Source organism: Enterobacter sp. T1-1, from assembly GCF_000710795.1.
GTDB lineage: Bacteria > Pseudomonadota > Gammaproteobacteria > Enterobacterales > Enterobacteriaceae > Enterobacter > Enterobacter cloacae.
Genome location: NZ_JALW01000032.1, coordinates 1 through 43661 on the forward strand (window position 1 = coordinate 1; position 43661 = coordinate 43661).

Below are 43661 nucleotides of genomic sequence, written 5' to 3' on the forward strand. Positions count from 1 at the left end.
GATAAATTGTTAAAGAGCAGTGCAACGCGGCTTTCGCTCACCGTTGCGAGGTCCCGTATAATACGTTTTCCTCATTCAGAGTCAAGTGATTATTTTCACTTTTCTCTGTCGGCATTCATCTCTGAACCCCGCTAACCCGGCGGCTTGCAAGCCGTTGTTCCGTGTCAGTGGAGGCGCATTATAGGGAGTTCTCAGACGTTGACAACCCCTCTTTAAAAAAAAACGTTCAACCGTCTCTTTTTTGCTCAAAACCGTGCTACAGCGCGAGTTTTTCGAGCGTTTCAAACCCATAACGGCGCAAAACGGGTAAAAGTTGTTCAGTCTCGTTTGTTAGTGCCATACAAAACGCGATATTCGCATCGGCAGATTTGGCATCCGGCGCTTCATGTTCCAGCAGCCAGGCAGTACGACGGGCAATAGCCGCACCGGAATCCACCAGACGCGTCCCCTCCGGCAGTACTTCTAACAATTCTTCCTGTAAGAGCGGGAAATGAGTGCAGCCCAATACGACGGTATCCGGCGGTTCCGGCATACGCAGCCACGGGCGAAGAATACGACGCAGCTCCTCAAGTGGCACCGTCTTGCCATGCAGCTTCGCTTCAGCCATCTCCACCAGCTCTGCCGAACCGAGCATCGCGATCTGGCATTCATTGGCAAAACGATCGATCAATTCACGCGTATAAGGACGCTTCACCGTGCCGCGCGTAGCCAGCAGACCCACAATACCATTCGCAGTCAGGCGCGCAGCAGGCTTTATTGCGGGAACCACGCCCACAACCGGGAACTGAAATTTTGCGCGCAAGGCTGGCAGCGATACCGTGCTTGCCGTATTACAGGCGATGACTGCCAGCGCCAGAGGATAACGCTGCTGTACCGCGGTGACGATTTCAACGACACGCTCAACAATAAAGTCCTCGCTCTTCTCCCCATAAGGGAAAGCGACGTTATCGAAGGCGTAGATATAATGGAGATCCGGCAGGAGATGCCGAATCTCATCATAGACCGAAAGCCCACCGACGCCGGAATCAAATACCAGCACGGTGGGACGCGGATTAGAAGGTGTAGCTGCCAGACAAGGTGTATTCCCGTCCTGCAGTTTGGTAGCCATAAACTGTCTCGTAATCTTTATCGAACAGGTTGGCTATTTTACCACGAACTGTAAGGTGAGAGGTGACAGGATATGAAACTGCGACATCCCACAGGCTCACCCCGCCCATTTTCACGCGTTCTGACGTATACGTATCTGGATCGATCGCGACATCATAGCGGGTGCCGAGGTAACGGTAAGCGAGGTTCCAGTCGAGATCCCATACCTGCCAGTCAAGTTGATACTTAACCTGCTGCTTAGAACGGCGGGCCAGCACTTCATGAGTTTTGGCGTTACGCGGGTCAACATAATCATAGGAGATCTGGTGTCCAACCGGTCCAGTTTCGAACTGTGCCGTCGCTTCCACACCTTTAATACGCGCTTCGTCAACGTTGTAGTACCGATACGTATGCGGATCGCTGCTGATCAGGTTATCAATATCATTACGATAACCGGTGATACGCCAGTTGACCGGTCCCGTCAGGCCTTCAAAGCCCCCTTCCCACTGTTTACTCTCCTCCGGTTTAAGGTTCGGATTGCCGTAAGAAGCGCTGTGGATCTGGCTCATCGTCGGTGCTTTAAAAGCGGTGCCGTAGGAGGCAATCACGCGATAACCATCCACAAACTCCCACGCTGCGCTGGTTTGCCACGTGCCATGGTTGCCAAAGTTGGAGTTGTCGTCATTACGCGCCGCCGCTTCCAGCGTCACGCTGTTGAACTGCTGCATCGCAGACGCGAACACGCCGGTATTATGTTGCTCGTAACCTTTTTCCAGGTAACCGGTCCCGGCCTGCGTCTTCTGCTTTTGCCAGTCCAGGCCTGCGCCGATATTGCCATGGCCAACTTCTATAGTGTTGAGCCATTGGGTGGTGTACTGCTTCACGTCATCCATGGTTGCGGAATCAGCGTAGCGCCCTTTCTTCGGATCATAGTTCTGATCTTTACTGCGGCCGTAACCCGCCACCAGCTGTGACTGGAAAATCCCCTGGCTGTAACGCAAACCGGTATCCCAGTTCTGGCTGTAAAGCTGGCGAGTATCAGGTCGTCCATCCACCATAAAATTGGCGTCGTAATGATCGTAACCGTCATACGCGGTGCGGTTGTCATAACCAAAGCCACGGAAGAACCCGCTCACGCTGTCGGTAATTTGCTGTTCCACGGAGCCGTACAGCGATTTACTCATAAAACCATCGCGGTCAGGCTGGCGCGGCGCATCCTGGGCAGCAATATCAAAGCCGCGGGTATAGGTGTAGTTACCCGCCATAGTGATTTTGGTTTTATTCAGCACCTGCTGGAAAGTGCCATCATAGGTCTGGTAGCCTTTAGAGCCGACGCCCGCTGAGATTTCCGCACCCGGCTTATCACGCCCGGTGATGATGTTAATCACGCCGCCAATCGCGTCGGAGCCATACAGCGCAGAACGCGGGCCACGGACGTATTCGATTCGCTGAATCAGCGAGGTTGGGATTTGGCTCAGATCGGGAACATTGCTAATCCCGGCGCTGTTCAACGGTACACCGTCAATCAGGACCAGAACATGACGGGATTCAGTGCCGCGAATAAAGGTAGAAGAGGTGGCCCCCAGGCCACCGCTTTGCGCGATATCTACGCCCGGCAGACGTGACATAATCTCCACAACGCTCTTTGCCTGCCAGCGCTCAATATCTTCACGCGTCACCACGGACGTCGGTGCCAGAACTGTTTTTGCCGGTTGTTCAAAACGATTTGCTGTCACCACCAACGAGTCAGCGCTATCCTGCGCCCAGCCCGAAAATGCCGTAACGGACAACGCCGTTAACAGCGATACTTTTTTAATCATTGTTAAAGCATCCACAATATAAGAAGGATGCCGCAGGCCTCATCTATAGCACGCGATGATGAAACCAAATGCGACGTGATCCCGGCAGGTCTTCGGGCTGGGTGGCGTTTTGTGGATGAAGACTTCCCATTTTCACAGTGTCTGCAACTCTCATCCCGCCAGTCTTTACCGCTGCGCGTCAGCTCCAGATTTACACTGGATTCCCTTTTCACTCTCAGGAGACCGGAAACAGAATGCTACAATTAGACACGTATAGATGTCCAGATAGCTATTAGCCATTAAATCTGGACATCCACTGCACAATCCCTACAATCCCCGCGTAATTCTTTATCACTCAGGACGCATCATGACCCCCGAACACCTCCCGACAGAACAGTACGACGCACAGCTGGCAGAGAAAGTTGTCCGCCTGCAAAGTATGATGACGCCTTTCAACGCGCCCGTTCCTGAGGTGTTCCGTTCCCCCGTCAGCCACTACCGTATGCGCGCCGAGTTCCGCATCTGGCACGATGGCGACGACCTGTATCACATCATTTTCGATCAGCAGACTAAATCCCGTATCCGGGTTAACAGCTTCCCGGCGGCGAGTGAGCTGATTAACCAGCTCATGACTCTGATGATTGACGGTGTGCGCAACAACCCGGTGCTGCGCCATAAGCTGTTCCAGATTGACTACCTGACCACCCAAAGCAATCAGGCCATTGTCTCTCTGCTGTACCACAAGGCGCTTAACGACGAGTGGCGCGAGCAGGCAGAAGCGCTGCGCGATGCGCTGCGGGCGCAAAACATCAACGTTCACCTGATTGGCCGCGCGACAAAAACCAAAATCATGCTGGATCAGGATTACATCGATGAGCGCCTGTCGGTGGCAGGAAAAGAGATGGTTTACCGTCAGGTAGAGAACAGCTTCACCCAACCTAACGCGGCGATGAACGTGCAAATGCTGGAGTGGGCGCTGAAAGCGACCGAAGGGTCAAAGGGCGATCTGCTTGAGCTGTACTGTGGGAATGGCAACTTCTCGCTGGCACTGGCGCGCAATTTCGAGCGCGTACTGGCAACGGAAATTGCCAAACCGTCCGTTGCGGCCGCGCAGTACAACATTGCCGCCAACCATATCGACAACGTGCAGATTATTCGTATGGCAGCAGAAGAGTTTACGCAGGCCATGAACGGCGTGCGCGAATTTAACCGTCTTGAGGGGATCGATCTGAAGGGCTATCAGTGCGAGACGATTTTTGTCGATCCGCCGCGCAGTGGCCTGGACAGCGAAACCGAGAAGATGGTGCAGGCATACCCGCGTATTTTGTACATTTCCTGTAACCCGGAAACGCTGTGCAAAAACCTGGAAACATTAAGCCAGACGCACAAGGTTGAACGTCTGGCGCTGTTCGATCAGTTCCCGTATACGCACCATATGGAGTGCGGTGTTTTACTTACCGCACGGTGATCTGTAGGCCGGATAAGCGTAGCGCCATCCGGCGTTTTTGGCAGGTGGCGCTTCGCTTACCTGCCCTACAAATAATTCCTTACTCTGGCAACTGGCTCTTGCGGCTGCGCATGCGAGAGCCAATCCAGAACACCAGCGCCACAGACAGAACAGCAGGGAAGAAGTTAGAGCCGATATCCGGGTACTCTGCGCGCACCACCGTGCTGTACAGCAACACACCCAGAATAAAGCAGGCTGCGGCCAGGCCCGGTAACCCCACCGGCATGGTGCGGTTCAGATAACGCTGGTGCAGGCAGTAAACCGTCAGCACCAGGGCGATAAGCGGGAAAATCGAGAAGGGTACGATGGAGCTAAAAATTGCGGCAAACGTACCATTAATGGATAAGCCAGCGATCAATGCCAGCAACAGCGTCCCTTTATCCTGACCTGACTGTTTCATTACTCACCTTCACTCTTCGGTTTGATGTGCCAGTTTCTCTTGTTCACGGCGATACCAGTAGTACGCACCTTTGGAGATCATCCTGAGCTGCAATACCAGTCGCTCTTCGAGTTGCTTACGTTGTTCAATGCTGACATCCAGCGCTTCGGCACCTGCACTGAAAACAATCGTCACCATCGCTTCAGCCTGTGCTTCGGTGAACGCACGCGGCATATGGTTTTCGAGTTCAAGATAGTCGGCAAGTTCCGCAATGAAATGCTGAATTTCACGCGCGACAGCGGCACGAAATGCCGCTGACGTTCCTGAACGCTCGCGCAGCAACAGGCGAAACGCGTTGGGGTTATTGCCGATAAATTCCATAAAGGTCGACACGGAGGTACGGATAACGCTACCGCCTTTCGCGATACGCTGCCGCGCCTGGCGCATCAGCTGGCGCAGCATGAGCCCACTCTCGTCGACCATGGTCAGACCCAGTTCATCCACATCACGGAAATGGCGATAGAAGGACGTTGGCGCAATCCCGGCCTCGCGTGCGACTTCACGCAGGCTCAAACTGGCAAAACTCCGCTCAGCACTCAGTTGACTGAATGCAGCTTCCACCAGCGAACGCCGGGTTTTCTCTTTTTGTTGTGCTCTTACGCCCATCACGATAGTTGAATCCTTCCAAAGGTCTGATGGCACTATACCAGAGAATAAAATTAATCTGTTTACCTGGCTTTGTGAATGATTGTTTACGCGCGCTTTGTGCTCCACTGCCGGAAAAAAGCACAACGATAATTGGGTTACCCTGGCAATGATGTTATGATTCTGTTGCTTTTATGTATAAGAACAGGTAAGCCTTGCCATGCCACATTCCTACGATTACGACGCAATAGTTATTGGTTCCGGCCCCGGCGGCGAAGGCGCTGCTATGGGTCTGGTAAAACAGGGAGCCAGAGTAGCGGTCATTGAGCGCTACCATAATGTTGGCGGCGGTTGCACCCACTGGGGCACCATCCCTTCCAAAGCCCTCCGCCACGCCGTTAGCCGCATTATTGAATTTAACCAGAACCCTCTTTACAGCGACCACTCCCGACTTCTTCGTTCCTCTTTTGCCGATATCCTGAATCACGCAGATACCGTTATTAACCAGCAGACACGCATGCGTCAGGGTTTTTACGAGCGTAATCACTGCGAAATACTTCAGGGTAACGCGCATTTTGTGGATGAACATACGCTGGCGCTGGAGTGTCACGACGGTTCGGTTGAAACCCTCACCGCTGAAAAATTTGTTATCGCCTGTGGTTCCCGCCCGTATCATCCGGCAGACGTGGATTTCTCACACCCACGCATTTACGACAGCGATTCCATCCTCAGCCTGCACCATGAACCACGCCATGTGATTATCTATGGCGCGGGGGTGATCGGGTGTGAATATGCGTCTATCTTCCGCGGAATGGATGTCAAAGTTGATCTGATTAACACCCGCGACCGCCTGCTGGCTTTCCTGGATCAGGAGATGTCAGACTCGCTCTCCTACCACTTCTGGAACAGCGGTGTGGTGATTCGCCACAACGAAGAGTACGAGAAGATCGAAGGCTGCGACGACGGCGTGATCATGCATCTGAAGTCTGGCAAAAAGCTGAAAGCCGACTGCCTGCTGTATGCCAACGGCCGTACCGGTAACACCGATTCACTGGCGCTGGAAAACATCGGTCTGGAGACGGACAGCCGTGGTCAGTTGAAGGTTAACAGCATGTACCAGACTGCCCTGCCGCACGTTTACGCGGTCGGTGACGTGATTGGTTATCCGAGCCTCGCTTCCGCGGCCTATGACCAGGGACGCATTGCGGCGCAGGCGCTGGTAAAAGGCGAAGCGACGGCGCATCTGATCGAAGACATTCCAACGGGGATTTACACCATTCCGGAAATCAGCTCCGTGGGGAAAACCGAGCAGCAGCTGACCTCCATGAAGGTGCCTTACGAGGTGGGTCGCGCCCAGTTTAAACATCTGGCACGGGCACAAATTGTTGGCATGAGCGTGGGAACGCTGAAGATCCTGTTCCATCGCGAGACGAAAGAGATCCTCGGTATTCACTGCTTTGGTGAACGCGCGGCGGAAATCATTCATATCGGCCAGGCGATAATGGAGCAAAAAGGTGGCGGTAACACCATTGAGTACTTCGTTAACACCACCTTTAACTACCCGACCATGGCGGAAGCCTATCGGGTTGCCGCGCTGAACGGTTTAAACCGCCTGTTTTAACGCGTTGTCAAAATGGCCATCCATCGCACCACGGATGGCCTCTGCCAGCTGCTCATAGCGGCTGCGCAGCGGTGACCCCGGACGATAAACCAGACCTATAGTACGACGTGGCTCTGGTTTAATGCACGGCAGGTAAACCACACCGTCGCGTTTACGCTCGCGCGGCACGGCCAGCGCAGGCAGCAACGTAATACCACTTCCCGCCGCCACCATATTACGCAGCGTTTCCAGGCTGGTTGCGCGGAAATGGGTATCTTCATCCGCTCCCGCTTCAAAACAGAAGCCCATCGCCTGATCGCGCAGGCAGTGGCCATCTTCCAGCATCAGCAGCTTTTCACCGGCCAGATCGGCCATCGGCACGCGATCGCGGTTCGCCCACGGGTGATCTTCGTAGATCGCCAGCATCATCGGCTCGTCAAACAGCGGCACTTCGATAAAGGCTTCGCTCTCTTTTACCAGCGCCAGAATGGCGCAGTCGAGCTTGCCGCTATCTAACTGTGCCAGCAGCTGATGGGTTTGCGCTTCATGCAGATACATTTCGAGTTTCGGGAACGTCTGGTGCAGCATCGGAATGATGTGCGGCAGAAGGTACGGACCAACGGTTGGGATCAGGCCAATATGCAGCGGGCCGGACATGGTCTCCCCTTGCTGACTTGCCATTTCCTTGAGCACTTTGACCTCGCGCAGCACGGTGCGCGCCTGATCTACCAGCAGCAAACCCGCCTGAGTGAACAGCACTTTACGACTGGTGCGCTCCAGCAGCATCACGCCCAGCTCATCTTCCAGCTTGCGGATCTGACCGCTCAGCGTAGGCTGGCTGACGTGGCAGGAATCTGCCGCACGGCGAAAGTGGCGATGCTCGGCTAACGCTACCAGGTATTCAAGATCACGAATATTCATTATTCATCCTCCGTCGCCACGATAGTTCATGGCGATAGATAGCATAGCAACGAACGATTATCCCTATCAAGCATTCTGTTGAATAATACACCACATAGACGAGGCGGCACGTGTTTGACCCTTGACGTCCCCGCACCGTCAGCGAGTTTCTCTCAAAACTCGAACAACTAAAGCCAACGTGAACTTTTGCGGACCCCGTGGTCCGCTTTTTTTTGCGTAAAAAAGCCCGGGGGTAAAAGCAAAATGGCAACCGAAGTTGCCATTTTTAGGGTTTGCTCCCTCTCCCTGTGGGAGAGGGCCGGGGTGAGGGCACCAGCCCGCACAAATCAAACCAACCGGTTTTTCGCGTCCGCAATCGCCTGCGCCACCTGCTTCGGCGACACACCGCCTTTCGCCGCACGCTTATCCAGGCATGACTGCAACGACAGAATCAGGTACACATCCTCCCCGATAACCGCACTGAATTTCTGCAGGTCGGCAAGCGCCAGCTCTTCCAGCGGTTTCCCCTGACGAATCGCTTCCACTACCGCTTCGCCCACAATGTGGTGCGCTTCACGGAACGGTACGCCTTTCGCTACCAGGTAATCCGCCAGTTCGGTCGCGTTTGCATAACCCTGCTGCGCCGCTTCCTGGCAACGAGGACGTTTCACCTGAATGCCGTCCAGCACCAGCGCGCCCATATGCAGGCAGTCCAGCCAGGTGTCGAGCGCGTCGAACAGCCCTTCTTTGTCTTCCTGCATATCTTTGTTGTACGCCAGCGGCAGCCCTTTCAGGGTCATCATCATGCCGGTCAGTGCGCCCTGTACGCGGCCACACTTCCCGCGGATCAGCTCCAGCGCATCCGGGTTTTTCTTCTGCGGCATCAGGGAAGAGCCGGACGTCACACGGTCAGACAACTCCACAAATCCGGCTTCGCCAGAGTTAAAGAAGATCAGGTCTTCGGCAAAGCGTGACAGGTGGACCATCCCGATAGAAGCATTCGACAGCAGTTCCAGCACGTGGTCACGGTCAGAGACGCTGTCCAGACTGTTACGGGTGGCAGACGCAAAGCCCAGCCAGCCTGCCAGCTGCTCGCGGTCAATTTCATATGCCGTACCCGCCAGTGCACCGCTGCCCAGCGGGCTGACGTCCAGGCGCTTCAGGGTATCCTGCAGACGGCTTTCGTCACGCGCCAGCATCTCGACATAGGCCAGACACCAGTGCGCAAAGGTCACCGGCTGCGCACGCTGCAAATGGGTATAACCCGGCATCACCGCGTCCTGGTTGTTCTGTGCCGTTTCCACCAGCGCGCTCTGCAGCTGACGGTTAGCCACCAGCAGCTCCGCGACGGTATCTTTACACCACAGCTTCAGATCGGTCGCGACCTGGTCGTTACGGCTACGGCCGGTGTGCAGCTTTTTACCCAGCTGGCCAACTTTGTCGATCAGTTTGCCTTCTACCCAGCTGTGAATATCTTCGGCATCGCTTTGCAGAATTTGCTGCGGATCCAGACGCACTTCTTCCAGCAGATTATTGAGCGCCTCTTCCAGCTGCTGCTGCTCCTCTGCGGTCAGCACGCCCACCGTCACCAGCGCTTTGGACCAGGCCACAGAGCCGACGATATCCTGTTCGGCCAGGCGGTAGTCGAAGCGCAAAGAGTCGTTGAACTGTTTGAACCGTTGATCCGCTGCCTGTGTAAAACGCCCACCCCAAAGTGCCATAACATCGTTCCTTTATTCGTTAGTTCCGCCGGATGGCGCTGCGCTTACCCGGCCTACGGTCATTCATTAATAACTTACGCTAAAATACGCGTGCCAATTGGCGTGCCGTTAAACAGCGCCGGAAGCTGCTCCGCGTGACGCCAGGAGGCGATATCCACCGGGCGCCCGAGCGTACGGGCGGCATCCAGCGCGGCATTCACTTTGACGATCATCCCGTCGGTAATAATGCCCTGGGCGATCAGCTGTTCGGCTTTTGCCGCGGTCATTTCCGCAATGCGCTGGCCTTTGCCGTCCAGAATACCGCTCACATCGGAGAGCAGGATCAGGTCCGCGCCCAGCGTTGCCGCCAGTGCCGTTGCCGCCTGGTCCGCATTCACGTTCATCAACTCACCCTCTTCGGTCACCCCGATAGAGCTCACTACCGGCAGGAAACCGCCTTCCAGCAGCGTGTTAATCAGCTTAGGCGAACCTGGCTGCGCCAGTCCAACGTGGCCGAGTTCTTCATCGAGCTGGGTCACTTTTACGCTGTCGCCGTCGCCCAGATAGAGGCCAACGGAGGCAATGTGGTGTTTCTTCGCCCAGGACAACAGAGTCTTATTTGCCGTACCTGCCAGCGCACCGGTGATGATGTCAATCTGGTCGGCAGGCGTCACGCGCAGGCCGTTTTTCTTTTTCACCGGCAGGTTGAGCCCTTTCATCAGCTCATCCACCACGCAGCCGCCGCCGTGCACAATCACCAGCGGACGCTGGTGCGATTCGCGATAGTTAACCAGCGCGGTAAACAGACGCTCCAGCGCTTCTTCGCTGTCCAGCAGTACACCACCGAGTTTGATAATTAATGGGTTCATCATCACACCTTAAATAAGAGCCTGCGTTTCCGGGAAACCGAAACGAATATTTGCACACTGCATTGCCTGAGCGGCAGCGCCTTTGAGTAAGTTATCTTCTGCTGCCACCACGATCAGATGCTCGCCCTGCACGGCATAGCCGATGTCGCAGAACGGCAGGCCAACCACGTTTTTCAGCGCGGGCACGCCTTTGTCGTAGAGACGCACCAGCGGTTTATCCGCATACGCTTGAGTAAAGGCCTCGCTCACCTGGTCTTTGGTCACGCCCGGTTTCAGGCGGCAGGTAATGGTTTCGAGGATCCCACGCGGGAAGCTGCCCAGGTGCGGTGTAAAGATGACATTGGCCCCCAGATGGGTAGTGATTTCCGGATGATGGCGGTGATTAAACACGCCATACGGCTGCAGGCTGACTTCACAGAAGCTGTTAGAAATAGCAGCCTTGCGTCCGGCACCGCTGACACCACTGGTGGCGTTGATCACCGGCCACTGGTTCAGATCCAGCAGGCCTGCGTCGATCAGCGGCTTCAGAGAAAGCTGTGCGGCCGTCGGGTAGCAGCCCGGCACGGCAATCAGATCGGCTTCTTTCAGCTTGTCTGCGCTCCACTCCGCCAGCCCATACACGGCTTTTGCAAGCAGGTCCGGGTGCTGATGGGTAAAGCCATAATATTTTTCGTAGAACGCGCCGTCGTTAACACGGAACGCGCCGGAGAGGTCGAACACCACGCAACCGGCCGCCAGGAATTGCGGCGCCAGGTCGTGACTGACCTCGTGCGCGGTGGCCAAAAACACCACGTCGACGCCGTCAGTGAACTCGCTGATGTCAGACATTGGCTGCAGTGGCAAGTCGACAATGCCCTTAAGCCACGGATGCAAATCGGAAATTAACTTTCCTGCATCATTGCTTTGCGCTGACACGGTCAAAGCGGTTATGGTCATATGAGGATGGCGATTCACGTAGCTTACAAGCTCTGCGCCCGCATAACCGCTAGCGCCTACAATCAGCGTATTCAACATCGGGTTCCTTTATGCTCAACGTTAATGTATTTTTATTCACATTTATTGCATGAATATTGATACTATCACGACCTAAGGTGTGTCAACAATGAAAATGAACTTACCGCCATTTATCGAGATTTACCGCGCCCTGATTGCCACACCCTCCATCAGCGCGACCGAAGAAGCGCTGGATCAGAGCAATGAGTCTTTAATCAATCTGCTGGCGGGTTGGTTTAGCGATCTTGGGTTTAACGTTGAGGTTCAGCCCGTACCTGGAACACGCCATAAATTTAACCTGCTCGCCAGTACCGGACACGGCGCAGGCGGACTGCTGCTGGCCGGTCATACCGACACGGTGCCCTTTGACGATGGCCGCTGGACCCGCGACCCGTTTACCCTGACCGAACATGACAACAAGCTTTACGGCCTTGGCACCGCCGACATGAAAGGCTTCTTCGCCTTTATCCTTGACGCGCTGCGTGACGTGGACGTGACAAAACTGAAAAAGCCGCTCTACATTCTGGCGACCGCCGATGAAGAGACCAGCATGGCGGGGGCGCGTTACTTCTCAGAAAACACATCGATTCGCCCGGATTGCGCCATCATCGGTGAGCCAACGTCATTACAACCGATCCGTGCGCATAAAGGCCATATCTCCACGGCAGTGCGCGTGATGGGCCAGTCCGGCCACTCCAGCGATCCGGCGCGTGGCGTCAACGCCATTGAACTGATGCACGACGCCATCGGCCGCATCATGACTCTGCGCGACGAACTGAAAGAGCGGTATCACTACGACGCCTTCACCGTGCCGTATCCAACGCTGAACCTCGGTAGCCTGCACGGTGGAGATGCCTCTAACCGTATCTGCGCCTGCTGTGAGCTGCACATGGATATCCGTCCGCTGCCGGGCATGACGCTGAGCGATCTCGACGGCTTGCTGACCGAAGCGCTGGCCCCGGTAAGTGAACGCTGGCCTGGCCGCCTGACGGTGTCTGAACTGCATCCACCGATCCCGGGTTATGAATGTCCACCGGATCATCAGCTGGTTGAAGTGGTGGAAAAACTGCTCGGCGAGAAAACCGACGTGGTGAACTACTGCACCGAAGCGCCGTTTATTCAGACGCTGTGCCCTACGCTGGTACTTGGCCCAGGCTCCATCAACCAGGCGCACCAGCCGGATGAATACCTGGAAACCCGCTTCATCAAGCCCACCCGCGAACTGATTACCCAGGTCGTGCATCACTTCTGCTGGCATTAAAACCGCACCGATTAGTCCCCTCTCCCGGTGGGAGAGGGTTAGGGTGAGGGCAACAAATCCCGCGATCTCCGTCACATTCCCATAAGCATCTCTTATCTGACGCAATGCGAATTAAATTTCGTAAATTGCCCGCATTTATTCGTTTGCTGAACCGTTTTCGCAGCAATTGACGACGGGGGTTTTACGTGGCTTTATAAAGGGAGATGACAAAATAATGTCCAGAAGATTTTCGCATGGGCATAAACAAAAATGATGGGGTGACTGGGTTTTTATGAACGAACAATATTCCGCGTTGCGTAGTAATGTCAGTATGCTCGGCAAAGTGCTTGGAGATACCATCAAAGATGCGTTGGGGGAAAACATCCTCGACCGCGTTGAAACCATCCGCAAGCTGTCTAAATCTTCCCGTGCCGGTAACGAAGCGAGTCGTCAGGAGCTGCTCACCACCTTGCAGAACCTCTCTAACGATGAGCTGCTGCCCGTTGCACGCGCATTCAGCCAGTTCCTGAACCTGGCAAACACGGCTGAGCAATACCATAGCATTTCGCCAAACGGCGAAGCTGCCAGCAACCCGGAAGTCATTGCCCGTACGCTTCGTAAACTCAAAGACCAGCCAAACCTCAACGAAGCCACCATTAAAAAAGCGGTGGAGTCCCTTTCGCTGGAGCTGGTGCTGACTGCCCACCCAACCGAAATCACCCGTCGCACCCTGATCCACAAAATGGTCGAAGTGAACAACTGTCTGAAACAGTTGGATAACAAAGACATTGCCGACTACGAACGTAACCAGCTGATGCGCCGTCTGCGCCAATTGATTGCGCAGTCCTGGCACACCGATGAAATTCGTAAGCATCGCCCAAGCCCGGTAGACGAGGCCAAATGGGGCTTTGCGGTGGTGGAAAACAGCCTGTGGGAAGGGGTGCCGAACTACCTGCGTGAGCTGAACGAACAGCTGGAAGCAAACCTAGGCTATCGCCTGCCAGTAGATTTTGTCCCGGTACGCTTTACCTCCTGGATGGGCGGTGACCGCGACGGTAACCCGAACGTGACGGCGGAAATCACCCGCCACGTGCTGCTGCTGAGCCGCTGGAAAGCCACCGATCTGTTCCTGAAAGACATTCAGGTGCTGATCTCCGAGCTGTCGATGGTGGAAGCAACGCCAGAACTGCGCGCGCTGGCTGGTGAAGAAGGTGCCAGCGAGCCGTATCGTTTCCTGATGAAAAAACTGCGCAGCCAGCTGATGGCGACCCAGGCCTGGCTGGAAGCACGCCTGAAAGGCCAGCGCCTGCCGAAGCCGGAAGGTCTGCTGAGCCAGAACGAACAGCTCTGGGAACCGCTATACGCTTGCTATAAATCACTACAGGCCTGCGGGATGGGCATCATCGCCAATGGCGAACTACTCGACACCCTGCGCCGCGTGAAGTGTTTTGGCGTGCCGCTGGTGCGTATCGACGTGCGTCAGGAGAGCACCCGCCATACCGAAGCGCTGGGCGAACTGACCCGTTATCTTGGCATTGGCGACTACGAAAGCTGGTCTGAAGCCGACAAACAGGCCTTCCTGATCCGCGAGCTGAACTCCAAGCGTCCTTTGCTGCCGCGCAACTGGGAGCCAAGCAACGAAACCCGCGAAGTGCTCAACACCTGTAAAGCGATCGTGGATGCGCCAAAAGGATCGGTCGCCGCCTATGTGATCTCGATGGCGAAAACCCCGTCCGACGTGCTGGCCGTTCACCTGCTGCTGAAAGAAGCCGGTATCGACTATGCCCTGCCGGTCGCCCCGCTGTTTGAAACCCTCGACGACCTGAACAACGCCAATGATGTAATGACCCAGCTGCTGAACATCGACTGGTATCGCGGCTTTATTCAGGGCAAACAGATGGTGATGATCGGCTATTCCGACTCCGCAAAAGATGCGGGCGTGATGGCGGCATCCTGGGCGCAGTATCAGGCGCAGGACGCGCTGATCAAAACCTGCGAGAAAGCCGGTATTGAGCTGACGCTGTTCCACGGTCGCGGTGGCTCCATTGGCCGTGGCGGTGCGCCTGCGCACGCGGCGCTGCTCTCTCAGCCGCCGGGAAGCCTGAAAGGCGGCCTGCGCGTGACCGAACAGGGCGAGATGATCCGCTTCAAATACGGCCTGCCGGAAGTGACCATCAGCAGCCTGTCTCTCTACACCAGTGCGATTCTCGAAGCAAACCTGCTGCCACCGCCGGAGCCGAAAGAATCCTGGTGCCGCATTATGGATGAGCTGTCTGACATCTCGTGCGACCTGTACCGCGGCTACGTGCGTGAAAACAAAGACTTCGTACCTTACTTCCGCTCTGCTACGCCAGAGCAGGAGCTGGGCAAACTGCCGCTGGGTTCACGTCCGGCCAAGCGTCGTCCGACCGGCGGCGTGGAGTCTCTGCGTGCAATCCCGTGGATCTTCGCCTGGACGCAGAACCGTCTGATGCTGCCAGCCTGGCTGGGTGCCGGTGCGGCGCTGCAGAAGGTGGTGGAAGATGGCAAACAGAACGAACTGGAAACCATGTGCCGCGACTGGCCATTCTTCTCTACCCGTCTGGGTATGCTGGAGATGGTCTTCTCGAAAGCTGACCTGTGGCTGGCGGAATACTACGATCAGCGCCTGGTGAAACCAGAGCTGTGGGCGCTGGGTAAAGAGCTGCGCGAACTGCTGGAAGGCGACATCAAAGTGGTGCTGGATATCGCCAACGACTCCCATCTGATGGCCGATCTGCCGTGGATTGCCGAGTCTATCCAGTTGCGTAACATCTATACCGACCCACTGAACGTCCTGCAGGCGGAGCTGCTGCACCGTTCGCGTCTGGCGGAAGAGGAAGGTAAAGATCCGGATCCACGCGTTGAACAAGCACTGATGGTGACAATTGCGGGCGTTGCAGCGGGTATGCGTAACACCGGCTAATGCTCACTGCCCGGCGGCGCTTCGCTTGCCGGACCTACGACAGGTAGGCCGGGTAAGCGAAGCGCCGCCGGGCAATACCTCGGTATTTACACCATGCAGCATGATATTACCCACATCCTGACTGACCTGATTAGCGGTACGATGCCGCTACGTCAGGTTCATTTCGCCAACCCCGCCCTCTGCGCACCCGAACTCGCCCTGCAGGTTGATTTCCCCCGTCTGGAGATCGTGCTCGAAGGCTCGGTGAAAGACCAGGCGGCTTGCGTATTACAGCAGGGTGATGTTTTATACGTCCCGGCGGGAGGCTGGAACGATCCGCAATGGCAAACGCCCGCGACAACGCTGAGCATCCTGTTTGGTAAACAGCAGCTTGGATTTAGTCTTTTACACTGGAACGGCGTGGATGCTCGTAATCTTGCAAAACAGCACGTCGCCCGTCGGGGGCCACGCATCGGATCCTTCCTGTTACAGACGCTTCATGAAATGCAGATGCAGCCGCACGAGCAGCAAACAGCGCGACTGATTGTTGCCAGCCTGCTTAGCCACTGCGTCGATTTGTTGGGTAGCCAGATCCAGACCGCCTCCCGAAGTCAGGCGCTGTTTGAAGCTATTCGCGTTTATATCGATGAACATTATGCGACCCCGCTTACCCGGGAATCCGTAGCGCAGGCGTTTTACATCTCTCCGAACTATTTATCGCATCTTTTTCAGAAAACCGGCGCGGTAGGTTTTAATGAGTACCTGACCCACACGCGGCTGGAGCACGCGCGTCAGTTGCTGAAAGGGTATGACTTAAAGGTAAAAGAAGTGGCGCATGCCTGCGGTTTTGTCGACAGTAACTATTTCTGCCGTTTATTCCGTAAAAACACGGAGCGCTCGCCGTCGGAATACCGTCGTCAGTATCACAGCCAGCTAATCGGAAAAGCGGCTAATCCAGAATGACCTGCGTATGCTGCGGTGCGGATACCATTTTTCGTACCGCTGCCATGACCTTTTGCGGGTCCCGCAGGAAAGCATTAATGCCGCATTTCACATAGCGGGCGGATTCGAAGCGTTCGTTGCCCGCCAGCTCAATATCCGTGATAAGTAATACGACATCGGCGCGGCGGATATCGTCCTCCGTCAGCTCACTTTCAATACCTAACGCCCCTTGCGTCTCAATGCGCACTGACCATTTCTCCTGCTGGCAAATCCGCTCCAGCCGTTCTGCGGCCATGTACGTATGTGCCACGCCGCTCACGCACGCGGTTACCGCCACCAGATGACGCCCTGCTATTACTGTCATTTTTAACCTCCAATGGTGACATGAAACCCTTTATCTTCGGCCATACGGCGAATTGCCGCGACCTCGTCAGCTGTCGGAGGACTCACCTCCCGCATCGACCATTGTTGCCCAAGCAGACGGTATTTTGGTTCACCATAAGAGTGAAACGGTAATAAATGCAGCTGCCGTATCCCTGAATGTAATAAAAATGCCAGCACGCTCGCCATGTTGGCGTCAGTTAGCGTATAGCCCGGAATAAGCGGCACACGGGGGATGACGTTTATGCCTTCGGCCACCAGCTGCGTAAGGTTTTCCAGCACTCTGGGAAGATTTACTGCCGTCACCGAACGTGCCTGCTCAGGATCCATAATCTTCAGGTCAAACAGTACTTCATCACACTGGCGTGCCAGCGGCAGCAATCGGGACAGGGGCGCATCTCCCGCCGTCTCAATAGCGGTATGAATACCGTAGCGGCGCAAACGCTTAAGCAGCTGCGTCGCAAAGGGTGCTTGCATTAATACTTCCCCGCCTGACAGCGTCACCCCGCCTCCCGATGAGCGAAAGAAGACGTCATCCTTCATCACTTCGCGTTCCAGCTCGTCCAGCGTCACGTCGCGTCCGATGCGTTCAAACGCGCCGGACGGGCACTCGTCCGCATCACGCAGGCAGGGAGCGCAGTGCAAACATTTGCTCTCCCGGCAAACCGTCTCTATTTTCGGCGAGATTGACTCAGGATTGGCGCACCACGGGCAACGGTGAGGACAGCCTTTGAAAAAGACTACCGTGCGAATGCCTGCTCCATCGTTCAACGAATAACGCTGAATATTGAAAATACGCGCTACGTCGGCGCGTGCTTCAACGACGTCACAGCTGATGCGCGGTCCGACGGATAATGTCATCCTGGATCTCCTTCGACAGCTCAACAAAGAAGGCGCTGTAGCCGGCAACGCGTACCACCAGCCCGGCAAAATCCTGAGGACGCCGCTGCGCCTCACGCAGGGTTTCCGCGTTGACCACGTTGAACTGGATATGCTGTAACTTAAGCTGCGTAAACGCACGGAGGAAGTCCGCCAGCTTCTGCAACCCGGCATCGCCTTCCAGCGTGGCGGGGGTGAATTTAACGTTTAGCAGCGTACCGTTAGATAACAGATAGTTATCCAGCTTACTTACCGACTTCAGCACAGCTGTCGGCCCCTGCATATCCTGGCCGAGCATCGGAGAAAGCCCTCCATCCGCCAGCTGTTCGCCCGCCAGGCGGCCATCCGGCGTAGCCCCCACGACCGCGCCAAGCGGCACATGGGCGGAGACGGTGTACGAGCCAGGCGTGAAGATTCCACCACGCGGGTTGCGGTATTTTTCGACCTCTTTACAGTAATGGCGCAGCAGTTCTGCACTGATATTATCGACATCGTCGATATCATTACCGTATTTCTCAAAGCGATTGATCAGCCGCGCGCGTACCTTTTCGCCCTCCGGGGTGGCAAAATTCGCTTTTAACACCGCCAGCAGCTCGTCAAAACTTAAGCGCTGCTGTTCAAACACCAGCCCTTTCAGGGCGTGAAGCGAGTCGCTCAAATTAGCAATACCAATCCCCTGCACGCCGGAGAAGTTATAGCGCGCGCCACCGTCAGTAATGTCTTTCCCCGTTTCCAGACAATCGCTGATAAAGGAGGAGAGCAACGGCACAGGCGCCCAGTCGCGATGGCCGATATCGCAAATGTTGCTTCCTTCCACCATCAGTGCAATGTAGTGATTAATCCTGGCGCGTATATGTTCAATTAACCCCTCGTACGTCAGCCCGCTATTGCCTTCGTTCTCCTGCATGGCGATTTCCATTACCTTCAGCAGGTTAAACATGGCGATATCATGCAGGCCGTAAGTTTTCCCTGGAATCGACAGTTCAACGCAGCCGACAACCGCATAGTCACGCGCATCTTCCAGCGACACGCCGCGATTCAAAAAGGCAGGTACTATCACTTCATCGTTAAAAATCTGTGGAATGCCGGTGCCCAGCCGAATAGTCTCCGCTGTTTTCAGCAGGAAAGGCCGGTCGATCAGTTCGTTTACCCGTACGCCGAGGTTAGGCTGGGGAAGCTGAACGCTCTGGTAGGCATCCAGACACAGGAACGAAAGCACGTTCACCGCGCTACGCCCGCTTTCCGTCAGACCACCCAGCAGCGCGGTATACCCGGTCGGGAACCCGGCAAAATAACGGGCGCTGCTGGTCGAGCGCAAGAGCACCACATCGTTACACTTCACCCACAGCGACTCCAGCAACTCTTTCAGAAACGCTGGATCGTCTCCCTGCGTTAACGAGGCCTGATAAAACGGCAGCATATACTGGTCAAAACGCCCGATGGAGAGCGAACTGGCGTTAGATTCGTACTGCAAAATGACGTTCATGTACCAGAACAGCTGACACGCCTGCCAGAAGGTTTGCGGCTTATGCTGTGCGTTGTGTCGCGAGATGTCGGCCATTGCCAGCAATTCTTCGCGGCGAGTAGCATCGCTGCTCTGAGCCAGTTCTTCAGCGAGCGCCGCATAACGCAGAATATGGCGCTGGGACGCTTCGAGCAGAATGAGCGCCGCTGCATAGAACGTGTTTTGCGTATCACGAGCGCAGCGTTCACGCATTTCCGCCACCAGCGCGCCCAGCCCGTTATTAAGCAGGCGAGGATAATCAATAATGATATGCCCCTGCCCTTTATCCGTTTGGTTGACGCTAAAAATCTGCGTCCCTACGGCGGCCTTCACCTCCTCCGTCATCTGGCTGTTGATGAAATCTTTCATCGACCGGTTTTCCCAATAGGGATACAGCACCTCACGGTAGGTCTGCTTATCCTCATCGCTGATTTCAAAGCGATCCTGCGGACGGGTGGCGAACTGGTCCAGTTCCTTAAGCAACCAGTAGGGATCCATCTCCGGTGACATAATGCCTGCACGCGGCTTAACGGTGCGGTTTCCGGCAATCAGTTCTTCATCACGAATCGCGATTTCCACATGGTCGAGAATGTGCGCCGTTGCTTTCGCGCGACGGAGAATAACCGGTTCGCCTTCCGTCTGTTGATGGCTGGCTGTATAGAGCAGCGCACGTTCAAGCGAGATCTCGCGAGGGTTGGCAAAGAGCGCATTTTTCAAACGCGGTATACGATTCGTCATGATGGAACTCCTGTTACGGAAAAAACCAGCCCGCCCCGAAGGGCGGGAGAACATCAGGCGGTTTGCGCCAGGTGGGCATCGATTTTGTTCATGATGGCGTCGGCACGTTTTACCGCGTCGCTGATATTGACGCGCACGATGGTTTTCCCGGCAAAACGCTCTTCGAATTTAATGCCGATATCTTTAGTCAGGATCACCATATCTGCCGCGGCGATATCCTCTGCCGTCAGTTCGTTCTCAAGACCAATCGACCCCTGCGTTTCTACCTTCACTTCCCAGCCTTTCGCTTTTGCGGCGCTTTCCAGCGCTTCGGCAGCCATATAGGTATGGGCAACGCCAGACGGACATGCGGTTACTGCGATAATTCGGGCCATGTTCTCTTCCTCACTTAGTTAATTTCGAAATCCAGATCCAGGTCATCCTCTTTTTCCTCGACCTGCTTTGTGTTCTTTCGGGCAATACGCTTTAGCACGTTGACGCTGACCGCCGTCACCACTGCACCCACGGCAACCGCCGCGATATAGCCGAGCTTGCCGTCCACCACGGGAAGCACAATTAACCCGCCCCATCCGGCATAGCATTGCGCGCCCATAACCGCAGCCGTGACCGCGCCGCAGGCGGAGCCCAACATGATGGAAGGAATCACGCGTAACGGGTCAGCTGCGGCAAACGGAATCGCTCCCTCGGTGACACCCACGCAGCCCATCACCAGCGCGGCTTTACCTGCTTCACGTTCTTCACCGGTAAAATTCTTACGGCCGATAAGCGTTGCCAGGCCTAACCCCAGCGGCGGTATGCAAATAGCCACGGCGGCAATTGCAACGACGGTATAAACGCCTTGCGCAACGCAAATCAGCATGAAGGCATAAGCCACTTTGTTGACCGGGCCGCCCATGTCGAACGCCAGCATGAGACCGATAATAATGGCGAGTACCACAATGCTGCCCTGCTGCATGCCTTGCAGCCACTGGGTGAGACCGGTAGTAAGCGCGCCTACAGGCTCGCCCAGTCCCCACATCATGATGCCTGCGGTAATAAACGTGCCGATAATCGGGATGATGAAGATAGGCATAACGGAACGCAGCACTTTCGGCACGGGCAGCTTTTTCAGATACCAGACGACAATGCCACCGAAAATCCCGGCGATAATTGCGCCAAAGAACCCTGCACCGAAGCTGTTGCCCACCCAGGCGGCAATAGTACAGGGAGCAAGCGCGGCGCGTTCTGCAATGGAATAACCAATATAGGCGGCGAGGAATGGCACCATCAGTGTTAAACCCGCCACACCGATGTCAAAGAGCTTTTTCAGATTGGGATCGGTTGCGGCATCGGGCACCGCACCTTTGCCGTATAGCATGACCGAAACCGCCAGCAGAATGCCGCCCGAGACCACAAACGGGATCATGTGCGACACCCCTGTCATCAGATGCTGTCGCGTGTTCTTGAGAATATGCACCAACGCTTTCATATGCCGCTCCAGGCCTTTATCCACAAAGATGTTGTGGCAAACAATAGGCAATCAGGAAGACGGCGGACAGGAGACAAAAAGGCCATTTACTGGATTTTTGTAATATCGGAATGAAAATGCGATCCGCCTCGACATTTCTCATCGACTTCGCATTACGCAAACGGTCACAACTTGTGAGTGAAATCTCAATTTTAAGGTGACATTACATTTGTCCAGTTTTTGGCAGTTTTGTCACATGGCGCGCCTCATCATCACGCTCGTATGCTGTTCCGCATAATTGACGATTAGTTTCAGGAGTGTGTATGGCTCTGGTAGTGGAATTTACCTGTGAATTGCCCAACGGCGTTCACGCGCGTCCTGCAAGTCATGTAGAAACGCTGTGCAACACGTTTATCTCGCAAATTGAGTGGCATAACCTGCGTACGGATCGTAAAGGCGACGCCAAAAGCGCGCTGGCGCTGATTGGTACCGATACGCTGGCGGGCGATGCCTGCCGCCTGGTGATAAACGGTGAAGACGAGCAGCATGCCCGGCAGCGGCTGGAGCTGTGGCTAAGAGAGGAGTTTCCGCATTGCGACGCGCCGCTTGAAGGGGTAATCAGCACGGAGCTGGATCCCTTGCCTGAATCACTGACACGCCTGAACCCGACGCTGTTTCGCGCTACTCCGGTATGCAGCGGGAGTGCACATGGCGTCCTGACGTTATTGTCCTCGCTCGATCTCAACGCCCTGACCGATTTGCCCGACGCGCAAAGCGTGGAAACTGAGCAGTCGGCGCTGGATAACGGCCTGACGCAGCTGATCAAACACATTGAGCTGCGCGCCCTGGACAGCGACAGTACTGCCAGCGCTATTCTTGAAGCCCACCGCTCGCTGGCTACAGATACCTCGCTGCGTAAGCACCTCCTGTCAGGGGTCAGCCAGGGTCTAAGCTGCGCCCAGGCCATCATCGCCACGGCGAACCATTTCTGCGACACGTTCTCCCGTTCCAGCAGCACCTATTTGCAGGAGCGGGTGCTCGACGTGCGCGACATCTGCTACCAGCTTTTACAACATATCTATGGTGAAGCGCGTTTCCCGGCTCACGGCCAGCTGACGCAGCCGAGCATCTGCCTTGCTGACGATCTGACTCCCGGTCAGTTTCTTGAACTCGATAAAACGCAGCTTAAAGGACTGCTGCTGAAAAGTGGCGGCACCACCTCGCATACCGTGATCCTCGCGCGTTCCTTCAATATTCCGACGCTGGTTGGCGTCAACAGTGAAAGCCTGCTGCAATGGCGCAATCAGCCTGTATTTGTGGACGGCAATGCCGGTGCGGTGGTCGTCAATGGCAGCGACGCCGTAGCGCGTTACTATCAGCAGGAAGCGCGCGTCCAGCAGGCGATACGCGAGCAACAGCGCGTCTGGCTTGACCGTGAAGCCAGAACCGCCGACGGCCTGCGGGTAGAAATTGCCGCCAATATTGCCCACGCGGTGGAGGCCCAGGCAGCATTTGGAAATGGTGCCGAAGGCGTGGGCCTGTTCCGCACGGAAATGCTCTATATGGATCGTGCCAGCGCACCCGGCGAAAACGAGTTATACAACATTTTCTGTCAGGCACTGGAAAGTGCAAATAGCCGTAGCATTATTGTGCGTACTATGGATATCGGCGGCGACAAGCCGGTGGAGTACCTGAATATTCCAGCTGAGAACAATCCCTTCCTCGGCTACCGTGCCGTACGCATATATGAAGAGTATTCTTCGCTGTTCACGACCCAGCTTCGGGCGATCCTTCGCGCCTCTGCCCACGGAAACCTTAAGATCATGATCCCGATGATCTCCTCCATGGAGGAGATCCTGTGGGTAAAAGAGAAGCTCGCCGACGCGAAGCAACAGCTCCGGGCTGAACATATTCCGTTTGATGAGAAAATCCCACTCGGCATTATGCTGGAAGTCCCCTCGGTGATGTTCATCATCGATCAGTGCTGCGAAGAGATTGATTTCTTTAGCATCGGCAGCAATGACCTGACACAGTATCTGCTTGCCGTCGACCGCGACAACGCCAAAGTCACGCGCCATTACAACAGCCTGAACCCCGCCTTTCTGCGGGCGCTGGACTACGCGGTGCAGGCCGTTCACCGTCAGGGTAAGTGGATTGGCCTCTGCGGTGAGTTAGGCGCGAAAGGGTCGGTGCTGCCGCTGCTGGTGGGTCTGGGGCTGGACGAACTGAGCATGGGCTCCCCTGCCATTCCTGCCACCAAAGCACGCCTGGCGCAGCTTGATAGCCGCGCCTGTCGCCAGCTGTTGAACCAGGCCATGGCGTGTCGCACCTCGCTTGAAGTAGAACATCTGCTCGCCCAGTTCCGTATGAATCAGCAGGATACGCCACTGGTGACGCCACGCTGTATTTCTCTGGATAACGACTGGAACAGTAAAGAAGAAGTCATGAAAGGCATGACCGATAACCTTTTGCTCGCCGGGCGATGCCGCTATCCGCGCAAGCTGGAAGCCGATTTATGGGCACGCGAAGCCGTATTTTCCACCGGGTTGGGTTTTGGATTCGCCATTCCACACAGCAAATCAGAACACATTGAGCAATCCACTATCAGCGTCGCACGCCTGAAAGCGCCTGTTATGTGGGGTGACGAGGAGGCGCAATTCATCATCATGCTGACGCTGAATAAACACGCCGCTGGCGACCAGCATATGCGTATTTTCTCCCGCCTGGCCCGTCGCATCATGCATAACGATTTTCGCAGTGCTCTGGTTAATGCCAGTTCCCAGGAGGCTATCGCTTCCCTGCTGCAACACGAATTAGAACTCTAAAACGAGGAAAAATAATGGAACTGTATCTGGATACCGCCAACGTGGCAGAAGTAGAACGCCTTGCGCGCGTTTTCCCCCTTGCAGGCGTCACCACCAATCCGAGCATCATTGCCGCCAGCCGTGAGTCAATCTGGGAGGTACTGCCGCGCCTGCAAAGCGCCATTGGTCCGAAAGGCAGGCTGTTCGCCCAGACAATGAGCCGCGACGCAGAAGGCATGGTGGCCGAAGCCAAACGCCTGAGCAATGCTATCCCGGATATCGTGGTGAAAATCCCGGTCACCGCCCAGGGGCTTATCGCCATTAAGGCGCTAAAAACAGCGGGCATCACTACGCTGGGTACCGCCGTGTACAGCGCCGCGCAAGGCCTGCTGGCCGCGCTGGCCGGGGCAAAATATGTCGCGCCATACGTAAACCGCGTGGATACCCAGGGCGGGGACGGTATTCGCATGGTTCAGGAGCTGCAATCCCTGCTGGAACAGCATGCACCGGAGGGCAAGGTTCTGGCAGCCAGCTTCAAAACGCCACGTCAGGCGCTGGACTGCCTGCTCGCCGGATGTGAAGCAATCACGCTTCCCTTAGATGTAGCGCAACAAATGCTCGGCACGCCGGCGGTAGAGTCAGCAATAGAGAAGTTCGAGCAGGACTGGAAAAACGCGTTTGGTAACCTCAACCTCTAAGGGAGATATGTTATGGACCGTATCATTCAATCGCCGGGGAAATATATCCAGGGCGCTGATGTTCTCACCCGTCTCGGCGACTATCTGAAACCTCTGGCTACACGCTGGCTGGTTGTTGGCGATAAATTTGTGCTGGGTTTTGCCGAAGAGACCCTGCGCCAGAGTTTTAAAAATGCAGAGCTACATGCAGAAATCGCGCCGTTTGGCGGCGAATGTTCGCAAAATGAGATCGATCGTCTGAAAAAACTGGCCGACAGTGCGGACTGCATGGCGGTGCTGGGCATTGGTGGCGGTAAAACGCTGGATACCGCCAAAGCGCTGGCACATTTTATGGACGTGCCGGTCGCTATCGCCCCGACTATCGCCTCCACCGATGCCCCGTGCAGCGCCCTTTCTGTGATTTACACCGACAGCGGCGAATTCGAACGCTATCTGATGCTGCCGCATAACCCCAATATGGTGATTGTCGACACCAAAGTGGTGGCTGGTGCGCCGCCGCGTCTGCTGGCCGCCGGGATTGGTGATGCCCTTGCCACCTGGTTTGAAGCACGCGCCTGCTCGCGCAGCGGCGCCACGACCATGGCGGGCGGCAAGTGCACGCAGGCCGCGTTAGCGCTGGCCGAGCTGTGCTACAACACGCTGATTGAAGAGGGCGAAAAAGCGATGCTGGCCGCCGAGCAGCACGTCGTCACCCCCGCGCTGGAACGCATTATCGAAGCCAATACCTATCTGAGCGGCGTAGGGTTTGAAAGCGGCGGGCTGGCGGCAGCGCATGCCATTCACAACGGGATGACGGCAGTGCCGGATGCGCATCACTTCTATCACGGTGAAAAAGTGGCGTTTGGTACGCTGACGCAACTGGTGCTGGAAAACGCGCCGGTTGAGGAGATCGAAACCGTCGCGGCGCTTTGCCACAGCGTTGGATTGCCGATCACGCTGGCGCAGCTGAACATCAAAGAAGACATTCCGGCCAAAATGCGCCTGATTGCCGAAGCGTCTTGCGCTGAGGGAGAGACCATTCACAACATGCCGGGTGGCGTGTCGCCGGATCAGGTTTACGCGGCACTGCTGGTTGCCGACCAATATGGACAGCGTTTCCTGCAGGAGTGGGAGTAACAAAAAAGCCGGGTGCGCTACGCGTACCCGGCTCAATGGTTATTTCACGTCAAAACGGTCCAGATCCATCACCTTCGCCCACGCTGCAACGAAGTCGCGAACGAACTTCTCGTGAGCATCACTGCTGGCGTACACCTCTGCCAGCGCGCGAAGGACAGCGTTAGAGCCAAAGACCAGGTCAGCGCGAGTGGCAGTGTATTTCACTTCACCGCTGGTGCGATCGCTTCCGGCAAACAGCTCGTTCGATTCATCGGTCGCCTTCCACTGGGTGTTCATATCCAGCAGGTTCACGAAGAAGTCATTGCTCAGCACGCCTTCGCGGTTGGTGAACACACCATTTTTACTGCCGTCGAAATTTGCACCCAGTACGCGCAGGCCGCCGATCAGCACCGTCATTTCTGGTGCGGTTAACGTCAACTGCTGGGCTTTATCAATCAGCAGCGATTCGGTGGTGGAAACATCAACCTGCGCACGATAGTTACGGAAACCGTCAGCAATCGGTTCAAGCAGGTTAAACATATCGATATCCGTCTGATCCTGACGTGCATCCACACGGCCCGGCGTGAACGGTACGGTGACGTAAACGCCTGCCGCTTTCGCCGCCTGCTCAACGCCTACCACACCCGCGAGCACGATAATATCGGCCAGTGAGGCTTTATTGGTGGTGCGCTGAATAGCTTCCAGAGCAGGCAATGCACGTACGGCTGCGGCGTTAACATCCCAGTTGCGCTGAGGCGCAAGCGCCAGACGCGCACCGTTGGCACCGCCACGCTTGTCACCGCCGCGGAAGGTTGAGGCCGACGCCCATGCCACGGAAATCAGTTCGCTGACGGAGAGCCCGGATGCTGCAATTTCCGCCTTCAGGCTCTCAATGTCCTCTTTGGTCGGATTGAATACTGCCTCCGGCAGCGGATCCTGCCAGATCAGATCTTCTTTCGGCACTTCCGGGCCAAGATAACGCGATTTTGGCCCCATATCGCGGTGGGTCAGTTTGAACCACGCGCGGGCGAAGGCTTCGTTGAAAGCCTGCGGATCGTTCAGGAAGCGACGGGAAATTTTTTCGAATTCCGGGTCAAAACGCAGCGTCAGGTCGGTAACCAGCATAGTCGGTTTGCGTTTTTTCGACGGGTCGAACGGGTCTGGCATGATCTCAGGCGCGTCCACGGCTTCAAACTGAATCGCACCGGCCGGGCTGCGGGTTTGCACCCATTCGTATTTGAACAGGTTCTCGAAGAAGTAATTGCTCCACTGGGTCGGGGTTTGTGACCAGATGACTTCCAGACCGGAAGTAATGGCGTCAGCGCCAATACCGGTACCGTGCGTGCTGGCCCAGCCCAGGCCCTGCGCTTCAATCGGTGACGCTTCCGGGTCTGTGCCAACGTGCGTTGCTTCACCCGCACCGTGGGTTTTACCGAGCGTATGCCCCCCGGCAATCAGCGCCACGGTCTCTTCGTCGTTCATTCCCATGTTACCGAAGGTGGCGCGAATGGCTGCCGCCGCGGACAGCGGTTCACCGCTGGCGTTTGGTCCTTCCGGGTTAACGTAGATCAGCCCCATTTCAGTGGCCGCCAGCGGACGTTTCGCCAGCGCTTCCGGGTCACGATGGGTCAGCCAGGCTTTTTCATCCCCCCAGTTAACGTCAAGATCCGGTTCCCAGACATCTTCACGCCCGGCACCAAAACCAAAGGTGCGGAAGCCGGAGTTTTCCAGCGCCACGTTACCCGCAAGAATAAACAGGTCGGCCCAGGAGATTTTTTGACCATATTTTTGCTTGATCGGCCACAGCAGACGGCGAGCTTTATCCAGACTGACGTTATCTGGCCAGGAGTTCAGCGGCGCAAAGCGCTGTTGACCGCGTCCGGCACCGCCGCGCCCGTCAACGGAGCGATAGGTTCCCGCACCGTGCCAGGCCATGCGAATAAACAGGCCCGCATAGCTGCCCCAGTCGGCAGGCCACCACGGTTGAGAGTCGGTTAAGAGTGCTTTGAGATCACCCTTGAGTGCGGAGTAATCCAGCTTGCTAAATTCTTTGCGGTAGTCGAAGTCTTCACCCAGAGGGTTCGAACGATTGGAATGTTGGTTAAGAAGATCGATGCGGAGTTGTTTTGGCCACCAGTCGCGGCTGCCTGTACCTGCCCCCGCGCTGTGATCGACGCCGCCCTGGTGGAACGGGCATTTGCCGACTGATGCCGCTTTATTGCTCTCGTCTGACGTGCTCATCGCTATGCTCCCTTTTACAGTGTTACCGTTACGATATACACCACTAGCAATAAGATATAGTTGAATTAATCCACAGATTCGATAGCTAATACCTTTTAACTTTTAGCCAGACTAAAAAGCCCTCCATTCAGGAGGGCTTGATGTTTATTACGCCGGGCGAACACCGAGCGTATGACAAATGGCGTAGCTCATTTCCGCGCGGTTCAGCGTGTAGAAGTGGAAATCTTTTACCCCTTCCCGACTTAAAATTTTCACCATGTCCATTGCGATATTGGCACCCACCAGCTTGCGCGTTTCCGGATCATCGTCCAGCCCTTCGTACATTTTGGACATCCACAGCGGAATGCGTACGTTGGTCATATCGGCAAATTTCTTCGCCTGTTTGAAGTTAGAGACCGGCAGAATACCCGGGATGATTTCCACGTCGATACCCGCAGAAACGCAGCGGTCGCGGAAGCGCAGGTAGCTTTCCACATCAAAGAAGAACTGAGTAATGGCCCGGTTCGCACCGGCATCCACTTTACGCTTCAGGTTAAGGAGGTCGGCCTGAGCGCTTTTCGCTTCCGGATGCACTTCCGGGTACGCCGCCACGGAGATATCAAAATCGGCAACGTCTTTCAGCAGCGCGACCAGATCCGCCGCATACATTTCGGGCTTACCGCTACCCGGCGGCAGGTCGCCGCGCAGGGCGACGATATGACGAATCCCGTTATTCCAGTAATCCTGGGCGATAGCACGCAGCTCGTCACCGGTGGCGTCGATACAGGTCAGATGCGGCGCCGCTTCCAGACCGGTTCTGTCTTTAATGCCTTTAATAATGCTGTGCGTACGGTCACGCTCGCCGGAGTTCGCGCCGTAGGTCACGGAGACAAATTTCGGTTTCAGGCTGCTCAGGCGATCGATAGAGCTCCAGAGGGTTTGCTCCATTTCACTGGTGCGCGGCGGGAAAAATTCAAAAGAGACGTTAATCTGGCCGTTTACTTCGGCCAGGCTCTGATTCAGGGCTTCCCGCTGGTTGGCGTGAAAAAAGCTCATACCTTACCTCTATCTTTCGCGTGTCGTTGTTTGTTGTGTTGTGAACTTCTATACGTTTAGACGTCCAGATGTAAAAATGACGGAAAAGCGGAGTGACGTCAACAGAAATAATCAACAATAACGGTGAGGAATGCTCAGGGAAGATGAAGGAAATTCAAGATGGGGTGAGTGCGGTTGGTTGCCCTCACCCTGGCCCTCTCCCACCGGGAGAGGGAACACGCGGGATTACAGCAACTTAGCGAGACGATTGATGTCCGACTGGATCGCCCCGGCGGTGACATCACGCCCTGCACCCGGGCCACGGATCACCAGTGGGTTATCGCGGTACCAGCGGCTTTCGATTGCAAAGACGTTATCGCACGGCAGCAGCGCCGCCAGAGGATGTTCAGGACGCACCGCCTCAACCCCCACACGCGCTTTACCGTTGGCCTCGAAACGCGCCACATAGCGCAGCACCAGCCCCATCTCGTTTGCGGCTTCCAGACGTTGCAGCATCTGCTCGTTCAGTTCATCACCGTTTTCAAAGAAGTGGTCAATGGATCCTTCCTCGCAGCCTGCCGGCACCAGCGACTCGACGCGAACAGCGCCGGGTTCAATGTCATAACCGGCTTCACGCGCCAGGATCACCAGCTTACGCATCACATCTTTACCGGAAAGATCGACGCGGGGATCGGGTTCGGTTAGCCCCTGCTGCCACGCCTGATCCACCAGGTCAGTGAACGGTACGGTGCCATCAAACTGCAGGAACAGCCAGGAGAGCGTACCGGAGAAAATACCGCTCAGCGCCAGAATGCTGTCGCCGCTTTCAATCAGATCGCGCACGGTATGGTTAACCGGCAGACCCGCGCCTACGGTGGCGTTATAGAGCCAGTGACGACCGGTTTTTTCGAACGCGTCGTGGATCTGACGGTACTTATCGGTGCTGCTTGCCCCCGCCAGTTTGTTCGCACTGATGACGTGGAAACCGTGGCTGGCGAAATCAAGATACTGATCGGCAAGCTGTTCGCTGGCAGTAACGTCCAGCACCACCAGATCGTCATACGGGTGCGCGCGCATCCACAGGAACAGCGCCTCTTCGTCTTGTTCAACCGCTTCATCATTAAAGAAGGCAAGTGCGCGGCTGGCATCCAGCCCCTCGTAGTTCAACAGACTGCGGCGGCTGTCCACCACTCCGGCGAGGATAAATTCAAAGCCGGTACGTGCTGAGAGCGTGACCTGCTCGCGCGCGAACAGCTCCAGCCAGCGAGAACCGATGTTGCCTTTACCGAACAGCACCAGACCGATACGTTTTTCCGCACGGAACAGAGAGGTATGCAGACCCTGAATCAGGCTCTCAGTTGGCCCTTTACGCAGGACGGCAACGAGGCTGATGCCCTCTTCCGACTGCCAGGTAAATTCAACCGGTTGCCCTTTCAGCTGTTGCCAGAAGCGGTGGCAGTGCAGTGGGTTACGGGTGACGCCCGCGCCTACCATCGCCACCAGCGCCAGCCCCTGACGCAGACGAAGCTCGCCCGGCAGGCCCGCTTCATCCAGAATTTTTAGCGCGCTGTCCGCCACTTCGGCGGTGTAGCAGAACTGCAGCAGTTGACGGTCGTTATGTACGCCAACCGCCAGCGGACGCACCTGAGCACGTTTGAGGATCGTGTCGATATCTTTATGCGCCAGTTTGAAGTCCTGGCCCGCCGGTACCTGGAACTCAATCAGGCAGATGTCGTCGTGGCTGGTGACAATACGCGCCCCCGTACCGGATGCCAGCACGCGTTCGATGCGCGTGGAGCCCTGATCCGGGGTGTAACTGCAGCGCAGCTGCAGATCAATATCGCTGCCGGAAACCGGCTGCAGCGTACGCGCGTGCAGAACCGGCGCGGCCAGACGTGCCAGCTCGCTGGCTTCATCCAGGCGCAGCAGCGGCAGCAGGCAGGCGTCTTTCACCTTACGTGGATCAGCGCTGTAAACACCGGCGACGTCACTCCAGATGGTGACGCGGGACACGCCTGCCAGGGCACCGATTTGCGTCGCCGAGTAGTCAGAGCCGTTACGCCCCAACAGCACGGTTTCCCCGGCATTGCTGCGGCTGATAAAGCCGGTCACCACAATGCGTTTACCCGGATGCTGTACCAGCAACTGTTGCAGCAGCGGGTAGGATAGACCTTCGTCCACCTGTGGCTGTGCGGCGCGTTCGGCACGCAGGAAATCACGCGCGTCGAGCCAGGCTGCCTCAACGCCCAGATGTTGCAGCACGGCGGCCATCAGGCGCGCAGACCACACTTCACCGTGCCCCACCACTTCGGCGTACACCGCATCGGTAATACCGCTGTCCAGCAGGGCGGCCAGACGCTCAAGGTCATGCGTAAAAGCGCTAATCAGCCCATCCGCCACGTCTGCAGGCAGCAAACCGGCAATCAGCTCGCTCTGGTAACGGCGTAAGGACTGTTGCACCTGATGCGCAGAGAGGCGATCGGTCTGGCTCAATTTCAGCCAGCTAATCAGCTGGTTGGTGGTGCTGCCCGCCGCGGAGACAACCATCATGTCACCCGGCTGTGAATACTCTGTCATGATCCCTGCAACGCGCAGGTAACACTTCACATCAGCAAGACTACTACCACCAAACTTGTGCAGTTGACGACCCTTCGCCCCTGCCTGCGCTATCACACTCATGATTACCCCTTGGCTGCGACCCGGAAGCCATTTTCCAGATCGGCAATTAAATCTTCAGAATCTTCAATACCGGTTGAGATCCGCAGCAACGTCTCAGAAATCCCGGCGGCGGCACGTGCCTCTGGTGCCATACCTGCGTGCGTCATGGTCGCGGCGTGGGAGATCAAACTTTCAACCCCACCTAACGATTCCGCCAGCGTAAACAATGACAGCCCGCTCAGGAAGCGACGCAGCGTTTGCTCGTCACCGTCCAGTTCAAAACTTAACATCGCGCCAAACCCTTTCTGCTGACGCGCGGCAATCTCGTGCCCCTGGTTTTCAGGCAGCGACGGGTGATAAAGCTTCTTCACCAGCGGCTGCGTTTTCAGGAAATCGACAATCGCCTGGGCATTGCGCTGTGCCACCTCCATACGCGGCGACAGCGTACGAATCCCGCGTAACAGCAGATAGCTGTCGAAGGCCCCGGCGGTGACGCCAATGTTATTGGCCCACCATGCTAGTTCGGTGACAACGTCGGGATCTTTTGCAATCACCACGCCTGCGACGACATCAGAATGACCGTTCAGATATTTAGTGCATGAATGCAATACCAGATCTGCACCCAGCGCCAGTGGGTTCTGAAGGGCCGGACTGAGGAACGTATTATCCACTACACTTATCGCTCCCGCATCCCTTGTGAGCTGACAAATTTTCGCAATATCGACAACGCGCAACAATGGATTACTTGGACTTTCCACCAGCACCAGCTTCGGCTTCTCTGCCAGCGCCTGTTTCAGCGCCTGTTCGTCATTTTGATCGACAAACAGTACCCGGTAACAGCCGCGTTTTGCCAGGCTATCAAACAGACGATAGCTGCCGCCGTAACAGTCGTGCGGCGCAACCAGCAGATCGCCCGGCTTCAGGAACACGGTAGTCACCAGATGAATGGCAGACATGCCGGTATTGGTTAATACTGCCCCTGCGCCACCTTCCAGTTCCGCCAGCGCGCGCTGGGTAACATCACGCGTAGGGTTGCCACGACGCGAGTAGTCATGCGCACGGGGTTCATTAAATCCGGTGAAATTATAGGTACTGGAAAGATGAATCGGCGGGACAACACAGCCGTACTGCTCGTCATCATTCAATCCGCTACGCACTGCGATGGTGGCCTGTTTACGCGTCATGGTGAAGGCTTCCTGGCTAATTAGGTGAAAAGTCAGGCACCAGAGTAAACATTGAAAGTATGGACGTCAATACATCTGGACATCTAAACTTCTTTGCGTATAGATTGAGCAATGCGCAAATAGCCGTTAAAATTATATGCTTTAGTGCACGCTGCAGCGGCAATATCCGTGCCACGGTATCGTCTCTACGGTAAACTACGCAGGTTTACGGTTCAAAACCGACGGTTACAGGTTTTGCACCTTTAGATTAATGACTGAGAGGATTAAAGGTATCTCATGGCTGAATGGAGCGGCGAATATATCAGCCCATACGCTGAGCACGGTAAGAAGAGTGAGCAAGTAAAGAAAATTACGGTTTCCATTCCTCTGAAGGTGTTGAAGATCCTCACCGATGAACGTACGCGTCGTCAGGTGAACAACCTGCGCCACGCAACCAACAGCGAACTGCTGTGCGAAGCGTTTTTGCATGCGTTTACCGGCCAACCGTTGCCGAACGATGACGACCTGCGCAAAGAGCGTAGCGACGAAATCCCGGAAGAGGCGAAGGTGATCATGCGTGAACTGGGTATCGACCCGGAGACGTGGGAATACTGATAAGCGGATACAAAAAAGGCACCTTGCGGTGCCTTTTTTTCGGGAAACTTATTTAGCGCCCGGGATGCTGAAACGCTTGTTGAAGCGGTCAACACGGCCACCGGTTGCAACGTCACGCTGCTTACCAGTGTAGAACGGGTGGCATTTGCCGCACACGTCCAGGTTCAGATCGTGACCCACGGTAGAGCGGATCTGGATAGAGTTACCGCAAGAGCAGTTTGCAGTAATCATTTCGTATTTCGGGTGAATATCTTTTTTCATGGGAGAACCTCAGTTAAGGCCGCGTCGCTCTTCCAGCCCTAACGCCAGACACCACGCGATGTTGAATGTAAGTTCTTTGGCGTAAAGTACACCAAAGGCGGCGAATCATACAGAATTTGACCAACGTATGCAAACTGATCCGCACGCCGCTTTCACTAATGTGTATACTAACGCGCCACTTTTCAAGTCAGGAAGATTCGATGCCCGTCGCTCACGTTGCCCTGCCCGTTCCGCTTCCCCGCACGTTTGACTATCTGCTGCCCGACAGCATGAGCGTTAAAGCGGGCTGTCGCGTGACCGTGCCCTTTGGCAAACAGCAGCGCGTAGGGATCGTCGTCTCCGTCAGCGACAAGAGCGAATTGCCGCTTAACGAACTGAAATCGGTTGTTGAGGTGCTCGACAGCGAGCCCGTTTACTCCACCAGCACCTGGCGACTGCTACTATGGGCGTCGGATTATTATCATCATCCGATTGGCGATGTTCTGTTCCACGCTTTACCGATTATGCTGCGCCAGGGCAAAAGCGCCAGCCACGCGCCAATGTGGTACTGGTTTGCGACCGAACAGGGCCAGGCGGTGGACATTAACAGCCTGAAGCGCTCCCAGAAACAACAGCAGGCGCTGGCCGCCCTGCGTCAGGGGAAAATCTGGCGCCATCAGGTCGATGAGATGGAAGTCAGCGAAACCGCGCTCCAGGCACTAAGAAAAAAAGGGCTGAGCGAACTGGCAAGCGAGGCTCCGGCCCTGTATGACTGGCGGGAGCGATTTTCCGTCTCGGGCGATCGCCTGCGCCTGAACACCGAGCAGGCCACCGCCGTGGGGGCGATTCACAGCGCCTCCGACCATTTTTCCGCCTGGCTGCTGGCGGGCGTCACCGGCTCCGGTAAAACCGAAGTTTATCTGAGCGTGCTGGAAAACGTGCTCGCGCAGGGCAAACAGGCGCTGGTGATGGTGCCGGAAATTGGCCTGACGCCGCAAACCATCGCGCGCTTTCGCGAGCGGTTTAATGCGCCGGTTGAGGTGCTGCACTCTGGCCTGAATGACAGCGAACGCCTCAGCGCCTGGCTGAAAGCGAAAAACGGCGAAGCGGCGATCGTGATTGGCACCCGTTCATCACTGTTTACACCGTTCAAAAATCTTGGCGTCATCGTCATTGATGAAGAACACGACAGCTCTTATAAGCAGCAGGAAGGTTGGCGGTATCACGCCCGCGATCTGGCCGTCTATCGCGCGCACAGCGAGCAAATCCCCATTATTCTGGGCTCTGCTACCCCGGCGCTCGAAACGCTGCATAATGTTCGTCAGCGTAAATACCATATGCTGCGCCTGACGCGTCGCGCGGGGAATGCGCGTCCGGCCATTCAACACGTGCTGGACCTGAAAGGTCAGCAGGTGCAGGCGGGGTTAGCACCTGCCCTTATCACCCGGATGCGTCAGCATTTGCAGGCGGGCAATCAGGTTATTTTGTTCCTCAACAGACGCGGCTTTGCCCCGGCACTGCTGTGTCACGACTGCGGCTGGATCGCAGAATGCCCGCGCTGCGACCACTACTACACCTTCCATCAGGCCCAGCGCCATTTGCGCTGCCACCACTGCGACAGCCAGCGCCCGGTGCCGCGTCAGTGCCCGTCGTGCGGGTCAACGCACATCGTGCCGGTCGGTCTGGGCACTGAACAACTGGAACAGGCCCTGGAGCCGTTCTTCCCGGATGTGCCCATTTCCCGAATCGACAGGGACACCACCAGCCGTAAAGGGGCGCTGGAGCAGCAGCTGGCAGAAGTGCATCGCGGTGGCGCGCGCATCCTGATTGGCACCCAGATGCTGGCCAAAGGTCATCACTTCCCGGACGTGACGCTGGTTGCCCTGCTGGATGTCGATGGCGCACTGTTCTCTGCCGATTTCCGCTCAGCCGAGCGTTTTGCCCAGCTTTATACCCAGGTGGCCGGACGCGCGGGACGCGCCGGGAAACAGGGCGAAGTGGTACTGCAAACGCACCATCCTGAGCATCCGTTGCTGCAAACCCTGCTGCACAAAGGCTATGACGCGTTTGCCGAGCAGGCGCTGGCTGAGCGCCAGACCATGCAGCTTCCCCCGTGGACCAGCCACGTGATCATCCGCGCGGAAGATCATAACAACCAGCAGGCACCGCTTTTCCTGCAGCAGTTGAGAAACCTTCTGCAGGCCAGCCCGCTGGTTGATAATCAACTATGGATTTTAGGGCCGGTTCCGGCGCTGGCCCCCAAGCGCGGCGGACGTTTTCGCTGGCAGATTTTGCTCCAGCACCCTTCGCGCATCCGTTTACAGCACATCGTCAGCGGCACGCTGGCCTTGATCAACACCCTGCCAGAAGCGCGCAAAGTGAAGTGGGTGCTTGACGTTGATCCCATCGAAGGCTGAAGCCGGATCGAAAAATTTAACGTCCCTCACACTTTTTATGAAAATTCTGTAACCGATTCCATTAACTATCTGTAAAAATGGTGGCGTCAGAAGTTCGGTGTTCAGGCGAGGAGAAGACGTTGAAGTCCAGGAAAGAGGTTGCCACGGCGACCATGAAAGACGTTGCCCAGAAAGCACAAGTCTCTACGGCAACCGTGTCCCGCGCATTAATGAACCCGGATAAAGTCTCTCAGGCGACCCGCAACCGGGTAGAACAGGCCGCGCTGGAAGTGGGGTATTTCCCACAGGCGATGGGGCGTAACGTTAAACGTAATGAGTCGCGGACCATCCTGGTGATTGTGCCGGACATCTGCGATCCCTTCTTCAGCGAAATTATTCGCGGCATCGAAGTGACCGCTGCGGAGCAAGGGTATCTGGTGCTCATTGGCGACTGCGCGCACCAGAATCAGCAGGAAAAAACCTTTATCGACCTCATTATCACCAAGCAAATCGACGGCATGCTGCTGCTTGGTTCGCGCCTGCCGTTTGATGCCAGCATTGAAGAGCAGCGCAATTTACCGCCGATGGTGATGGCCAACGAGTTTGCGCCGGAGCTGGAACTGCCAACGGTGCATATTGATAACCTGACCGCCGCGTTCAACGCCGTTAACTACCTGCAGGAGCTGGGGCATAAACGGATTGGCTGCATTGCCGGCCCGGAAGAGATGCCGCTGTGTCACTATCGCCTGCAGGGCTATGTTCAGGCGCTTCGCCGAACCGGCGTGACGGTTGATCCGCACTACATTGCGCGCGGTAATTTTTCCTTCGAAGCCGGTGGTCAGGCGCTGGAAAAACTACTGGCGTTGCCTGAGCCGCCTACCGCAGTGTTCTGCCACAGCGACGTGATGGCGCTGGGGGCATTATCGTATGCGAAACGCCGCGGCCTGCGCATACCGAAAGATTTGTCGATTATCGGTTTCGATAATATTTCGCTTTCAGAATTTTGCGATCCCCCGCTCTCAACCGTTTCGCAGCCACGCTACGACATTGGCCGTGAAGCGATGCTTCTTTTGCTCGATCAGTTGCAGGGTCAAACAGTTAGCAGCGGATCGAGGTTGCTGGACTGCGAACTGATTATTCGTGGTTCTACCCAGGCATTGACTTAAAGTAAATGTCTTTAGGACACCCTTATCTGGTCAAAGCCCCGCCGCTTAAGTAACATGGCGGACTGACGAACGAATAAATACAGCGAAACGATAGTGGCACAACGAGATTATGTACGTCGCGGCCAGCCGGCACCTTCGCGACGCAAAAAGAGTAGCGCAAAGAAAAAGCAACGTAACCTGCCTGCTGTCTCGCCAGCAATGGTCGCTATTGCTGCGGCGGTACTGGTGGCCTTCATCGGCGGCCTGTACTTTATCACGCACCATAAAAAAGAAGAGGCTGAGGCCCTTCAGGGCAACAAAGTGGTTGGAAATGGTCTGCCACCGAAGCCTGAAGAGCGCTGGCGCTATATTAAAGAGCTTGAAAGCCGTCAGCCTGGCGTGCGTGCGCCGACCGAGCCATCCGCCGGTGGCGAGGTGAAAAATGCCGATCAGCTAACGGACGAACAGCGTCAGTTGCTGGCACAGATGCAGGCCGATATGCGCCAGCAGCCTACGCAGCTGAATGAAGTGCCGTGGAATGAACAAACGCCGGCGCAGCGTCAGCAAACACTGCAACTGCAGCGCCAGCGTCAGGCACAGATTCAGCAGCAACAACAGCAGCAGCAGTGGACGCAAAACCAGCCGGTACAGCAGCCTAAAGCGCAGCCGCGCGTGACGGAACAGCCGTACCAGCAGCCGCAAACGCGAACGGCGCAGTCTCAGCCTGCTCAGCAGCCAAAGGCCCAGACGCAGAAGCAAACGGCTCAACCGTATCAGGATCTGCTGCAGACGCCTGCGCATACCACCGCGCAGCAGCCGAAAACACAGCAGGCCGCACCGGTCACCAAAGAGACCGAGGCACCGAAGCAGACGGCTGAGAAGAAAGACGAACGCCGCTGGATGGTGCAGTGCGGTTCGTTCAAAGGTGCCGAGCAGGCCGAAACGGTCCGCGCTCAGCTGGCATTTGAAGGATTTGACTCGCGCATTACCACCAATAACGGCTGGAATCGCGTGGTGATTGGCCCGGTCAAAGGCAAAGAAAATGCCGATGGCACCATTTCTCGTTTGAAAGTCGCCGGTCACACAAACTGCATCCGACTTGCTTCCGGGGGTTGAAACCCCCAAATTCCCCCCCATCTATCTTTCTATTCAGCCCTGAGCACAGGCTCAGGGCTTCTGTTTCCCGATTCTGTAACCAGGGGGTCTGCTCGTGACAACAATAGTAAGTGTACGCCGTAACGGCCACGTGGTAATCGCCGGTGATGGCCAGGCCACGCTGGGTAATACCGTAATGAAAGGCAACGTGAAAAAAGTCCGTCGTTTATACAACGACAAAGTGATCGCCGGTTTTGCAGGCGGCACGGCTGATGCTTTCACGCTGTTTGAACTGTTTGAACGTAAACTGGAAATGCACCAGGGTCATCTGGTGAAAGCCGCCGTGGAGCTGGCGAAAGACTGGCGAACCGACCGCATGCTGCGCAAACTCGAAGCGCTGCTGGCCGTGGCCGATGAAACCGCATCGCTGATCATCACCGGTAACGGTGACGTCATTCAGCCGGAAAACGACCTGATTGCCATCGGCTCTGGCGGCCCTTATGCCCAGGCTGCGGCTCGCGCACTGTTGGAGAATACCGACATGAATGCGCGTGATATCGCTGTGAAGGCGTTGGATATTGCAGGCGATATCTGCATCTATACCAACCACAACCACACCATCGAAGAATTGACCTCTAAAGCGTAAGGATCTCCCATGTCTGAAATGACCCCACGCGAAATTGTCAGCGAACTGGACAAACATATTATCGGCCAGGATAACGCCAAGCGTTCCGTGGCTATTGCTCTGCGTAACCGCTGGCGCCGCATGCAGCTCGACGAAGAGCTGCGCCATGAAGTGACGCCAAAAAACATTCTGATGATCGGCCCAACCGGTGTCGGTAAAACCGAAATCGCTCGCCGTCTGGCGAAACTGGCTAACGCGCCGTTCATCAAAGTTGAAGCCACTAAATTCACCGAAGTGGGCTATGTAGGTAAAGAAGTTGACTCGATCATCCGCGATCTGACCGACTCGGCAATCAAGATGGTTCGCGTTCAGGCGATCGAGAAAAACCGCTATCGCGCGGAAGAGATGGCTGAAGAGCGTATTCTTGACGTGCTGATCCCGCCGGCGAAAAACAACTGGGGCCAGGCTGAACAGCAGGCTGAACCGTCTGCGGCACGTCAGGCATTCCGCAAAAAGCTGCGCGAAGGCCAGCTGGATGACAAAGAGATTGAGATCGATCTCGCCGCCGCGCCAATGGGTGTGGAAATCATGGCACCTCCTGGCATGGAGGAGATGACCAGCCAGCTGCAGTCCATGTTCCAGAACCTGGGCGGTCAGAAACAGAAAGCGCGTAAGCTGAAAATCAAAGATGCAATGAAGCTGCTGATTGAAGAAGAAGCAGCAAAGCTGGTGAACCCGGAAGAGCTGAAGCAGGATGCGATCGACGCGGTTGAGCAGCACGGTATCGTGTTTATCGACGAAATCGATAAGATCTGTAAGCGCGGTAACGCGTCCGGCCCGGACGTCTCCCGTGAAGGCGTGCAGCGCGACCTGTTGCCGCTGGTAGAAGGCTGCACCGTCTCCACCAAGCACGGCATGGTTAAAACGGACCACATCCTGTTTATCGCGTCCGGTGCGTTCCAGATTGCCAGCCCGTCTGACCTGATCCCGGAACTGCAGGGCCGTCTGCCTATCCGCGTTGAGCTGCAGGCGCTGACCACTGAAGATTTCGAACGTATCCTGACCGAGCCAAACGCGTCTGTGACCGTACAGTACAAAGCGCTGATGGCGACCGAAGGCGTGAACATTGAGTTCACCGAAGACGGTATCAAACGCATCGCTCAGGCGGCCTGGCAGGTCAACGAAACCACCGAGAACATCGGTGCACGTCGTCTGCACACGGTGCTGGAACGCCTGATGGAAGATATCTCTTATGATGCGAGCGACCTGAACGGTCAAACCATTACTATTGACGCAGAATATGTGGGTAAACACCTGGATGCGTTAGTGGCAGATGAAGATCTGAGCCGTTTTATCCTATAATCGCGGTTACTGCATTCTCATCACATTTAATGGGGGCTAATGCCCCCATTTTTTTGGCTTAATAACTATGACTGATATCAGCCGTACTCAGGCGTGGCTCGAAAGTCTACGCCCTAAAACCCTTCCTCTGGCCTTTGCCGCGATTATCGTCGGTACCGTCCTTGCCTGGTGGCAGGGGTATTTCAATCCGCTGGTTGCCGTGCTGGCGCTGGTCACAGCCGGTTTGTTGCAGATCCTCTCTAATCTCGCCAACGACTACGGCGATGCGGTTAAGGGTAGCGATAAGCCTGACCGTATCGGCCCTCTGCGCGGGATGCAGAAAGGGGTGATTACGCAGGCACAGATGAAGCGCGCGTTGATTATCACCGTGGTACTGATTTGTTTATCCGGCCTGGCGCTGGTGACGGTCGCCTCGAAAACCACCAGTGATTTCATTGGTTTTCTGGTGCTGGGCCTGCTCGCTATTATCGCCGCCATTACCTATACCGTCGGCACGCGCCCTTACGGTTATATCGGCCTGGGTGATATTTCCGTGCTGGTATTTTTTGGCTGGCTGAGCGTGATGGGCAGCTGGTACTTACAGGCGCATACGCTTATCCCTGCCCTGTTCCTGCCCGCCACCGCCTGCGGTCTGCTGGCAACGGCGGTACTTAACATCAACAATCTGCGCGATATCGACAGCGACCGTGAGAACGGCAAAAACACGCTGGCCGTGCGTCTGGGGCCGGTTAACGCGCGTCGCTATCATGCCTGCCTGCTAATGGGCGCCCTGCTCTGCCTCGCACTGTTCAACCTGATCTCGCTGCATAGTCTCTGGGGCTGGCTGTTTGTGCTCGCCGCGCCGCTGCTGATTAAACAGGCCCGCTTTGTGATGCGTGAGCTCAGCCCGGCAGCCATGCCACCGATGCTTGAGCGCACGGTAAAAGGCGCATTGCTCACTAACCTGTTGTTCGTGATAGGGATTGTCCTGAGCCAGACGCTGAGTTAACTGACAAATATCAATTAACAATTGATGATTTTGCCAACAACGCATTTCGCACGATATACTGAACACATTCGCAGCAACAGAGCGTTAAACCTATGAAATACGATACCTCCGAGCTTTGTGACATCTACCAGGAAGATGTCAACGTCGTTGAACCGCTGTTCTCCAACTTTGGTGGACGGTCTTCGTTTGGCGGACAAATCATCACGGTGAAATGTTTCGAGGATAACGGGTTGCTGTACGATCTGCTCGAACAGAACGGTCGTGGTCGCGTGCTGCTGGTTGATGGCGGCGGCTCCGTACGTCGTGCATTGATTGACGCAGAACTGGCCGGAATTGCCGTGCAAAATGAATGGGAAGGCATTGTGGTCTACGGTTCAGTCCGCCAGGTGGACGATCTGGAAGACCTCGATATCGGCATTCAGGCGATTGCTGCCATTCCGGTAGGCGCCGCAGGTGAAGGCATTGGTGAAAGCGATATCCGCGTCAATTTCGGCGGCGTGACCTTCTTCTCCGGCGACCATCTCTATGCCGATAACACCGGCATTATCCTCTCCGAAGATCCGCTGGATATTGAGTAGTAAACAGTAAGCGAGCGCCATAAAAAAACCGCCAACAGCAATGTGGCGGTTTTTTTGTCCCTCGGGATTCGCGGTCCGTTGGGAAGGCTTGCAGGCTAATACCAAGGATCTTCATCATACTCTCGTCCAAACCTTGGGCAACCCCTCAGAAGCTTTATAAAATCCTAATTGTTTATGAATACCTTAACACCACGGTTGCTGCTTATTATGATGCAGCGTCCCTTTCCGCCATCTCGCAAATGGGCATCGGTCCAGGGAAAGGTGTATTCACAACCGTAAAACAGGCTAATACCAGGGCTTGTGTCCACCGACTTATCACCGGTGGTGAACGGTGGAGCGGTTAGCTGCAGGGACCGCATAATGAAACGCTATTTATGTATCGCGTTCATTGTCGCCAGCGTACTCGTTGTGAAGAGTGATGAACCCAATGTGTTCTTTGCTTTTGCTACGACAGCGCAGGACAAGTAGCGTTAAGGCCGCCTTGGGCGGCCTTTTTTATGATTATTACCCATTCGCGATAACCATAAAAAAGCCGGGTGGCGGCTTCGCCTTACCCGGCCTACTCAGTTCAATCCCAGGGGAATTAAACCTCTTCCATACGCCCCAGCAGTGCCTGCAGACGTTCCTGCCAGCCGTTCTGCTGTTCACGCAGCTGGTTGTTTTCGCGCTCCAGTTCTTCACGGCCGTGCTGAGCTGTTTGCACTTCTTGCGCCAGGCTGTTGTTCTTTTCTTTCAGCTCTTCAATTTCCATCTGCAGCAGCGTGATGGTGTCAATCGCCTGCTGTACTTTCGATTCCAGTTTCTCAAACACTTCTAAAGACATGATCCTACCTCTCCTGAATTGCAAGGCGACGCTTTAACGTAAACGCGCACAACATCTATGCCGATTGTATGAAGCCCCGTCGCCCCTGTCCAGCGACACACCGCGCAGATCGCGGTTTGCAACACTTTTCGGCCTCGTCCTGGTGCGTTCGCGGCAATTACCCCTAAGTTGTTAACTCATTAGTTAATGAAATGATTCAGCTCACACTCTCGCGCTGATGCAAAAATGCGCTTTATGGCGCGTAAACGCTCATTTTATTGACGCAGACCACACATTTTGATTTCGATATTTCTCGTTTTTGCTCGTTAACGATAAATTAACACTATGTCTACAGGACATCATGGCTGTCACGGGCGGCCATGCTAACAATAAACATCAATCTCTTCAGGATTCCGATTATGAGTCAGACATCAACCTTAAAAGGCCAGTGCATTGCCGAGTTCCTTGGTACCGGGTTGTTGATATTCTTCGGAGTGGGCTGTGTTGCTGCACTGAAAGTGGCGGGGGGGGGGTTTTGTTGGTGGGGGAATAGGATTATTTTGGGGGTGGGGGGGGGGGGGGGCAGAACCGGCCACCAGCCCCCCCGCCC

The 43661-nt window shown here is 55.7% G+C and carries 36 protein-coding genes and 1 riboswitch; of the genes, 17 read left to right on the forward strand and 19 right to left on the reverse strand.

The features are described from left to right. Positions 1-256 precede the first annotated feature (256 nt). On the reverse strand, positions 257-1108 hold the full coding sequence (murI, locus tag AK59_RS0112230) for a glutamate racemase (protein ID WP_032618543.1): 852 nt from the start codon (positions 1106-1108) through the stop codon (positions 257-259). Next, positions 1053-2906, reverse strand: a complete 1854-nt coding sequence (gene btuB, locus AK59_RS0112235) for a TonB-dependent vitamin B12 receptor BtuB (RefSeq protein WP_029882881.1) — start codon at positions 2904-2906, stop codon at positions 1053-1055. The genes murI and btuB overlap by 56 nt, the downstream gene beginning before the upstream one ends. 66 nt (positions 2907-2972) lie before the next feature. Continuing rightward, positions 2973-3148, reverse strand: a riboswitch (cobalamin riboswitch). Positions 3149-3252: 104 nt separating this feature from the next. Between btuB and trmA the strand changes: the two genes are divergently transcribed. Beyond that, the gene (gene trmA, locus AK59_RS0112240) at positions 3253-4353 is read left to right on the forward strand and encodes a tRNA (uridine(54)-C5)-methyltransferase TrmA (protein ID WP_013099295.1); all 1101 of its coding nucleotides are present in this window, start codon (positions 3253-3255) and stop codon (positions 4351-4353) included. A 79-nt stretch (positions 4354-4432) separates the two neighbouring features. On the opposite strand, the gene AK59_RS0112245 is transcribed toward trmA, so the two are convergent. Next, on the reverse strand, positions 4433-4792 hold the full coding sequence (locus tag AK59_RS0112245) for a YijD family membrane protein (RefSeq protein ID WP_008501783.1): 360 nt from the start codon (positions 4790-4792) through the stop codon (positions 4433-4435). Positions 4793-4801: 9 nt separating this feature from the next. Further along, positions 4802-5440: an HTH-type transcriptional repressor FabR gene (gene fabR, locus AK59_RS0112250; RefSeq protein WP_008501784.1), complete on the reverse strand. Its 639-nt coding sequence runs from the start codon at positions 5438-5440 to the stop codon at positions 4802-4804. 196 nt (positions 5441-5636) lie between these two features. Between fabR and sthA the strand changes: the two genes are divergently transcribed. Then, the gene (gene sthA, locus AK59_RS0112255) at positions 5637-7037 is read left to right on the forward strand and encodes a Si-specific NAD(P)(+) transhydrogenase (protein ID WP_014833741.1); all 1401 of its coding nucleotides are present in this window, start codon (positions 5637-5639) and stop codon (positions 7035-7037) included. Here sthA and oxyR read toward each other — a convergent pair. The 4 genes from oxyR to argC form a co-directional block, all read right to left on the reverse strand. After that, entirely contained in the window at positions 7020-7937 is a 918-nt protein-coding gene (gene oxyR, locus AK59_RS0112260; RefSeq protein WP_014833742.1) for a DNA-binding transcriptional regulator OxyR, read from the reverse strand. The two genes, sthA and oxyR, sit on opposite strands and share 18 nt — an antisense overlap. A gap of 326 nt (positions 7938-8263) precedes the next feature. Then, positions 8264-9637 (reverse strand): argininosuccinate lyase, encoded by a 1374-nt coding sequence (gene argH, locus AK59_RS0112265; RefSeq protein ID WP_029882882.1) that lies wholly within the window; start codon positions 9635-9637, stop codon positions 8264-8266. A gap of 74 nt (positions 9638-9711) precedes the next feature. Then, positions 9712-10488: an acetylglutamate kinase gene (gene argB, locus AK59_RS0112270; RefSeq protein WP_020686923.1), complete on the reverse strand. Its 777-nt coding sequence runs from the start codon at positions 10486-10488 to the stop codon at positions 9712-9714. Positions 10489-10494: 6 nt separating this feature from the next. Beyond that, positions 10495-11499 carry an N-acetyl-gamma-glutamyl-phosphate reductase gene (gene argC, locus AK59_RS0112275; RefSeq protein ID WP_029882883.1) on the reverse strand — a complete coding sequence of 335 codons (1005 nt, stop codon included), beginning with the start codon at positions 11497-11499 and terminating at the stop codon, positions 10495-10497. A gap of 88 nt (positions 11500-11587) precedes the next feature. Here argC and argE point away from each other — a divergent pair, with 88 nt between their 5' ends. The 3 genes from argE (at position 11588) to AK59_RS0112290 (ending at position 16604) form a co-directional block, all read left to right on the forward strand. Next, positions 11588-12739 carry an acetylornithine deacetylase gene (argE, locus tag AK59_RS0112280; RefSeq protein WP_013099301.1) on the forward strand — a complete coding sequence of 384 codons (1152 nt, stop codon included), beginning with the start codon at positions 11588-11590 and terminating at the stop codon, positions 12737-12739. A 271-nt stretch (positions 12740-13010) separates the two neighbouring features. Beyond that, positions 13011-15662, forward strand: a complete 2652-nt coding sequence (ppc, locus tag AK59_RS0112285; protein WP_013099302.1) for a phosphoenolpyruvate carboxylase — start codon at positions 13011-13013, stop codon at positions 15660-15662. 93 nt (positions 15663-15755) lie between these two features. After that, on the forward strand, positions 15756-16604 hold the full coding sequence (locus tag AK59_RS0112290) for an AraC family transcriptional regulator (protein WP_029882884.1): 849 nt from the start codon (positions 15756-15758) through the stop codon (positions 16602-16604). On the opposite strand, the gene AK59_RS0112295 is transcribed toward AK59_RS0112290, so the two are convergent. From AK59_RS0112295 to AK59_RS0112315, 5 genes are read right to left on the reverse strand one after another with little or no spacing between them, the layout of a single operon-like run. After that, entirely contained in the window at positions 16591-16947 is a 357-nt protein-coding gene (locus tag AK59_RS0112295) for a PTS fructose-like transporter subunit IIB (RefSeq protein ID WP_029882885.1), read from the reverse strand. The two genes, AK59_RS0112290 and AK59_RS0112295, sit on opposite strands and share 14 nt — an antisense overlap. Before the next feature lie 2 nt (positions 16948-16949). Beyond that, on the reverse strand, positions 16950-17825 hold the full coding sequence (locus tag AK59_RS0112300; protein WP_029882886.1) for a [formate-C-acetyltransferase]-activating enzyme: 876 nt from the start codon (positions 17823-17825) through the stop codon (positions 16950-16952). Next, the gene (locus AK59_RS0112305; protein ID WP_029882887.1) at positions 17791-20085 is read right to left on the reverse strand and encodes a formate C-acetyltransferase; all 2295 of its coding nucleotides are present in this window, start codon (positions 20083-20085) and stop codon (positions 17791-17793) included. The genes AK59_RS0112300 and AK59_RS0112305 overlap by 35 nt, the downstream gene beginning before the upstream one ends. Before the next feature lie 53 nt (positions 20086-20138). Further along, entirely contained in the window at positions 20139-20459 is a 321-nt protein-coding gene (locus AK59_RS0112310) for a PTS fructose-like transporter subunit IIB (RefSeq protein ID WP_029882888.1), read from the reverse strand. A gap of 14 nt (positions 20460-20473) precedes the next feature. Further along, the gene (locus tag AK59_RS0112315; protein WP_029882889.1) at positions 20474-21553 is read right to left on the reverse strand and encodes a PTS fructose transporter subunit EIIC; all 1080 of its coding nucleotides are present in this window, start codon (positions 21551-21553) and stop codon (positions 20474-20476) included. Positions 21554-21855: 302 nt separating this feature from the next. Here AK59_RS0112315 and ptsP point away from each other — a divergent pair, with 302 nt between their 5' ends. The 3 genes from ptsP to gldA are packed head-to-tail and all read left to right on the forward strand — an operon-like array spanning position 21856 to position 26150. Continuing rightward, positions 21856-24357 carry a phosphoenolpyruvate--protein phosphotransferase gene (gene ptsP / locus AK59_RS0112320; protein ID WP_029882890.1) on the forward strand — a complete coding sequence of 834 codons (2502 nt, stop codon included), beginning with the start codon at positions 21856-21858 and terminating at the stop codon, positions 24355-24357. A gap of 14 nt (positions 24358-24371) precedes the next feature. Beyond that, positions 24372-25034, forward strand: coding sequence for a fructose-6-phosphate aldolase (fsa, locus tag AK59_RS0112325; protein WP_029882891.1), 663 nt, complete (start codon positions 24372-24374; stop codon positions 25032-25034). 12 nt (positions 25035-25046) lie between these two features. After that, positions 25047-26150 (forward strand): bifunctional L-1,2-propanediol dehydrogenase/glycerol dehydrogenase, encoded by a 1104-nt coding sequence (gldA, locus tag AK59_RS0112330; RefSeq protein ID WP_013099305.1) that lies wholly within the window; start codon positions 25047-25049, stop codon positions 26148-26150. A 39-nt stretch (positions 26151-26189) separates the two neighbouring features. On the opposite strand, the gene katG is transcribed toward gldA, so the two are convergent. From katG to metB, 4 genes are all read right to left on the reverse strand, one after another. Then, a complete protein-coding gene (gene katG / locus AK59_RS0112335; protein WP_023621815.1) occupies positions 26190-28370 on the reverse strand; it encodes a catalase/peroxidase HPI in 2181 nt (726 codons plus the stop codon). A gap of 147 nt (positions 28371-28517) precedes the next feature. After that, complete coding sequence (gene metF / locus AK59_RS0112340; protein ID WP_013099307.1) at positions 28518-29405, reverse strand: methylenetetrahydrofolate reductase; 888 nt, start codon at positions 29403-29405, stop codon at positions 28518-28520. A gap of 225 nt (positions 29406-29630) precedes the next feature. After that, on the reverse strand, positions 29631-32063 hold the full coding sequence (locus tag AK59_RS0112345) for a bifunctional aspartate kinase/homoserine dehydrogenase II (protein WP_029882892.1): 2433 nt from the start codon (positions 32061-32063) through the stop codon (positions 29631-29633). A 2-nt stretch (positions 32064-32065) separates the two neighbouring features. Further along, entirely contained in the window at positions 32066-33226 is a 1161-nt protein-coding gene (gene metB, locus AK59_RS0112350; protein ID WP_013099309.1) for a cystathionine gamma-synthase, read from the reverse strand. Between the two features lie 276 nt (positions 33227-33502). Here metB and metJ point away from each other — a divergent pair, with 276 nt between their 5' ends. After that, complete coding sequence (metJ, locus tag AK59_RS0112355) at positions 33503-33820, forward strand: met regulon transcriptional regulator MetJ (RefSeq protein ID WP_003862042.1); 318 nt, start codon at positions 33503-33505, stop codon at positions 33818-33820. A 48-nt stretch (positions 33821-33868) separates the two neighbouring features. Here the strand turns inward: metJ and rpmE are convergent, their stop codons facing one another. Beyond that, positions 33869-34081: a 50S ribosomal protein L31 gene (rpmE, locus tag AK59_RS0112360; protein WP_003862040.1), complete on the reverse strand. Its 213-nt coding sequence runs from the start codon at positions 34079-34081 to the stop codon at positions 33869-33871. A 200-nt stretch (positions 34082-34281) separates the two neighbouring features. Here rpmE and priA point away from each other — a divergent pair, with 200 nt between their 5' ends. From priA to rraA, 7 genes are all read left to right on the forward strand, one after another. Then, positions 34282-36477 carry a primosomal protein N' gene (gene priA / locus AK59_RS0112365; RefSeq protein ID WP_029882893.1) on the forward strand — a complete coding sequence of 732 codons (2196 nt, stop codon included), beginning with the start codon at positions 34282-34284 and terminating at the stop codon, positions 36475-36477. 119 nt (positions 36478-36596) lie between these two features. Then, a complete protein-coding gene (cytR, locus tag AK59_RS0112370; protein WP_013099311.1) occupies positions 36597-37622 on the forward strand; it encodes a DNA-binding transcriptional regulator CytR in 1026 nt (341 codons plus the stop codon). A 93-nt stretch (positions 37623-37715) separates the two neighbouring features. Next, complete coding sequence (gene ftsN / locus AK59_RS0112375; protein WP_028028089.1) at positions 37716-38717, forward strand: cell division protein FtsN; 1002 nt, start codon at positions 37716-37718, stop codon at positions 38715-38717. 94 nt (positions 38718-38811) lie between these two features. After that, on the forward strand, positions 38812-39342 hold the full coding sequence (gene hslV, locus AK59_RS0112380) for an ATP-dependent protease subunit HslV (protein ID WP_008501802.1): 531 nt from the start codon (positions 38812-38814) through the stop codon (positions 39340-39342). A gap of 9 nt (positions 39343-39351) precedes the next feature. Beyond that, positions 39352-40683 (forward strand): HslU--HslV peptidase ATPase subunit, encoded by a 1332-nt coding sequence (gene hslU / locus AK59_RS0112385; RefSeq protein ID WP_013099313.1) that lies wholly within the window; start codon positions 39352-39354, stop codon positions 40681-40683. Positions 40684-40750: 67 nt separating this feature from the next. After that, positions 40751-41671, forward strand: a complete 921-nt coding sequence (gene menA, locus AK59_RS0112390) for a 1,4-dihydroxy-2-naphthoate polyprenyltransferase (protein ID WP_013099314.1) — start codon at positions 40751-40753, stop codon at positions 41669-41671. A 92-nt stretch (positions 41672-41763) separates the two neighbouring features. Further along, on the forward strand, positions 41764-42249 hold the full coding sequence (gene rraA, locus AK59_RS0112395; protein ID WP_013099315.1) for a ribonuclease E activity regulator RraA: 486 nt from the start codon (positions 41764-41766) through the stop codon (positions 42247-42249). 583 nt (positions 42250-42832) lie between these two features. On the opposite strand, the gene zapB is transcribed toward rraA, so the two are convergent. Next, complete coding sequence (gene zapB / locus AK59_RS0112405; RefSeq protein ID WP_013099316.1) at positions 42833-43072, reverse strand: septal ring assembly protein ZapB; 240 nt, start codon at positions 43070-43072, stop codon at positions 42833-42835. Between the two features lie 398 nt (positions 43073-43470). Here zapB and AK59_RS1000000125475 point away from each other — a divergent pair. After that, positions 43471-43661, forward strand: a 191-nt coding sequence (locus AK59_RS1000000125475) for an aquaporin (RefSeq protein WP_442854876.1), incomplete at its 3' end; no start/stop codon positions are given.

Excerpts from the sequence above, each read along its gene's own strand:
- murI (WP_032618543.1), bottom strand. The coding sequence starts at position 1,108 with ATGGCTACCAAACTGCAGGACGGGAATACACCTTGTCTGGCAGCTACA.
- btuB (WP_029882881.1), bottom strand. The coding sequence starts at position 2,906 with ATGATTAAAAAAGTATCGCTGTTAACGGCGTTGTCCGTTACGGCATTT.
- trmA (WP_013099295.1), top strand. The coding sequence starts at position 3,253 with ATGACCCCCGAACACCTCCCGACAGAACAGTACGACGCACAGCTGGCA.
- AK59_RS0112245 (WP_008501783.1), bottom strand. The coding sequence starts at position 4,792 with ATGAAACAGTCAGGTCAGGATAAAGGGACGCTGTTGCTGGCATTGATC.
- sthA (WP_014833741.1), top strand. The coding sequence starts at position 5,637 with ATGCCACATTCCTACGATTACGACGCAATAGTTATTGGTTCCGGCCCC.
- oxyR (WP_014833742.1), bottom strand. The coding sequence starts at position 7,937 with ATGAATATTCGTGATCTTGAATACCTGGTAGCGTTAGCCGAGCATCGC.
- argH (WP_029882882.1), bottom strand. The coding sequence starts at position 9,637 with ATGGCACTTTGGGGTGGGCGTTTTACACAGGCAGCGGATCAACGGTTC.
- argB (WP_020686923.1), bottom strand. The coding sequence starts at position 10,488 with ATGATGAACCCATTAATTATCAAACTCGGTGGTGTACTGCTGGACAGC.
- argC (WP_029882883.1), bottom strand. The coding sequence starts at position 11,499 with ATGTTGAATACGCTGATTGTAGGCGCTAGCGGTTATGCGGGCGCAGAG.
- argE (WP_013099301.1), top strand. The coding sequence starts at position 11,588 with ATGAAAATGAACTTACCGCCATTTATCGAGATTTACCGCGCCCTGATT.
- ppc (WP_013099302.1), top strand. The coding sequence starts at position 13,011 with ATGAACGAACAATATTCCGCGTTGCGTAGTAATGTCAGTATGCTCGGC.
- AK59_RS0112290 (WP_029882884.1), top strand. The coding sequence starts at position 15,756 with ATGCAGCATGATATTACCCACATCCTGACTGACCTGATTAGCGGTACG.
- AK59_RS0112295 (WP_029882885.1), bottom strand. The coding sequence starts at position 16,947 with ATGACAGTAATAGCAGGGCGTCATCTGGTGGCGGTAACCGCGTGCGTG.
- AK59_RS0112300 (WP_029882886.1), bottom strand. The coding sequence starts at position 17,825 with ATGACATTATCCGTCGGACCGCGCATCAGCTGTGACGTCGTTGAAGCA.
- AK59_RS0112305 (WP_029882887.1), bottom strand. The coding sequence starts at position 20,085 with ATGACGAATCGTATACCGCGTTTGAAAAATGCGCTCTTTGCCAACCCT.
- AK59_RS0112310 (WP_029882888.1), bottom strand. The coding sequence starts at position 20,459 with ATGGCCCGAATTATCGCAGTAACCGCATGTCCGTCTGGCGTTGCCCAT.
- AK59_RS0112315 (WP_029882889.1), bottom strand. The coding sequence starts at position 21,553 with ATGAAAGCGTTGGTGCATATTCTCAAGAACACGCGACAGCATCTGATG.
- ptsP (WP_029882890.1), top strand. The coding sequence starts at position 21,856 with ATGGCTCTGGTAGTGGAATTTACCTGTGAATTGCCCAACGGCGTTCAC.
- fsa (WP_029882891.1), top strand. The coding sequence starts at position 24,372 with ATGGAACTGTATCTGGATACCGCCAACGTGGCAGAAGTAGAACGCCTT.
- gldA (WP_013099305.1), top strand. The coding sequence starts at position 25,047 with ATGGACCGTATCATTCAATCGCCGGGGAAATATATCCAGGGCGCTGAT.
- katG (WP_023621815.1), bottom strand. The coding sequence starts at position 28,370 with ATGAGCACGTCAGACGAGAGCAATAAAGCGGCATCAGTCGGCAAATGC.
- metF (WP_013099307.1), bottom strand. The coding sequence starts at position 29,405 with ATGAGCTTTTTTCACGCCAACCAGCGGGAAGCCCTGAATCAGAGCCTG.
- AK59_RS0112345 (WP_029882892.1), bottom strand. The coding sequence starts at position 32,063 with ATGAGTGTGATAGCGCAGGCAGGGGCGAAGGGTCGTCAACTGCACAAG.
- metB (WP_013099309.1), bottom strand. The coding sequence starts at position 33,226 with ATGACGCGTAAACAGGCCACCATCGCAGTGCGTAGCGGATTGAATGAT.
- metJ (WP_003862042.1), top strand. The coding sequence starts at position 33,503 with ATGGCTGAATGGAGCGGCGAATATATCAGCCCATACGCTGAGCACGGT.
- rpmE (WP_003862040.1), bottom strand. The coding sequence starts at position 34,081 with ATGAAAAAAGATATTCACCCGAAATACGAAATGATTACTGCAAACTGC.
- priA (WP_029882893.1), top strand. The coding sequence starts at position 34,282 with ATGCCCGTCGCTCACGTTGCCCTGCCCGTTCCGCTTCCCCGCACGTTT.
- hslU (WP_013099313.1), top strand. The coding sequence starts at position 39,352 with ATGTCTGAAATGACCCCACGCGAAATTGTCAGCGAACTGGACAAACAT.
- menA (WP_013099314.1), top strand. The coding sequence starts at position 40,751 with ATGACTGATATCAGCCGTACTCAGGCGTGGCTCGAAAGTCTACGCCCT.
- rraA (WP_013099315.1), top strand. The coding sequence starts at position 41,764 with ATGAAATACGATACCTCCGAGCTTTGTGACATCTACCAGGAAGATGTC.
- zapB (WP_013099316.1), bottom strand. The coding sequence starts at position 43,072 with ATGTCTTTAGAAGTGTTTGAGAAACTGGAATCGAAAGTACAGCAGGCG.